The sequence below is a fragment of the Sphingobacterium sp. genome (genome assembly GCF_039596235.1).
Lineage (GTDB): Bacteria > Bacteroidota > Bacteroidia > Sphingobacteriales > Sphingobacteriaceae > Sphingobacterium.
The window spans coordinates 288,358-346,028 of the sequence record NZ_JBCNKE010000003.1 but is presented as its reverse complement, the minus strand read 5'-3'; the positions used below and the strand labels follow the sequence as shown (position 1 = coordinate 346,028).

The following is a 57,671-nucleotide window of genomic DNA, read 5'->3' as shown; positions in this document are numbered from 1 at the left end:
CAATTATATAACATACAATGAATCGAAGATCCTTTTTAAAAAGATCGGGTTTACTAAGCACAGCATTTCTACTTGCCCAGTTTCCAAGCTGGGCAAGCAGCATCTTTGCATGGGATCAGCCTTTACACAATATTCCTACAGATAAAAAAATAGATCCGAAGTGGATTGAACAACTGTATAAACGTGGTCAGAAAACACGTTATTACAAAAGCAAAAACGAATTGCAATATATCGGAATGCCTATCGGCGGACTCCATGCGGGGACCGTCTATGCCGGTGGTGACGGCCGCCTCTGGCTCTGGCAGATCTATAATGAAACCTACGAAGGGAAAGGAGAAGGTATAGAACCCAAAGTTGTACAATGGTATAATGGCCGAGAATACGTTAATATTAAACCCCGCGATGGAGCAGCCTATGTAGAACCCGCTATAGCTGATAATCTCCGACTATTGGAACAGGGGCTTTCAGTAACTGTCGTTGAAAATGGAACATCCCGGACCCGCGAATTACGAAAAGAACACTGGGATGAAGTCATTTTTGAAGTCGCTTACCCGAGTTGCAAGATCAGCTATTCGGCTAAGGATTTCCCTTTGGATATCGAACTACAGATTTATTCGCCATTTATTCCATTGGATGCTGAAAACTCATCGCTGCCGATGACAACACTACATCTGAAAGCGAAAAATAAAACCAAGCGCAGCGTTCAGGCAACATTCTGTGCCTGGCTGGAAAACGGGGTACACAAACCCCGCAAGGAATTTAAAGGGGTTATAAAACGCGCTGAGATCGTAGCGATCGAAAATGTACATGGTATACTTTACTCCTGCACCGCTGTGCCACAACCCGACAAGCTGGCCGGTGACCACGGTACAATGGCACTCTACTGTGACGCAGCGGATGCTACGGTAAATGCCATGTTCGACGACTGGCCCTTCGATCCAACAAAAAGCGCCCTCGGTAAAGAATCGGCATCTGTCCCATTTGACCAGCTTCAAGTCGGAAACATCGTCGTCCAACGCACCATCTCCCCCCAAGTTACCGATGCCGTTTCCTATGCCATTAGCTGGCATTTCAACAATGCCCATCCTCAGTTGCGTGATAAAATCAAAGATGCGCAACAAGGCTATTGGTATGGTACCAAGTTTTCAGATGCCAAAGATGTTTTAACCTATTATCATCAGCATAAAGACTATCTGAACCAATCTACATTAACCTGGATCGATACTTGGTACGATTCGACACTTCCCCACTGGTTTTTGGACCGTACATTGCTGAATATTGGTACTTTGGCTACGGCTAACACCTATCGTTTTGCCAGTGGTCGCTTTTGGGCCTGGGAAGGTGTGGGTGCCTGTGCAGGAACCTGTACACATGTCTGGCAGTATGGGCAGGCCATGGGACGTTTATTCCCTGAACTCGAACGGAATCTGCGTGAAACTACAGATCTAGGCATCGGATTCGTCCCAGAAACTGGCGCTATTATCTTTCGAGCGGAATACGAAACCCGCCCCGCTATCGATGGTCAGGCTGGTGTAATACTTCGTTTTTACAGAGAGCATCAGATGTCTAAAGATGCCCAGTTTCTATCGCGTAACTGGGATAAACTCAAAAAAGCGGTGAAATTTATCATCGACCAAGACAAAAATGGTGACGGCATGACGGACACCCCTATGGAAAACACGCTCGATGCGGTCTGGGAAGGCGATATCGCCTGGATTGTCGGCCTCTGTCTTGCGGCAGTCAAAGCCGCTGAACTCATGGCAATAGAAATGAGCGATCAGATATTCCAAAAAACATGTGCGCAATACGTGAGTAAGGGAATAGCAGCGATGGATACAACACTATTTAACGGAGAATATTATATCCACCGGCCGAACAAAGAATTTGGACGAAAAAAATTGGGGTCGTATAATACTTGTCATATCGATCAGGTATATGGTCAGGCATGGGCATTTCAGGTCAATCTTCCCCGGATAAATAATAAAGAAAAAACTCGTTCGGCCCTAAAAGCATTATGGAAATATAATTTTACCATGGATGTAGGTCCTTATATCAGAACTCACCTAAATGGTAGACCCTATGCCTTAGCTGGGGAGGGTGGCATGATTATGAATACGAATCCAAGCAATGAAACCTCAGCTTACGGCGAAGACATCACCTGGCAACTTGGTTATTTTCACGAATGCATGAGTGGCTTTGAACATCAGGTCGCAGCTCATATGATGGCCGAAGGAATGGTGGACGAAAGCCTGGTTTTGACCCGATGTATCCATGAACGATATGATGCAGCTAAACGTAATCCCTTCAATGAGATCGAGTGCAGTGATCATTATGCGCGGGCTATGGCAAGCTATGGTACTTTTATAAATGCATGCGGCTACGAATACCATGGGCCTAAAAAACATCTTGGTTTTGCGCCGCGAATGCAACAAACATGCTTTAAGGCTGCTTTTACCACAGCTACGGGCTGGGGCACTTATCAGCAAAAGCAGCAGTCTGCCTTTGAGGCTTCGATATGCCTAAGCTATGGATCATTGAATATACAGACCTTGAGCTTAGGTCATCTTTCTACACAACCAGGCCGAACCAAACGGCTCAAAGCAACATTGAACGGCAAAGTCGTACAACTATCGGAAACAGAACTCAGTCAGCAACAGCTAAAACTGATTTTTGCGAATGAATTGAGGCTTCAGACCGGAGATAAACTAAACATTACTTGGTCATGAAAAAGATAATCGTCTCTTTACTGGCATTTTTCTGTCTTTTCATACTTATCAGTGGCTGCCAACCCGCCCTATCCCAATCCACTGAAATAAAGTCCGTAAAGGATAGCAGCTGGCTAGATCAAATGCAAGCAACATTACCATTACTGGGGCACCGCAATTGGATCTTAATTGTTGATAAAGCCTATCCGGCACCAAGCAGTGCAAATATTACCGTCATCAACACCGGGCAGCCTCTACCCCAAGTGGCAAAACAGTTGGACAGCCTCTTAAAAACACAGGATCATATTCGACCGATCGTCTATCAGGATCAAGAGCTTGCCAATATAGACGAACAGCTTGTTCCCGGAGTGGAAGCCTTTAGCAAGGAAATCGGTAGCATCTTCCGTTCTAATATTCAGGTCATCCCCCACGCATCAGTTTTCAAAAAAATAGACGAGGCATCCAAACTGTTTCATATTGTCGTTCTCAAAACAGCGTCCGTATTACCCTATACATCACTGTTCATTGAGCTTGATTGCAAATATTGGAATGCAGACAAAGAGCAGGCATTACGTCACCGTATGCTAAAGAACAGAAACAAAAAATAAATATTAACTACGGAAAATAAAATGAACAAATTGAATTTCATGTTGGTACTGGTCATCACAATCTTATTCTGGCGACCAGCAGCTGCGCAGGAGATCAACGAAGAATCCCTTTACCAAATCGTCAACAGCAATGGACTGGCCTGGGATAACGATGAATTGTTTGATGACGGTGCAAAAATAGTACTGCGCAAAGCACAAAAGACAAAAAAAAGCCAACTATGGCGTTTCAAGAAAAATACCAATGGCTCTTATATTATAAACAATCCCCTTACTGGTACGAATATAGACAATGCCAACCAATATTCGGGTAACGGTAATCCCATTATGCAATGGGGTGCCAATCCATCCAATCCAAACCAACAATGGACACTGACATTTACAGGGACAGGTGCCATACAGATCCGACACAGCAGTAGCCGGATGAACATCGGAACACTGCAGGAAGATCGTGAAGGCAGCGTTCTCTATCAATTACCTGGAGCCGTTCAGGATTGGAAACTCGTGGAGATCGATTCAGAGCTAGCTAAAGGGTTTGTTTGGCGAGGAGAGGAGGAATGGCAGAATGAAACGATATTCGAAATAAACAAAATGCCGGGCCATGCCACCTTCATTCCATATCCCGACAGCAAAAGCTTAAAAGAGGATAGTTATTTTGAAAAGCCATGGTTACAGCCACGGTCCCCTTATTACCAATCCTTAAACGGAATCTGGAAATTTAAGTGGAGCAAACAACCGAGCGAACGGCCAATAAATTTCTACCAGCAGAAATTTAACGTATCAAACTGGGACAACTTAACCGTCCCCATAAGCTGGGAAGTCAGTGGCTATGGAACTCCTATCTATACCAATGTCACTTATCCTTTTGCCAACCGTCCACCTTTTATCCAGCCTGTCAAAGGCTATACAAGTGAAAAGGAACCTAATCCGGTCGGTTCGTATCGAAAAGACTTTGTGATTCCAAAAACATGGAAAGGAAATAAAATAGTATTGCATTTTGACGGTGTATACTCTGGCTTCTATGTCTGGGTAAATGGAAAAAAAATAGGCTACAGCGAAGGATCAAATAATGTGACAGAGTTCGATATCACCGATGCAACAAAAATAGGTAAAAATACAGTTGCCGTAGAAGTTTATAAATGGACCGATGGAAGCTATATTGAAGATCAGGATATGTTTAGGTTCGGTGGAATTCACCGCGATGTATTCCTGTATTGTCTCCCACAAGTACACCTTTTTGATTTTCATCATTCCACTATATTTCAGGGTAACGACTTTAGCAAAGGTACTTTCCAACTTTACACAAAACTAAACAATGAAAATAAAAATCCACAAAATGGAAAACTGAACGTGCAATTACTGGATCCTCATGGAAAGGTAATCAGCAGGGAAAGCAAGGATTACCACATTGCCTCTGGACAGGAGCTCGAGATGGGCTATCAGCTGGAGCTCTTAAATCCTAAATTGTGGTCAGCCGAATTACCTGCACTTCATACACTCCTGATGGCAGTTGTGGATGAATCCGGTAAAGAAATCCAAACGATAAGTACCAAAATTGGCTTCCGTAAGATTGAAGTCAAAAATAAAAGGGTATTTATCAATGGGAATCAGGTTTTCTTCAAGGGTGTAAACCGTCATGATACGCATCCGGAATTTGGAAAGGCAGTGCCCACAGAAACCATGATAAAAGATATTCTGCTTATGAAGCGACATAATATCAATACCGTACGTACCAGCCATTACCCCAACAGTCCAAAGTTCTATGCTTTGATGGATTATTATGGTCTATATTGCATGGATGAGGCGGATGTAGAAAACCACGGAAATATGGGATTGTCGGATAATGAAAACTGGCGTGAGGCATACGTCATACGTGCACAACGCATGGTTCTGCGTGACCGCAACCATCCATCGGTTATATTCTGGTCCCTTGGTAATGAAAGCGGTAACGGACGCAATTTTGATTTCATGTATCAGAAAGTGAAGGAGCTCGATCGGCAAAACAGGCCGGTGCATTATGAAGGAAAAAATGAACTTGCAGACATTGATTCACATATGTATCCAGCATTGGATGGTATGGCACGGTTTGATCAAAAAACAACGGACAAGCCCTACTTCCTCTGTGAGTATGCGCACGCTATGGGCAATGCCATGGGCAATTTGCAGGAGTATTGGGACTACATCGAAAATACATCCCAACGTATGATTGGTGGATGTATCTGGGATTGGGTAGACCAGGCCCACATTAAAAAAGGAGAACCTAAAAATCATTTCTATTATGGTGGTAGTTTCGGGGAGAAGCCGACAGATGGTGATTTTTCAAACAATGGACTGACCACTCCCGATCGCCGCGTAACAGCCAAGCTAATCGAAGTACGCAGAGTCTATCAGTACGTTAAATTCAACGGGGACGCACTGGCCGCCAATAAGATCAAAATCACCAATAAATATGATTTCCTCAATCTGGATCAATTTTATCTGACCTGGGAGATTCGGAAAGATGGCGTACCGGAACAATCCGGTCGGATAGACCAACTAACGCTTCCCCCAGATCAGGATACAATCGTCAGTCTTCCCTTCGAGCGGAACTTTATACCCAATAGTGAATATCATTTAAATGTGTACCTTCATTTGAAAGAATCAACTAGCTGGGCTGAAAAGGGGTACCTATTGGCGTCAGAACAGTTTGAACTTACTCCGAGGGCTGTCCTCAATGCCATCGACCTTCGGCGTGTTCCTGTGTTGCAACTTGCAGAAAACACCGATGAGATAAGCATTCAGGGACAGGATTTCCAGGCAATATTCGACAGAAAAAAGGGCGGAATGGCATCGTTGGTGTATCATGGCAGGGAGATGATTGACGGCCAATCGGGTTTACAGTTCAATTGGTACAGAAGTCTCAATAACGACAAATACACCGATCAAAACTATTATCCGACAACGTGCGATTCCCGTTTGGATACCGTCGGATTTGGCAAGGATAGAAAATCTGTTGTCATCGCTATAAAATCGGTCGCCACAATCCATAGCAAAGACAGCATCTTAATACCTTATATGACAAATTATACCATTTACGGTGATGGAAAGATCGATATAGAAAGCTATTTTACCTTACCAGAAAAGGCTGAAATCGTCCATCGCCTGGGCTTACAAATGCAGTTACCAGCCAATTATAAAAATATAACATATTTTGGTCGCGGCCCACATGAAAATTATTCCGACCGCCGCATGTCCAACTATTTGGGTTTTTACAAAACTACGCCAACCGATATGGAGGAAGAACATTATACGCGGGCACAGAGTATGGGGAACCGTAGCGAAATCCGTTGGGTTTCTCTCTCGGACGATTCCGGACAAGGTCTGAAAATAACGTCTAAAGATCGCTTGAGCTTTTCGGCACTGAATTTTTCGGATGAAGCAGTATGGAATGCCAAATATGATTTCAAAATTCCCGAAATCAGACAAAATAAAATTTACTTGAGTCTGGATTGTATCCAACAGGGACTGGGAAATGCCAGCTGTGGACCATTACCACTGCCTCACTATATGATTTCATTAAATACGCCTGTGTTTTATTCCTTCAGAATAGAACCATTTATTGTTAATCCATAATAAAAATCAAAAAAGAGGGATAATTTCATTTCGTCTTTTATTATGACAGTAGAAATATCCCTCTTTCTTCTTCCCATTACCGCATTACATAAAGCATAATAGGTTAGGGTCTATTTGCAAGCTATTCAAGCTATCTTATTTTGCCAGTATCAAGCGGCCATGCATCGGTGCGAAAAGGAGCCAATGGCAACCCTTCTTTGCTAAAAATATTACCTATCCCCGTATTACTAAATTGATATCGAACAGCTACGGGATTTTTCACCAGCTGATTTGAAACAATCATCTGATTACCTTTTAGCGCGACTGTGGCAGGGTAAAATACCTTGTCTGGCCCGGAAATAAAAATTTCCTTCCCTTCATTTCCTTTTATTATCAGGCTAGATTCAGCATAATCAAAATCAATCACAATTTGATTTTTCCGCACTGTAAAGGATTTGAACATTGGGCTTTTGTAATTTCCTCTACTTAGCCCATAAGTCTCGGACAAAGCATAGTTTGCAAGACGTAAACCGACGTCTTTTTTATTTGCAGGATGAATATTCAATGTATCGTTAACAAGATCTGAAATGACAACCATACCTGTATTTTCTGTTGCTAGAGCCTTAGACTGCGCTTCGCGAAGTAACGCTCCTACATGATGATTGGAATACCTATTTGGCGCAATCTGTACGTAATAAAACGGAAGACTTTTATGCCAGGCCCTACGCCAGGAAGCGATCATGGTATCCATTAATTGGGTATAACTTGAGGCTGTTTCAACGTTGCTTTCTCCTTGATACCAGATCACACCAGCGATATTAAAATTAGTAAATGGTGCGATCATTGCGTTATACGCATACCCTGGTGCAATAGGCCACCATGAAGCAGGCTTTTTTTGAACTGCTGCATCTTTTAAAATGCTATTATTTTCAACTAATTCTGCTGGGGTCCATACTTCAGCTGGGGTCCCGCCCCAGTTACTACTGATCAAACCAATTGGTACATTCAATTCCTTGTTCAGAATCTTCCCAAAATAATAAGCGACTGCGCTGAAATTTTTCAAGGTGTTGCTATCACAAACCATCCAATTCCCTTCATTGTTGTCCTGTGGGGTTTTAGAAGTTGCTTTAGTGACCTGAAACAACTTAATATTAAGCTTGTCGACAGCTGAAAACTCATCCTTAATACTGGGAACACCGTTGTAATAGTTCCATTCCATGTTAGACTGACCACTGCAAACCCAAACTTCCCCGATAAATACGTTCTCAAGAACAATTTTATTATCACCTTCAAATACGATAGTATATGGGCCACCTGCTTTTGGCGTCTGCACTGATATTTGCCATTTGGCATTTCCATCCGCTAGTAGCTCGACAGTCTTATCATCCCAGGAGGTGGTAATCCGGATTTTTTCACCTGCTTTGGACCAACCCCACAACTGGGTCGTCGACCGCTGCTGCAAAACCATATTATTTGCCAAAATACTCGGTAAACGAATAGCGGCCTGGGATGAGAATATCAGAAAACAGGACATCAGAAAGAGCAGAAATTTGTTCATAATGGTAAATTTATAATGTAAAAAATTAACGTGTTTTAGTACAGTTCTATTTACAAGACACACAAGATATAAAATAAGGTGACAGCAATATATTTTTTTATCTTTTTTGAGCTGTTAACGAAGGCATTATTTTCCACTTACCGATCCTGACGCAAACGATGCAGTAGGAAAGGGAATCAAATCAGCCTAATGATCGCAGCAAAACACCTATTAATCATTCGGTTTTGATGTTAAGATTAAAAATTCCTTGATGCCGATCTATGCATATTGGAGCTAGTTCATAGAGTCTAGTCCTCGACCCGAGATTGCTTTTCCAAGTACTTTTAAGAATGCAATTAGACCTCGAGATTCTGATTTCCAATATTGTATATCTCTCACAGCTAATTTTAATACCCTAATTTTTGGATCTCCTTCTCCTTTTTCAAACAGCTTGCTGTCAATATGATTTCGGTATTTCTTTATCCGAAGTTTGTTGTCGTCCAATTCACCAGTACCAACGATGCGTATAAATTGAAGGTCCCTCGGCCTTGTGTAGATAAGGGTTATGTTTTCATTTGACAGTAGATCATTAAAAGACTTACTCTCAGATGAAATTAGATGCCATAAATTGCCATCATCATCCAATTCCTGTCTTCTTACTGTAATAGAATGTGGAAATCGCTCGGATTCGGAAAAGGTACACAGTATACCTATATCTAGGTCTTCGATCATCATTCTAAGTTTGTTGACTTTAGACTTGTTCATGTATTTATTATCCATACCTCAATTATTTTAATATTATAAACAGGACAGATAGAAAACGAGCATTGTTTTAGTCTTTATACGCATTTCACTGCGCATCTTACGCAATTATTTCATTGATTAGGAACAGTTTACAGGAAATATCAAAGTAACTTTTGTTCCCGATCCTATTTTACTTTCAACAGATACACGACCGCCAATCCTTTCCAAAATACGTTTTACCAAACCTAAGCCAATACCTGATCGTAGTCCCTAGCTGAATTGTATTTAGGTATTGTATGGTTAGCAGGGCTTCATGTTCCTATTATTGCCCCTGTACAGTAACTACAAGCGACTAGTACGATAATGAAAAAACAAAAATTGCTGCTTTCATATTTAGTAATTTACTTCAAAGAATGGCATTGCGATGCAGTCTTTACGGAAACTTATGTGTGTCTACATACATAGGTCAACTATTAATATAGTCCCATTCCAGTCGATGTATATTTATGAGGAGACGCTTTATAGGTCACTTCCGCAAATTCTAACACATCAACAAACGAAGAAAAAGTATTTATAACGCCAAAAGCTTCACGAGCTCTTATGGCAGCAACAGCTGAAACATACACGAAAAATTGTATGATTTACATTCCCTTCTCATCTTGCTTCAACAGGATTTTTATTTCTGTTCCCTGACCGGGTTCACTAATTATATTAATCTTTCCACCTGCCTGTTTAACTACAGTATTCACCAAATAGAGACCTACTCCAGAACCATCGACCAATTTGGTAGCCCTTCGAAATTTCTCAAAAATTGTTGCCCGATCTTCGGCCTTCATACCGATCCCATTATCCTTCACGGAAATAGCAAGATAACCGTCTTCTTTGAACGAGCGGATCAAAATTTCTGGGGCTCGTGATTCGGGTGTATATTTGATCGCATTATTAATCAAATTATAGAGCACGCTACGCAACTTACGGCGTACAAAAGTAAATTCAGAAACCTTTAAATCTTGCTTAATAATTGCATCAGTTTCTATCAGCTGGGGAGCTAAACTCAAACTTACGTCCTCCAGAATATTTGGAAGATCTATCAGTTCAATGGATGCCTGATATTTTTGCTTTCCCCAACGGCTTTCTGTAAGATCATCTATTAACTTTTTTATTTCCACCAAACTTTTCTCATGATTCTGCATCAAGGGCAAGAATTTAGCTGAATTTTTATCCTTTAAACCTTTCATTAAATCAAATGTAAGATTAAGAGCCAATAAGGGATTTTTGATATCATGAGCTAATGTATCAAGCAGCAATTCATGTTCCAGCACAAGCTTCTCTTGCTCTTTGAGATCCTTCACCCTAGGCGTAATATCCACAAATGTAATGATGACACCATTCGTAAGGTATTCATTACGGACGTAATAAGGAAGTATATTCATCTGGTACCACCTTAAATCTGTTGTCTGAATCTCTTTTTCCAGAATTTTACCTGTTGCGATCACTGTATTTATATTACTGATAATCGTAGGAAATCTAAAATTTTCCTTGATCTCGTCTAGGGGCTTTCCTATGAACTCGTCCTTAAGATCAAACTGCTTCATCGCCGGTGGCGTAAACTTTCTCAATATTAAGTTGGCATCCACAAATAACTGCGGAATGATCGTATTGCTAAAGTAATTTTCCAGGTCTTCATTGAGTTGAGTTAAATCATTTATTTGCTCATTTTTGTTCATAGAGGGATACAAAATTTTATTATAAAAACAAGATAAAATAAACATTGTTTTTATAATGAAATGTTCAACAAAGCTCCCTTGGGTGGAGTATTAAACAGGAAATTAGCTTTATTTCCGTAGAGCTAAGTCTTCTTTTCATATTTCGCATGGTGTAAGCTATCAAGATTTTATACGTAATAGAGATGTGTATTTTAATTTCGTACTGTTGTTTTAGAGATAATCGACGCTTTTTCATCCACATTGTCGACGAGCAACATTCGACCACGAACGCGATACAATGCGTCATATGTGCAGGTCTATTTCTTATCCTATGCCAAGTCAATCGAAGAACAAATCGTTTAAATTTGAAAGACAGTAAATTACCAAAATTCAAATAGGGTGGCAATAACCAAAAAATATAAAGCTATGCAAAAGATAATTCCAAACCTTTGGTTTGACAGCAACGCACTGGAAGCCGCAAACTATTACCTATCGGTTTTCAAAGATGGCAAGATCATCAATATCACGTATTACCCAAATTCAGAAGCCGAAGGACTGGCTGATTTCCAAAAGGATTTTGCCGGAAAAGTGCTGACCGTAGAATTTGAGATTCTGGGAATGCGTTTCATCGGGATCAATGCCGGACCGGAATTCAAATTTAACGAGGCTATTTCACTGATGATCCCCTGTAAAGATCAGGCTGAAATTGACTACTACTGGGAAACACTTACATCGGATGGAGGACAGGAGAGCGTTTGTGGATGGCTGAAAGACAAATACGGATTAAGCTGGCAGGTTTGTCCTGAAAATTGGGCAGAACTCAACAAAAGACCCGGCGCATTCAAAAAAATGATGGGAATGAAAAAGATCATTATTGCTGATTTCTAAAACAAGGTAACGACAAAGTCATGCTCCAGCACTGGTGAATGCTGGAGAAAGTAAACGTCCCGTATCATTGAGCGCAACGCAGCAATGGTCGGGACATTTTACCATAGATTCAAGCCTCCTCACGAATTCTATAAATCCGCCTCTGATTATTTCGCCAGCCTTTAGCTCAAACATTTTGATATAGTCGCCCCCAACGGATAACCGCAGTATCAACGAGATCGTTAATCCCGGGTCAATATCTTCTTCATGCTTGGGGAGATCCAACGATTCATAAATTTTACCAAGCGAATTGTAAATCCATTCATAAAGAATTCCAAACCGCTATATATTTAAGATTAAATTAAAGACGACTATGTTGAGTAAATATCAATTCAGTAAAAACCCACTACATTATATTTATGCCCTGATCTGGTTGGCTGTATTCGCAACCTTTGCTTTTTATCTTTTCACAGGGGCGATGTTCAGACCGGAGAATGGCAAGATCCATATTGTTGCAATTCTGATCGCTTGGGTGGTGGAATATCTTGGCCTTACACTGACCTGCCTGATCATCTTATGTTTAGGGATATACAAAGCATTGCGAACAATTTTAGACAAGAAAGGAATTGAATCTTAATCGTGTTCCCGGACGATGGAAACCGACCAGGAACGCAGCTTGCCAGTAGGCGCCCCAATGATCATGATGGGCTTTACGAAAGATGGCCAGCTCCATCCGGATTTGATCCAAGATCGGGATAAGAGATTTGATATTTCTACTGCTGAGAAAAGAGAACAACGCAAATCAATACCTAATTATGCCATTGATCCCTTGGCAAATGAATGGGAACAAGGGCAAATTCGACAATTTGTCATTGGGTATAAGGCCGATAGTGTCCGTTATAAGCATTAGCTAAGCTATTATTAAGCCTCTCCGAAGTTATCGTTTCCCGGTCGCGAATAGGAAGGTGGATCACTGGCCGGAAATGACTGTTCGAGTTGTTCGTCTATATTACGTTCTCGCTCGTCTACCTTTTCTTCTTGTTCGTTATCAATTCTTTTATCTTCCTCTTTTTTAACTTCCTCTGGATCTTCCATAATTATTTCCTTTTTTGTTTACTTTTCTATTGGAACAAGAGTAAATTACATTTGGTTTCGACCGGCTTGCAACACTACAGATTGACTATGAATAGGTATAATGCAAAAGCTTGACAATTATATAGCGGATATATTAGCCGCTCTTAGGGTTTCGATCTTTGTGTCTTGAAGAAATCTCATTGGCTGTACTCCATAATACAATAATGAACTGTAAGAATGCGTCAAGTAAATAAATCCTAGAAATGGTATCGGTAATATTGTAATAAATATCAATCGACATAAATGCCAATGCAGCTGGAATACCAAGAAGAATTTTAGCAGGCTTATTTCCCCCAAATAACAGACCAATAGCTACCGAAATAGAAAGTAGACCGACCATTTTGACCAGCCATAGATCTATCTTTTCACCCGTCAGCATCATAAAGCTATCGATGTGAATTATAGGCCAAAGTCCAGTAATCAGATAATATAATCCTTGTATTTTAAAAACCATATTGAAGGGCTTTTGGAATAGAACCTCTAGGGCAAAGCAATGGTTCTACCGAATAGATTACTATTTTCCTATTCAAGGAACCATAAAGGTCACTCCTTATTATATCGAGCGAAAGATAGATAAGAACGTTGTTATCATCAGTATTATCATGGGACACTATGCGGAGAAATATTACAAGGACCCTGTTTCATATCAGGAGGGCATGCTCGATGAGATTTCTAAACTGGCGAAGCGGAACGTAAGACCTTTATTAAAGGGATTAAAATTTAAGGATTGGAAAAAAGAACGTTTTATCGAAGGTACTTACAGTTACCCTATGCCCGGAGAAGGAAATGCAAGAGCGGTGGCATCCTCGCCTTTATTGAACAAAATATTCTTCATTGGGGAAGCCATGAATACAAATCACGCCTACGGTTTTATACACGGTGCTCTGGAAACAGCAGAGCAGGTCAATAATTATTTTAATCCATTTTTACTTCAAGCCTGTTTTATTCCCGCAATTTCTGTCCTATTGTCTACTAAAAAGCAGGCCCGTTTGTAGCGATACAGCTACAGTAAAGTCGCTTTGATCGAAATACAATAATTTTCGATACAATTTCTTGTAAATTTGTTTTATCAAGCCATTAAAGATTAAAATTAAATTTCAATTAAAGAGAATTTAACACAAAATTAATAACTATAAAATGAATAAGAAAAAAAACAAGCTATCACCTTACTGTAATTCAACCACTTACGAACCGCCTCGAATCCAAGTGCAAAAACTCGCATTAGAGCACAGTATTTCTGCTGGCTCAGTACGGCCTACGGTTACCGAATCCTGGGAAACCGAAACGCAGATAAAGGAATTGGAATGGTAGCAGCTTATAGGGGATCCTGCCATTTAACGAAACAGCAGCTGCTTTGGAAACGGCTGCAATTCGTTTAAACTGGATATAAAGTAGTAGAATTTAAGATTGTTTTTTAAAAAAAGTAGAAATATGAAAAGTAACCTAAGGCATAGTTGTATCGGCCTTTTAATTATTTTGGTTCTCCTAATCAATGCCTGTAATAAAAAGAATTCAGAATTTAGCGGAACAAATGGCTCCACGGTACGATTAAATATAGGACAAACCTTTGCTTTGCAGAATGGCAATAGCAAGGCTACTGCAACAGGGCGACGCATCAGCGAGGCCTCGCAGTCTAGAGAAATTCGTTATAATGACCAATATACACTCGTCGCTACGCTAAGGGAGGTAGGAATTACCAGTTCTTCTTCCAAAGCTTCCAAAACCAAAGCAGAAGTACGCGCGACAAGTGAACAGAAAGCGCTAAAAAAAGGCACTTCTTACTATGTGGCAATTTTTGATGCTTCAGATGAATACCTAGAGACAAAATCATTTAAACAGGGTGAAGGTGCTAAAGATTTTACAATAGACAACGGTAAATATACCTTCATCATCTATGCTTCTGGTACAAACGCCTCCTTACCCTACTTAAATTCAGGAGCTAAATTGAATACCGCAAAGTTTGAACAATTGAGCGCCGATCATGATCTGATGATCGATCAGATTCCTTTTGAGGTAAAGGATGGCCAGAATGAGCTCAATGCAACATTAGCCCATCTTTTTACGCAAGTGACGTTGAAGTTGGACGCTTCGGCGGTGGGCGAAGTTAGTGTTAGCGGAGGAGCAATAAGCCCTTCACATACCAAAGGATCCATTGATGTCGCGCTTGCCGATAGAACCGTCTCTTATCATGGAGCAATAGCGTCTGTACCCTTGGTATTCCAAAACAAGAGCGGCAAAGTTATTTATTCAGATTCGACATTTATTGCAGCTGCTGCAACTGTAGATGGCACAATCAAACTAAGTAACGTATCTGTCAATGGCAGTATTCCTCAAGATGTGGTACAAGGTGGCTGGAATCTCCGTCCAGGGGTAAAGTACGAGTTAGCGATTAATCTGAAGGCACCCGTTGCTCCCACGATAACAGTAGCAGGCACCGATTGGAGCATAGGCGATCTAATCTACAGCGATGGGGTCTATCAATTCGCAGCACCCAGTGACGAAAGTATTTACTATACTTGGTCGCCATCACCGGCAGATCAGACTGAAGCTTTTTGGTATATGGATTTTGAAGATAACGTCAAAGGCATGCGGATGTATCGTGTAAACGGGTCCTATGCGCAAGAGCCCCTAGCGGTAGCAAATCAGGATCCCTGTACATCAGTAAAACCATTAAATTCTTGGCGACTGCCTACCAGCGACGAAATCGTTAGACTGATGTCTGGTAATACTAAAATATATCACGCACGATATGATACACAAAATAATAGCTATCTGAAGACAGGCCTGTTTTTTGGTATTGACTATCAGCCTGAAAAGCCCGAAATGGATAAGTATCTATATTTTCGTTCTTTCTATTTTATCTCCGCTGGGATGTATCGTTTTGCACCAACGCCACAAAGTGCCTACCTGCTGGCTGGAAAAAAATACCTCTCCTTTCAGCAGCCTTATAGCGACGACAAGCGGACGACTTTAGGTGATTATGAGATCAAGCCACTGACATTTAGGCCAAGCGTATCAGCTCCTAGCGAAGCTGTTAGAATACGTTGTGTTAAAAATAAATAATGCAAAAATGAGGCGCTTCTGTGAAGGAGCGCCTCAAACTAACAAAACCACCCAATTTATGTTTATTTCCAGGAAGGATAATGCGGGTCGCTGAAAACACTGCCAGGTGTTGAATTTTCGTTTTTTATTTTTGCGAACAATGTCCTAAATTAGCTTTACAAACTAATAACAAATCAACGCCGGGTGCAATACGATTACCACAATTTAAAAGAAGAAACCCTCTTCCAACTTGTAAAGACTAACGACACGTTAGCCTACAAGGAATTGTTTGATCGTTATAAAGAACTGCTGTTTCGCCATGCCTATCGCATGACACAGGACAGCGAGCTAAGCCAGGATATTGTTCAGGACGTTTTCCTTGTCCTCTGGAATAAAAGGGCAATTATAGAAATCAGCCAATCGCTCGAACCGTATTTGATCAAATCCATCCGCAATAAAATACTGGACCATTTTAGCCATCAGGATGTGGTAGAAAAATACCGGGAGGATGTTTTATCCTTTGTCGAGGAGGGTGTCCGTTATACGGACGACTTGCTGTTGGAAAAAGAACTTGCTGCTATGATCGAACACGAAAAGAGCAAACTGTCGCCCCGTACAAGGCAAGTCTTTGAACTCAATCGCGAGCAGGGACACAGTTATAAAGAGATCAGTGCGCTCTTATCCACTTCCGAAAAAACAATTAAAAAACAGGTCCATAACGCCTTACGCATATTGCGCACGAAATTTGGCTCCTTCTTTTTTTTCTAATCTTTTTTTATTTTTTTAATACTCCCTTTTCCCTGTTCGACCGTCATTACTATTAGATAGCCTTCTTATGGCTATCAGCCTAAAGATGGAGAAAGACACAATACAGGAACTATTCCAAAAATATAAAGCGGGGACAGCGTCTCCAGAAGAACTGCGGATCATTCATAGCTTCTATCTGCATAAAGCAAAGCGTGCATCCACGGAGCTGGACGATCAATTTATCCAGGAGCAGCTCAATGCCATGGATCGGAATTTATTTCCGCGAAAAGCCAACTATATTTCGATATGGAAATATGCTGCGGCAGCGATCGTCATTTTCAGCGTAGCATTTGGACTCTATCAGTATTCACAGCAGCAGCGTGCTGAAAAGGATGCTCAACATGCGACCGAACTGTTTGCTGCCATAAAACCAGGGCATGACCAGGCTACACTTCGTCTGCCCAATGGCGAGGTCATCGCATTGGGTCAACAGGACAAACTGATCAATAAGAATGGCTTCGTGCAGCTGAATACAGGCAATATCGATCTCAGCAAAGCTGGGGGTAATCAACTGATCACGCTGGAAACACCGCGTGGTGGACAATTTCAGGTACAGCTCGAAGATGGAACCAAAGTATGGCTGAACGCCGGTTCGACCATCAGCTATCCAGCCCAATTTGTCGGTAACGAACGGTCCGTCGTTTTAAAGGGTGAAGCTTATTTTGAAGTCGCACACAACGCGAAAAAACCATTTAAGGTTAATGTCGGGAACGATGAAATCCAAGTGCTGGGCACAGGATTTAACATTCAGAGCTACGCAGACAACGCCACACCAATCACCACGCTGGTCCATGGAAAGGTAAAAGTGACCCGCAAAAATAAGCTGCAGCAATCACTGATCCTACAGCCTGGACAGCAAACCTTAGCACAAGCAAATCTACAAAAGGCAAATACGGATATAAGCGGTATTACTGCCTGGAAAAATGGACTTTTCAGCTTCAGACGGAGTTCGGTAAAAAATATTGTCCGCGAATTGCAACGCTGGTATAATATTGATTTTGTCGTTGACCAAACCGCAGCCGAAAATCGCCTGATCACAGGAGAAATCCCTAGAAACGTCAATCTTGACGATGTCATGCAGATCCTTTCTTATTTTGACATCCAAGGCCACATGAAAAACAATAAAGTGTATTTAACCATCAAAAAACAATAGCATAAACAGATAACTTAACCCAATACCTATATGAAACAATCCTATCCGTCCAGGCTGAACAAAAAAGCCAGGGCCGTGCTACTCTATGGCTTTTCGGTACTGTGCAGCTCCTACAGTTTTGGCCAGATTAACATCCAGGCCAATAACGAATCAGCACTTGCAGTCATGAAACAGATCGAAAGACAGTCGACCTATCATTTTGTTTATGACGAGGCACAGCTGACGATTCCCAAAATTAAACTTCAGCTCAGCGATGTAACGCTTAAAGAAGCGCTGGATGCAACATTTACCGCCAATAACATCCAGTACAAGATTGTCAAAAACACCATTTTGCTGAAAAATGCAGCTACCGGAAGATCTACTTCCACAGCGCCCTCAGCGCCCAGCCAACAATACAAATTGCGTGGTAAGATTTCCGATGCCGAGGGAAAGTCGTTAAACGGTGCCACAGTCACGATTAAAAACAGCAGTATCTCCACAAAGTCTGATCAAAATGGACAGTTTGAATTGACTTCTCCCACGCCTAGCGCAGTGCTGACCGTTTCCTTCTTGGGTTACGAGCCCCTTGAATTTAATGCCAATGATGAACCGGCCCTGATCGTGCTCAAGCCAAGTATGACCAGTCTTGCGGCAGTTGATGTATCCATCAATACGGGTTATCAGACCATTGCCAAGGAACGCGCTACCGGCGCATTCGCTAGCCTGCCCAAAAACAGCCTGCAACAACAGCGGCTCAACAACCTAGGAAGCCTGCTGGAAGGCCGCATTGCGGGATATCACGATGGCTTGCTTCGCGGGACAACCTCCATGAAAGGAGTAACCTTACCCTTATACGTAATCGATGGTTTCCCCGTAGATAATGCATCCATGGATTTCAATGGTCGTGTTGTCGAGAATTTGCCGGACCTCAATCTCGAAGATATTGAATCTGTTACAGTACTAAAAGATGCGGCTGCAGCCTCCATTTACGGTGCCCGCGCGGCCAATGGGGTTGTCGTTATCGTCACCAAAAAAGGAAAAAATAAAGGCACTGAAATCAATGTATCAGCGACTTTGACGCATACACCTTATTATTTTAACACCGACCGCTTAGCATCGGCCGCGGACATGATCGCCATCGAACGCGAATGGGCAGCGAAAAACCCTAATTTGAAAACAATGACAGCCGAGCAGGCAAAAAGTACTTTAAACGATATGTCTTACCAAAGTCTTGGTATCCGCAGCATCCTTAAAAAATATGCCGGTCTGATCAATGAATCCGAAATGAATACCGAACTGGACCGCCTCTCCCAACAAGGCTATCGTTTTTATGAGGATATCGCCAAGTATGCCAAGCGCAATCCCTTTTCACAACAGTACAACCTGAACCTTTCCAACGGTACGGAAAAAAGTAAATTCTATTTTTCGACGACCTATAAAAAGGATCTACTGGAAGACCGTTTCAGTAAAAACCAGAATCTCGGCATCAACCTACGCAATATCACCCAGATCAACAAGTGGTTAACAGTCGAGATGAGCTCATTTCTCAATTATGTGGATGATGACAGGCAAACTTATGATGTGCTAAAACCCGGTTTTTCTTTTCTGCCGTACAATAGGTTAAAAAATGACGACGGCAGTAATTATACGGCGTATATGGCCGATTATATGAGCCTGGCAAATATCAACACGATTAAACAATATGGCCTGAATACACTGGACATCACGCCATTGGACGAGATAAAAAACAATATCGAACAGTCAAATGGTTTTTCGAACCGAAGTTTCCTAAAATTGAATGCGAAGATTGCAGACTGGCTCAGCTATTCGGCCTCTTTTCAGTATGAAATCAGCAATAAAAAGTTTGAGCTTCTCTATGGTAAAAATTCGTATTATACACGATCGAGAGTCAATCAGTTTGCATTAATTGCTGATGGAAAAGCCAAACTGATGATGCCCAATGGGAATATCAATAAAACAACAGATCTCAAGAATAATGCGTTCAATTTTAGGCAACAGGTCAATATCGACAAGGATTTTGGCGAAAAGCATAGCCTAAACGCCATATTGGGCAGCGAACTTAAAAACAACCGCATGCGTTCTCAACTTCAAAATCTCTATAATTTTGATCCCGACGCGCTTACCTATACCATGCTGGATCCAGCCATAGGAACTGTGGGTTCTTTCAACCAAAATTATGATAATGCCAGTCAGTACGAATCCATCAACCGTTTTGTTTCCTTTTATGGGAATGTCGGCTATGCCTATTCGAAGAAATACCTCCTTACCGGAAGCTTGCGCTGGGATAGGTCCAATTTATGGGGAACAAGTTCAAAATATCAGAACAAGCCAATCTGGTCTGTCGGTGCCGGATGGAATCTGCATGAGGAAAATTTCGTGCAGCTGGACTGGCTAGATCAGCTTAAGTTACGCACTTCCTACGGTATCGGTGGTAATATATTGCAGAATGTAGCCCCCTTTATGACAGCTTATTATAATACAAATTCTCATGTAGGGGGAACCCAAGGCACGGTCTCGGACCGCCCCAACCCATCACTTTCCTGGGAAAAAACAACGACCACGAATATCGGATTGGATTTTGGTTTGTTCAGAAACCGTATTTCTGGAAGTTTGGATTACTATAGAAAACAAGGAAAAGATCTCTTTGCCTCCACTATGGGCGTACCTACCGAAGGCTTCGGCTATTCCACCTACGCCATCAACAACGGAGAGATGACCAACCATGGACTGGAACTGACACTGAACGCCAATATCCTCCAGAAAAATGATTTTAGCTGGAACAGCAGTGTCCTATATGCCTATAATAAAAACAAAGTGACGTATGTCAATGTCAAAGCGCCATTTTATATCCTACAATTGGATTATCCTGACGCGTACCCCCGCATAGGAAATCCATACCAGGCGATTTATGCCTACAAATGGGCTGGACTCGATCAGCAGGGCATACCACAGGTATATGATGAAAATGGGAACAAAAGCACACAAACGCCAACAACATTGGAGTCCATTGTCTATGCAGGAACAAAAGTGCCTACACATACCCTTTCGTGGACAAATAGCCTTTCCTACAAAAACTTCGATTTTTCGATGATGCTCACGTACGAAAGCGGACATAAAATCAGAAATAAGGATCTACCTTATATGGGGATCGGCAACTATCTGACATTCACGACCCTTGCTCCGATGAACAAAGACATCCGTAACCGTTGGCAACAGGAAGGCGATGAATCGAGAACCGATATCCCCCGTCTGGTGTTTCCCGAAGAGACAAATCTTTACAACTCGGCAAGTGGCACCGTCTACCAATACGCCGATATCAATGTGCTCGATGCGCGCAATGTACGCATCCGTAATATCAGCCTTGCCTATCGGCTACCGGCCGACTGGATAAAAAAGATGCGACTGGCCCAAGCACGGTTGCAGTTCAATGCTGAAAATGTGGCCATGTTTACCAAATCCAGCAATGCAAAATTTATGCTGGAAGGCTATCGTGCACCGAATTATGTTTTTGGCGCTTACCTCACTTTCTAATTTAAAATTCTTATGAAAAAAATAATTTACCTCCTTGCGATCACTCCCCTGCTGTTCTTCGCATCCTGCAATAAATATTTGGACATATTGCCAAAAGGAAAGAAAATCCCACAGACCTATGCGGATTTCGAAGCGCTTTTGCGCGATGAAGCAACTGTTCATCAGGTCCCTATTCCCCAGGCTATTATTTTGCCCAACGATCGTTTTGTCTCCCCGGCCAATCTGAATTATTATAAATTATGGGATATTAACTATAACTGGAAGGAACAAGAAGACCGCAAGATCTACAATAACGCCGATGAAAGCACCTATTACAATGCTTATTCGAGCATATCTGTCTGCAATCTGATCCTGGAGCATGGACCGGCAATGACCGAGGCCACGCCCCAACAGCGGGATCAATTGATGGCTACTGCCAAGGTACTCCGGGCCATCAGTTATTTTACCTTAGCAAATTATTATGCGGCGGATTATGACCCTAAAACGGCAGGCCAATTGCTATCGGTTCCATGGATTGAAAGTGCTGATATCGGCGCCCCTTCTAAGCAAGTTACGATTGCCGAAATATATGATTATATGATCAAGGATATCAAAGACGCACTCCCGAACCTGCCTACGACAGGACTAACTATCCTGCATCCGGGCAAAGGAGCAGCTCATGCGCTATTGGCACGTATCTACCTCCAAATGGATAACTATCCGGATGCATTGGAAAATAGTGAAAAAGCACTGGGATACAACGATAAACTATACGACTGGACAGCCTACTATACGGCCAATAAATCACAGATCGAAGATCCGAATAATTATACCTTGAAGAAGACGCCCATGGATTTTACCTATGTCGAGAACTACTACTTCAGACATGGTCAGTCGCCAAACTACACCGCTGCGGAATTATCCCTGCCGGTAGAACGGGCAGCTCGATTTGAAAAAGGAGACAGTAAATTCGCCTCACGCTGGAAGTTGCGTACCATCGTACCCAACACCTATTTTGCGAGCACAATGACCGGATTCTATAATACCCAGGGCTTGACGACTGTTGAAGTCTATCTAATTGCTGCAGAATGCCAGGCAAGACAGGGAAATATCCAAAAGGCAATGGATCTCGTCAACAAGGTCCGTAAAACAAGGATCCTGGCTGCAGACTATGCCGACCTGACCGCACAAAATGCCACGGACGCCATCAAAAAAATACAACAGCTCAAACAGAATGAACTGATTCATTCCATTATTCCCTTTACAGATTACAAACGCCTCAATCAAGAAAGTGCTTTTGCGAAAACACTGACAAAGACGATCGAGGACAAGACGATCCAGCTGAGCCCAACATCACATCTCTGGATTATGCCTTTTCCATTAGGAGCAACCGAGAATCCTGGCAACGGAACCATCAAACAGAATGTCGAAAAATAAAAACAAAATAATGAAAGTAAAAGCTTTAACACTAGCACTGCTGCTGGCAAGTACGGTCGGTTATGCGCAACAGCAAACCGCGAATAGATACCAACAATACCTCCCAATTATTGAGAAAGGCACATTGGCACAAAAAGATTCTTTGGCTAAAGCATTAGTCACCGAAGTAAAAACCTACAAAACGGAAGCAGACTATCGTACGACAATCAATATCCTCCGTTCGCTGGGCAAAGAAGAGGAAATGACAAGTCTTGAAAATAGCGCCAAGAAAAAATACCCAAAGGGCACAATAACGCGGGATGCCTTTATAACGAATGTCTTCTACAATGCAGAAACGTCAACGGCGAAAGAAAAAGCTTATACGGAGCTGATCAAAAAATGGCCTGTCAAAAATTTCAGCGAAGAACCACTGACTTATGATTACGTTTTAGGGAGTTTAGCGGTGAGTTTTGCCAATGAAGGAAATGCCCAAAAGGCTGTTCATTACCTGAGTGAAATGAAAGAGCGTTTCTGGCGTGGCAATGGTTATATTCCAGTCGGTCAAGCCCTTTTGCAAGCAGGTGACACGACGACTGCTGCACCACTTCTGAAGACTGCCATGGATGATAGTTATTATTACCTCACGCTGCCTGAAGAACAGAAGGACAATAAGGCCCGCTTTGCAGCCATGGGCTATGCCAGTTCGATGTCAGCCTATGTGAATATCCTTGTTGCGCAGAAAAAATATGCTGAAGCACTTGGTTATATCGAGAATGCCCTGAAAGCAGCACCGGAACAAGCGGATGGACTTGCAATGGTTTATTATAAATCGCTGCTCGGAACAGGCAGAAAGCTTGAAGCGTACAATATATTGACAAGATTATATGCTAAAGGGCAGTTTGCGATCGAAAAAGATCTGAAAAAATTATACACAGAATTGAACGGTTCAGCTCAGGGCTATGAGAACTTCAATGCTTCCCTAAAAACGGAGTTAACCCAAAACATCCGCAATCACATCAAGGATATGGCAACCTTCAAACCAGCGCCCAACTTTGAATTGTTCAACCTAAAGGGTGAAAAAATATCCTTGGCGAGTTTAAAGGGAAAAGTTGTTGTCCTGGATTTCTGGGCGACCTGGTGCCAGCCTTGCGTACGCTCATTCCCGGGAATGAAAGCTGCACAGGAATCGTATGCAAATGATAAAGACGTCCAATTCCTGTTTATGAATACCTGGGAGCGCGACAAGAACTACAAAGAGAATGTCGTTTCTTTCCTAGCAAAAAACAACTATCCATTTGAGGTGCTTTACGACGATCAAAAAGATCCGCAAACCGGGGAAGTCATGGCAGCCAAATATGGTGTAAAAGGTATCCCGGCTAAATTCGTCATCGACAAGGAAGGAAATATCCGCTATTTCCTGACCGGATCCTCGCCAAATGTGGACTATATCAAATTAGAAATGAAAGAGCTCATAGAAGCCGCTAAAAAACCTTATAAAGGTTAATGGTACTTATCAATGCTTGAAAGTCTGCCTCGACCCAGAGGCAGACTTTATCCCCTATCTTTCGTTATACCTATTTACAGTCCTGTTGCTGGTGGTCCGGATGAGTTTATTGCAGCCACATTTGTCAGCTTTACTTCGACCTCAAATGTCCCCTCCATCAGTACCCGAAAGCCAAAAACAGGGTTGATATTGTGATTGGGGTGGCCATCCATTGCTGCAAAACGCATCGGTATACGATAGTAAATATTGTAATCCCAATTTGTCTTCCCGTCATTAAATTTTGTTAGCGGAAAGGGGGCCACTTCATAATCGCAAACCAATGCTGTGTTTGTGGCGACGACCGGATTAAAACGTACATGTGATTCAAAGGTCGGACGATCACCACGTTTAATTACCTCCCCCGCTTTGGGATCCCATGGCCGGCCATTTTTGTCGACAATTTTCAGGATCACACGCGCGCCCTCATCAGAAACTTTGGTGCAGGTCAGTTTAATATTACTATTGTACGCTGGCGTAAAAGTCTCGGCAGCATTAGACCCAGTCAATGAAGCATAGGTCAACTCGAAGACATCCTCCAAAAAAGGTTCGATGACATGAATCTCCGCAAATGAGGGATAGATTTTCGTTCCCTTGCGGTTCGTTGCCTGCAAATCAAAGGTATAGATCCCCAGTGGCAAATTTGCAGATGCCCGATTAAAACTAATCTGGCCACTGACAGCGTTAAATTCCATGGGCATGACCTTCTTGGTTTCGCGCTTTGCTTTCAGCAACGCAACCGTGGTATCTGTTGCCGCATTGAACGTCATGCCTTCCTTAAAAACTTCAATTTCATACATTTTTGTGAATTCCTCAGGCGCAGGCTCCCCCGTCAGCTTGTTCCGCAGGTTTAACATCTTAAATTCGAATGGCGGAGTCGATCCATCTGCATTTATCCGATCCGAAAGGGTGAGTGTCATCCCTCGTTTACAATAGATTACACTGTCACGATAGCGAATGGTATCACTTAAAAAACCTTCCTCAATTTTTTCACAGGCGGATAGGATTACACCGATCACTATTCCTAATAGGACCGTGTAATTGGTTATAGTATTTATTTTCATTAGCGTATATTTTCTTGACTCCCTGTCAATTAGAAGCCATTTTCTCCTTATTAAAAAATAAACGATGATCACCGTGCAGCACATGTATGACGCCCGTAGTCGTGATAATTCCTGAGGTCTGTACGTCTACCCGCACATCCCGCTCCGCTTCCGGGATCGCATTTTGGTTTGGTTCTTCCGAATCCAGCGTTCCATTGACTTTCGTGTAATACAAATAATCAACATAATCGACGTAGGAACTATAATCTCTCGTTCGTCTCAACCCCAATTGAAATCGAACCCCAGGGATAGAACCAAACAAACTGCTAAAGTATGCCCCATTCAGATCCAGCTTATCCCGTTCTACTTTTCCTTTGAACATATATATCTTTAAAGAATCCAGTCTTTTCGGATCAATATCGTCAATGTCAAAGGAAATATTTTCGTCACCGACCTCCGCAATACGCTGTTGTTTTTTGGCACTCACATAATCTGCAACACCCCAATTTGTTGTCGCATAAAAAGTGATATCACTGTTCACCAGCTCTTTTAAATTGGCACGATCAATGATCCGCACCAAAGAATCAAACTTTGGATGCGAAGCCAGATAATCATAGGTTGTCATATTTACTTTTGCTTGATGGACACCGCCATCGTTGATATAATCGTTTTTCGAGCATGAGGTCAGTAGCTGAAAAAACAGCAGGGCAAATAAGGGATATGCACCGGCTTTTTTTATGATTGTAGTCATTTTTTCTAAGAATTTAAGTTACTAACGATGTCATTAAATCTTTCCACGCCAGTATTCGGTTTGAACTAAAAGTCTATTCTCACTAAATAAACGCGGGTCCACGGGCCAGAAAAAGCCACCTTGCTTAAACCGGGCCTCGCTTAGCCAAGCGATATGGTCCGAATATGTGCGTGTGCGTATCATGTCAAAAAACAGATGACCTTCCAGATAGAGTTCTTTTCCACGTTCGATCATATATTCTTTCATCACTTCTGTTTTGGTCAAGCCCGGTTGTAAAAGGCTTGAAGGATCAGCACCGTAGCGCGTCCTTGAGGCATTGATGATACTGATTGCACGACTGGGATTATTTTGGTAGAGGGCTATTTCGGCCTGTAATAATTTGATATCGCTCAACCGAAACAAAATCAAATTATTGCTATTATAGGGTTCAAGCTGCTGGCCTGGATTCCGAAAGACGACGTTGCTATATTTAATACATACGGGTTTATCCGACGTATAATTAACAAAGTTATTTTTGAAACGGATGTCCAACGTATCAAGTCCCCGGGATTGTACTGTTTCCCAGACCCATTGCCTGATATCTTCATGCCAGACCCAATCTTCTTTCTCTTCGATCTTGTAAAAGTGACTACTTAGGTAAGCCGGTTTGGTAAAAAAGTCAGCTGTTGCGGCATAGGTTGGAATATAGCTACTATTCAAAAATTTCATTCCAATATGAGCACTTGATCCTTCTAAAGTGTTTTCACTGACATTTAATTCAAAAATCCCCTCGCTCGATCTTCCTTTAAAAACATCCGCATATTTGGCGGTATCTGCCAGTGTATATCCCCCTTGCGCGAGCAAGGTATTGATGGTCGTGTCAGCACGCGTGATATCATCCATGATCGGTGTATTTGTGGTTAGGTCCGTAGTCGTTCCCCGCCATAGGTACAGGTGTGCCAAGAGCGCATACGCCGATCCCCTGTTGGCTGTGACAGCGCGTTCTGCAACTGTTTTATACCCCCAACTCAATAAGTTTATCGCATGTTGGCAATCCTCCTCGATCTGTTTCATGACCGCAATGCGGGAGGTGCGTCCCAGATGAGGCGCATTAATCGGATCATCATAGGCCTCGGTAACGAGAGGCACATCACCCCAGATTTTGGTCAGCATGAAATAAGAGAAAGCCCGAATAAAATAGGCTTGTCCCATAATTTTTTTGCGAAAAGCCTCGGGATCCGTCTGTTCTAAAACCAAGATATCATCCGAAACCAAAGGCATTTCTTTGAGAATGATATTGGACATCGCTATGGTTTTATAAAATACGGTCCAATTGCCATAAGACTGTGCAAAATAATTGCTGGTCCAATTGCCTTTACCTATTTCTGGATGACTGTAGCTATCCCGGTTGATCCCGATATAAATATCCGGTGTCATGTCCCCGTAAATGTAGTAGCGGTTTCCAACGCCATAAAAACCGTCCATCAGGGCATTCCTCAACAGCGCATAATTACCTGCGATAGCACTTTCTCCGGCTTTGGGATCTTTCCAATAGACCTCCTTATAGGTGGAATTTCGAGGCTCCTCTTCCAAAAATTTGTTGCACGACGCGGTACTCAAGCCAATAGCCACGAGAAGTACCCACTTGCAATAATTGATTATAAATAATGTTTTCATGATGCACTAATTAAAATTGTAATTCAACACCAAAGGTGAACTTTCTGGGGATCGGATAACCATTCCCTTCATATTCACCATAATAATTTACAGCCTCGGCATCTGGCAATCTTTTCGAACGCTGGAACATCAGTAGATTATCCAGGATACCGTACATGCGGATGCTTCTCATCCCCCAACCTGTTACCAGGCGGTTGGGCAGACTATAAGAAAGGCTCACACTTTTCACCCGGAAATAATCTCCCTGATCTAAGAAAAAGGTCTGGCCAGCAACGGTATAGTAGCGCCAAGACCCCAAAGGATAGGCTGGATAATCGGCTCGGTCACCCGATTGGCGCCAGATATTGATCTTACTAAAATCGGGTGTCGCATACTGCGCAAAATCATAGGTTGAATTGGTCGCAGCACCATTCTCAAAGAGATCGGATTGATAGAGGTTGAGCACATCCCTATCGAACAAAAAGGTGAAGAGTACGCCCAGATTGAAATTCTTCCAGGTCACATTATTTGTCCAGCCACCCGTAAATTTGGGATTTGGATCGCCGATCGGCAGTTTGTCCGGATTGATACCATCATTGAACGGATCGATCATGTAATCTCCATCTACATCCCTAATCCACATATCTCCAGGTGCATAAGGGCTTCCACCAGCATTGTAGCGGTCACCTGTCAGGGGATTGATCGGAATATCGTTCAGTGTTGAATAAATGCCTAGGGTTTGGTATAAATAGAAGGTATTGATCGGGCTTCCTACCGATAGGATATGGGCTTTATCAAAACGGGAACCGGCAACCACCAGATCGCGCCCCGAATTGGGAAGATTCATTATTTTATTTCGCACATAGGAGACATTCAGGCGGCTAAACCACTGCACTGGACTTGTCTTTGGAAGCGGATTGGCCATTAACACGACCTCAGCACCATAATTACGGACACCCACCGAATTGGTCAAAGCGCGGTCATATCCGGTTGTCACAGGCAGCGCCACATCAAATAAAGATTGTTTATTTTCCTTGTTAAAAACGTCAAAGGCAAAAGAAAAGCGACCGTTGGCAATCTCGCCATCCAGACCAATATTCCATTGCATCGAACGCTCCCAGCTGATATTCGGTTGCGCCACCCCATCCACGAGATTCGGAGTTATGGCGGTGACACCGTTGTACGAAGTGGCGTTGTCATTTCCCCAAAAATTTCCGGCATTGACCCGGTAGAGATTGTACTGTAGATAATTATTGCCCGGCAATCCACCGGTTGTGCCTAGACTGGCCCGAAGTTTTAACATAGAAAATGGGGACTGGCTCTCTTTCATAAATGATTCTTCGGAAACCAGCCATGCCACTGAGGCAGCAGGAAAATAGCCCCATTTATTGCCCACCCCAAAACGAGATGAACCATCTCCACGTATGCTGGCTGATATCAGGTACCTGGAATCATAATCATAGGCTAGCCGCGAATAAAAAGAAGCCATACTATAAGCCTGATAATCGGAAAAGGCAGTAAGATAACGTTGCTGAAATCCCTGTATGACCCTGATCTGGTCCGAAGCACCATTCGAAGCCCCCGCCCCTACGGAACGGTATTGATTATATTCCAGGTCACTCCCCAAGATCATGCTCAGATTATGTTTATTAAATTCTTTATTATAACTGAAATAATTAGAAGACAATACATTAACCTGGTTGTCTGAAAAGACGTCTTGTCTGTTACCGGTAAAATTAGCCACTGAAGAAGGTGTACTTACATCCCGCCTGCTGTTGGAATAGATATAAGAAGTCTGGGACGTAAATTTTAACGCTTTTGAAAAGTCATACCCTAAATTCAGGTTGAACGTAAATTGATTTCCCGTATTTACATCGGAATCATCGTTATACATCCCAAGAAGGTAATTTTTTCGGGTCTCGCTCAGGTTGAAATAAGATGCGGGCGTATATCTTGCCGTGACCCCGACTCCTCCACCGCCAGCCCGGGTACGTTCCGTGCGCGAATAGGCTACTATCGGATTGATCATCAAACGTTCTTTCAGCGCTTTGGACATGAGGTTCAACCGTGTTGAATAGCGCTTGAAACCCGTCGCTTTGACAATTCCCTGCTCATCGTATAATCCCGCACTGAAACGATAATTGGATCCCCCTGGGCCGCCCCCACTCAGGCTCAGATCCGCATTGTTCACCATACCTTTGCGGTAGTACATGTCCTGCCAATCGGTTGATCCGTTAAAAGCCGGATTTAAACTGTCGGTCAGTAAAAAAGATATATTCCTATTTTCAATATCAGGACGATATTGCTGTAACTCTTCCAAGAGGCGCATCTTTTGCCTACGCTCTTCAGCCCCCAAGGCCACATCGCGCAACTCTGGCCGTTGTGTCAACCCGGTATAGGCCGAAACCATCACCTGTGGCTCCCGGCTGATGCCTTTTTTGGTCGTAATCAGGATTACACCACTCGAAGCTCTTGATCCATAGATGGCAGCAGCAGAGGCATCTTTCAGCACATCAATGCTTTCGATGTCCTGCGGATTTATTCCAGCAATAAAATTTGTACCTGTTCCGGTTACTGGGGAAGTGTACTGTTGTGGTGGCTGCGGAACGCCATCAACGACATATAATGGGGCATTTCCTACACTAAATTCATCGTACTCTCGGTTTAAGCTAGTGTTTCCGCGCACTTGAACAGTAGGTGTTGCTCCAGGCTCGCCGGTAAAGTTCTGTACATTAACCCCCGATAAACGTCCTTGCAAGAGCTGGTCAAAACTTGCCGCTGGCAGATTCGCCAGTTCTTTTCCGGAAATACTGGAAATCGCTGCGGTGGCTTTCTTTCGGGAGATTTTTTGATAACCGATGACAACGGTTTCGTCCAACGTGGAAAATGTGGCGTTCAATTGAAAATTAAGCCGCGATTCCGAACCCACCGTTAGCCGCTTTGATTCATAGCCAAGCAAGCTTGCTTCGATAACGTCGCCTGATTTTGCTACCATCGTAAACTCACCTTTGCCATTCGTTTGCGCACTTATCTTCGTAGACAAATTTCGTAGCGTAGCTCCTACCATTACACTCCCCGAACCATCCTGCACTACGCCTGTTACCTGTTGCGCAAATAAATCGAATGAAAGGAGAACCACTAGGACTATTAAAAGACCTGCGTTTTTCATAACTGATTAATTTGGTTAATTGATATTAGTTGTTAATAGATAACCGAAGTTAGCTTAGAATCAGGTCTGATTTCAATCCGAATTTAACCAATCGCGCTTCGATTGTGACCAAAACCCAGCATTGGAAGAAAATAATAAAGGGGTACTTTGCTTGACAAAGTACCCCTTTATTGTTGGCCTATCGTACCATTATTTTAAAGTAACATCCAGGTAAACGGAGTGTCGTCCGTAGGTATCATAGAATGGCTTAAAATCAACTCCATCAATCTTGAAAGCCAAGCGTTGCGGATCACCTGTGATAGATTTGCTGATATCTTGCGCGTCAAGCGTTACTTTACGCCAGTCTTTTCTGGCCTCAGGTTCTTGAGCAGCCAATAAGATCGGTCCATAAAATAAACTGGCAATATTTTGTTGATCCATGACCGGATCCAGGTGAAACTGAAATGGCATTTTGAGCCTAATGCGATCGCCATTCTTCCAATTGCGGCTCAGTTTCAAATACGTACCGGGCTGCGCCTGTACCTGCTGGTCTTTCCCGTTAATAGTCACATAAAATCCTTTGGTTGCCCAGCTGGGCACGCGAACATGCAGATCAAATTTGCCATTCCCCTTTATGGTCAGCTCCGTCTCGTCCTGCTTTGGAAAGCTGGTGGTCTGCTGCACAGTCAGCTTACGTTCTGTCCATTCCAAGGTTGAGGGAATAAATAGATTGACGTATAAAGCCTGATCATCCCGGCTTTTAAAATAAATACTATGCTGCAATTTGGTGCTACTCTCAATTGCGGTACCGTTACAACAGGTAAAGCCAGTCATATTGGGATTTCCAAATTGCTTTATTGCTCCCGGCCGCAGTGGCACGTGGTAGGTATTAGCCGGCGTATTTTCAGCTACCGAAGCTAAAATATGATTATACAAACCGCGTTCGTAGTAATCCATATATTCGGCGCGTTGATCAAAAAGAAACAGGTTGCTTGTTAATTTCAGCATATTGTAAGTTGCACAAGTTTCATTCTGTCCACCTTCAGAAAAACCATTTTCATATAGGGTCGCTGGTTCCGCCGTAAAAACCTCTGCATTGGCAGGATTGCGTGCCCCCGCGACACCGCCAATGCTATACATGTAATCATTGACTGCTTTATACCAGAAATTGTCTGCCACCCGGTAGTATTCCGGCAGATTGGAAACCTGGTAGAGCTCGATGCTGCCCACAACCTGTGGAATATGCTGATTGGCATGCAATCCACGAAATGTATCGACATTCTTAGCCAATCCATGTTCATGATTCGCATTACCAAAGAACATATCGACGTTATCAAACAACTGTGCGGTTTTCAAATAATGTTCCTTACGGGTGATGCGGTAGAGATGTGCCATCGCCTCATTCATTCCGCCAAATTCACCAGCAATATATGTGTTCCACATTTGTATCAGCGTTTCCTTGGGCAGCCGGCTAAGGCGGGCATGCACCCAGTCTGCCATCCCTGTGGCTACCTGTAACGCCTTTTGATTACTGCTCACTTCGTAAATATCAATTAATCCGGCCAAAATTTTATGCAAGGTATAATAAGGTGCCCAAACCTGGGTTTTCTGTCCACCATACTTCGCTCCTTTTTCCAGCATAATAAATTGATCTGGCGGATAAGCGCTGATATAGCCGGCACCCCAATTCCAATAATCCGTCCGGATCCCTTCGCGGCTCAGATCCGAGTCATAAGCTGATTTGCCGGGCCCATAAGGTACGGCAGTTGGATCAACTGTAGCCACAGCACTTGCTTGCTGCGGTTTACCCGACAATTGAGCCAGTTCGTACAAGGTATTGACCATGTAGGTCATTTTCTCGGCAAAATTAGCCTGCAACGTTTTATCATAGCTTGTACTCGCATAAGCCTGCGCGATCGCAGTCAGATAATGCCCCGTTGCATGGCCCCGGAGCTTGGTGTCCTGACTATCCCATACCCCCAAAGGCTGAGCCCCTTCGGGCTGGGGTTTCCCAAATGCATCGCGAAACATATATAGAAACGAGTTGGGGTCAGTCTTTGCTAAGGTGTTGATAAACTTATCGCGATTTTCAATAAATTTTGTTTGGCGGTTCTCTGCGTCTGCTTGTAAGGAGACCTGATTCAGTGCAAAAGCCGCCAATTTCAGCGCCGGTGCCGAGGGGGCCTTGCTGGCCTTTACAGTCACGATTGCTTTAGGCTGTATAGCTGTTCCCGGAACCCGGCCTGTAATGGTATACCGTCCAGCTTCCAGGACGGTACTGTTATCGTGGGGCGAAGGCCACAATACCCGCACTTTGGGACCAATGATACCTTCTTGATATACTCCTGGCACATAACTTGGTAAGCGCGGTAAATCACCTAGCGCCGTTTCCACCTGCACATCTGGCACCGCAACCAGATAGGCATTATAAAGTTGCGCCCGGGTAATTGGAAACTCCGGCAAATTGTCCTCCATCTTGCTTACATTTACAGCCCGATTACTAACGCCGCGCTGTGAATTGCTGTAAATTCCGGTAAGCTGATTTTTAGTCAAAGGAACACGGTAGATCCGAAAATCATGCAACATGCCATCCAAGGTCGGCGATCCCGTCAGCAGTGATTTTCCGATATATAATTTGTTCTTTTCACCAGCAGTTCCAAAAACCTCAGTCAACTCGCGCGGGATCTGCTGCGACTCCGCGACAGGTATAGCATCTACATAAGTCCGCATCGTTTTAGCCGGCATATCCACCACAATGGTCAGATAAACCCACTTATTCAATTGCAATGATGGAGCAACAGCTCCTTTTTGATTATTTTCCCCTGTGGTCATTAAACTTTGGAAACCGGCCTGCGTGCTCGTCCCGAAAGGAGCAGCAAAGAAATGTTTATATCCATCCTTTCCAAAATCAAAAAAAACCTGATCTTTTTTTTCCGAACGCAGGTAAATCCAGCCCGATATGCTCAAGGATTCCATATCGGTCAATGCATCAGCAGGGATCTGAACAAAATCATTTTTTTCACCCGATAATGACAATACTTTGCCAAAGCGCTTATCGTTGATAAATGTCGCATTTTGGCCAGCTGTAGCGTGCAGGTTGTTGCGCGACCAATCTCTCAGATCGCCATTAAAGATATATCGCGCGATCATGCCCGTTTCGCCGATTCCATCCAATATTTGATCCCCGCTTTGTGCCTGTACCAGGCGTCCACCTTTCATTAAGATCGTGGCAACGAGAATAATACGTAAAAGAATTCTGTAACTTTTCATCTCTATCAGTTTATGAGCTCGAAAGCTCGATTTTTGTTCGTTAATAAGCATTCCATGCTGGTGGTTCGACACCAAGTAAGTGTTTGACAAAATAATCGCGACGTTTCTTTTCTCCGAAATCACCACCGGAAGCATGCCCCATCCCCGGAACCATAATAAAGTCGTGATCTTTACCATGCTTGATCAGCTGATTGACAAATTGATAGGTCGAAGCAGGATCCACATTATCATCCAGCTCCCCCACGATCAACAGCAACTTGCCTTCTAGTCGATACGCGTTTTCGATGTTAGAACAGGCAGCATATTCAGGCCCGATCGGCCAGCCCATCCATTGTTCATTCCACCATATTTTGTCCATCCGGTTATCATGACAGCCACAGGAGGAAACTCCGACCTTATAAAATTCGGGATGGAACAACAGGGCTCCGGCAGCGGACTGTCCACCCGCAGAAGTGCCGAATATGCCAACTTTTTTAATGTCCATATAGGGATATTGAAGTGCTGCAGCCTTCATCCAGGCAATACGGTCTGGAAAACCAGCATCTTTTAGGTTTTTCCAGGCGACATCCTGAAATGCCTTCGAGCGGTTGGACGTGCCCATTCCGTCAATCTGAACAACGATAAAACCCAGTTCAGCCAGCTCGGCAAGCCCGGCCGGATTAGCAGAAAATGATTTCGGGACAAAGGCGCTATGCGGACCGGCATAGATATACTCAATTACCGGATATTTTTTGTTCGGGTCAAAATTTCTCGGCCGCACAATAATGCCCCAAATATCGGTTTTACCATCTCTGCCCAGCGACTTAAACACCTCAGGCTTGCGCCATCCGCTAGCTTCCAGATCCGAGATATCCGCCTGTTCCAGTTTCATGATGATCTGTCCATCTGTCACCCGACGTAATACCGCCTGCGGAGCTTGGTCCACACGAGAGTAGAGATCGACAAATAAAGAATGATCCGAATTGAATGTTGCCTGGTGATTGGCTGCTTCCGGAGTAAGTTCTTTCAAGCCCTTTCCATCAAAACCAATCGTATAATAATGGACGAGATACGGGTCCTCGTCCTTGTGCATGCCACTGGCTTCAAAAATAATATTTTTATTATCCTCATCCACATGGACGACCTTACGCACCACCCAATTCCCCTTTGTAATCTGACGCTTCAAAGCACCAGTTTTGGCATCGAACAGATACAGGTGGTTCCATCCATCGCGTTCCGAAGCCCAAATGATATCCGCTGATTTTTCAAGATCATAGCGATATTTTTTTCCGCTATAATCAATAAATGTGGCGCTTCGCTCGGAGATAATCGCTTTTGTTTTGCCGTCTATGGCACTGAGTTCCATAACATCGTAGCGTTGGTGACCGCGTTGATTATATTCAAAGGTGATTCCGCTATTGTCCGATTTCCATACGGGGCCAGACAGTGAAAACTGATTGGCGACCCGGGCAGGATCTACCGACATCAGCCGGCCATCTTCCACATCAATAATTGTTGGATAATATTGAGACAATGCATCGCCCGGTTTATTATAATCCCGAGTTTGTAACTTAGGCTGTAATTGATCGGTTGGCGAAGATTCCAATAAGGTCAACTGTCTGATTTCAGCCTTTCTCACTTTTGACACCGCCAATTTCTTTGAATCATTGGACCATAAGATACGAGCACTATAATACTCACCGGGACTTCCATCAAAGGTCAACTGCCGCACAGTTTTTGCATCCGATTTTTTACTGCTGTATACATTATTATTTTTGATATAGGCTATATAGACTTTATCGGGCGACTCTACAGGTTCGCCTTTACTATCATCCCAGCGCGCTCCCCAATAGCTCCCCGGTCTACGGTCTGTGCCCGTGGAAGGAATATCCCGCAATTTGCTCAACTTATTTTCCACCGCATTCCACTTCCAGACCGCTTTCTCTTCCGTGAATTCCACTTCGTTAGCGGCCAGGACTTTCAAATCCCTTCCCCACAAAAGGCCCAATTCTACCACTTTGCCTGACAGATCTGACAGCTGTTTTTCAATGGCAGCAACATCAGTTTCTATTTTTTTCTTCGTCGCTACATCCACCAGATATAAGCTTCGTTTCCCATCTTTGCGATTCATGCGATACGAAAAGCGATCTCCTTTTTCAGACCAGATCACCTGTTGTGGTACCTGATATACCTTGGCAAACGAACTTCTGATCTCTTTGGCACGTTTATAATCCTCCACTGTTCCCTGCGCCATTCCCGTAAGCTGCAATAGCAGTAATAAAACAGCCGTAAATGTTGACTTCATATGTATTGTTTTTTATATCGTATGTGTTAATCTTCCGCTCCTCGCACCCATGCAGCATTGAATCAACCAGGTTATGTCTTGAGGTCTTTCTGTTTCACAACATAATAGAGTGGTATCCCCAATAGCGTGATTATAATACCGGGCCAGGTAAATTGTGGTTTATAGATCACCAACAAAATAATAAAGGAGATGCCCATCACAATATAGATAGCCGGAATAAAGGGATAGCCAAAAGCCCGATAAGGCCGCGGTACATCCGGCCGTTTATATCTTAACCAAAAGATGCCGATGATACACAGCACATAAAACATCACCACTACACAGGTAATCATATCCAGCAGATCACCGTATTTACCGGTCAGGCACCATATTGATGCGACGACTGCCTGCAACCACAGGGCGTAAGCTGGTACCGCATGCTTATTTAACCTTGCTGTTTTCTTAAAAAACAAGCCGTCCTTAGCCATGGAATAATAGATCCTTGCACCAGCGAGGATCAGTCCGTTATTGCAGCCAAAAGTGCTGACCATAATCATAATCGCCAGGACGGCTATGCCCAGGGTACCAAAAATTTCCTGTGCTACCAGCATGGCCACGCGATCTTTTGGTGCGCTGGCCATCTGCTCGATTGTCAATACTCCCGTATACATCAGATTGGTCAAAATATAGATCACTGTTACAAGCAGTGTACCCAGCGCCAGGCTCAAGCCAATGTTGCGTTGCGGATTCTTGATCTCGGCGGCCACCGCAGCAGACGAATGCCAGGAGTCACTGCTAAACAATGCCCCGACCAATGCAGCAGATAGAGCGCCAAATGCACCAAAAGTGGCATAAGCGGCAGTCGATCCGTCTACATTTAAATGCTGTAGATTCCATCTGTCCGAAGAGGACCAATTTTGATTCCAAACCTCCAGGTCGAAAGCCGCAAAACCAAATATGACCAATAAAACTAAACTTAATATTTTGATCAATGTCAGCACTGTCTGAATTGTTTTACCATGCTTTACACCGCCGGTGTTAATACGGGTGAGCAATAAAATAACAGCGATAGCCAACAGCTGCGCCGATGAAATAGGATAGTCACCGATGAGCAACAGGTAAACATCCTCATCCAGTACAGGAAACAAATAAGCTGTAAACTTGGCAAAAGCTACGCCCACAGCTGCAATCGTCGCCGTCTGGATGACCGCAAAAAATGTCCATCCAAACGTAAAACTGACCACTGGACCGTAGGCTTCTTTGAGATAAATATACTGCCCACCCGCTTTCGGAAACATGGCACTGAGTTCGCCATAACTCAAGGCTGCTGCTAGGGTCATAAATCCGCAGATCACCCATACCAACATCAGCCAGCCGGCAGAGCCCGTATTTCTGGCGATATCCGACGATACAATAAAGATCCCCGAGCCGATCATACTGCCGGCAACGAGCATTGTGGCATCCAACAGTCCCAATGACTTTTTGAATTCCTGCCTATTTTGTTGACTACGCATAATTTAGGATTAGGTTGCGCTTACTTAAAATTGTAGAATTTCCATGTTGCCTGATGGTTAGGTTCGAGCTTTTGGTCTGTTAAGATGGCCCTGAGCATCTCCATGGGCAAGTAGTTTTCCTTGATGACCCGGTCATGAAATTCGCTGTAGGACATTTTACCCGATCCCACCAATTCATCACTGATACTCAGTAACTGCAAACCGCCGATCAAATAAGCCAATTGATATAAGGGGTCGTAAGCACCTTCGAAAGACCGCTTCACCTCACCATGTGCATTTGCAGGTTCATGGCCGACCTGATCAACCAGATAATCAATACATTGCTGGGGTGTCCATTCACCCAAATGGAATTTGATACTGAAGGTGATCCGAGCGCAGCGGTGCATTCTCCAAAATAACATCCCGATACGTTCTTCGGCTGTCTTTGCAAACCCCATCCGATAGAGAAGCAATTCCCAATATAAGGTCCAGCCTTCGGTCCAGAAAGGCGTATTGAAATTTTGCTCACGATAAGGTTTGTAGCGTTTGTTCATAAAATACTGCAGATGATGCCCCGGATTGAGTTCGTGCTGCACTGTACCTAACGAAAAATGCGGATTATTACCACGCATACTCATCATCTTCTGCTCATAGGTCATCGTGTTGGTCGGATAGGAAATACTGATCTCACGTCCGCCCGTAAAAAAAGGATTGACCAATTGCCGTTCAGGCGTCATCATGATCATTCCCCAGGTTTCATCCGCCAGTTCCGGAATATCGATCAGATCATGCTGTTTGATGAATGCCTGAGCCCGGTCATATAGTGCATTGATCAAAGCGGGCTGATGGCCTTCGGGCACATAGGTATTTTTGACCTTTTCCTGCGCTGCTTTCCAATCGTTGCCAAACCCCATCTCATGGGAAGCTTTTAACAGCTCTGACAGGCACCATGCCCATTCCTTGTCAGCGATGCGCAATAACTCATCCGCATCATAAGCGATCATTTCCTCGCGCAATTTTTTATTGAGCGCGGCTTTTCCGATCGGCTGTCCACCAATATTGCTACCATCATTAAACACTTTCCAGTTACTCTTTGTCTGCAATACGTCTTTGTATTGGATCAACTTTTCGTTTAAATGTTCATAAGATTTGGGTACCCACCAGGTAAACAAGGGGTCATAGCCATTATAAAAATCGTACGCACTCTCCAGACGTAGCCGCAATGACTCCACCATGTTGACCAGGAAATTGACATCCGTTGATTCGATCGCAGCCACATTGGCTAACTTTTGGATTGCCGCATCCACCTGCTCTGCTGTCTTCTCGAGTATGATAGCAACATCCTTTCCCACAACAGTGGCACCTCTACGACGTTGCTGTTCGAATTGATAGATATTGTCGGCAAAGGGTAAATAGAATATTAGCCGATTGTAAGAAGCTAATGTTTCTTTGAGTTCATCCTGATGTCGCCGCACTTTTTGGTTGAGCAGAATATAATCGACCTGGCCATTGGTATTTAAACCTGTATAGTCAAATTTTTTAAGTTTGGCCAGGTAGCCATCGTCTATCTTAATTAGCCTATTGATCTGCTCGGGCGAGGCAGCCGACTGCTGAAATCCCCAGTTTTTAGGCATCGGGCCATAAAAATAATTGACCGCTTCCAGGTCTTGGCGATACTGGATGATATAAGGTTCAATAGGTGTTGTGTGTTGATACAAATCCATATTTTGGGCATCTGTTAGCGAAGAAGCCGTACAAAGCACGCCAATGACTATAAATTTCTTTACGTTAGGGTCAGTGTTGTTTCTCTTCATCTTTTCGATTTATTGTTGACTATTGAAACCAATCGGGACTAAATGCCGAGATATTTGCTGCTCAACATCCATTTCACTCCTTGCATTACGATACCGGATGCTGCCAATCGGGTAAAATGACTCGGCACGATCATTCCTACATTGTCATAGGAACAATTGTTCTGTCCGTCAGCCTGCTCGAAAATCTGAACTTCCCTGCCATCTAGTAAGAAGTAATACGCCCTGGACAATCCTGCGATATCAGCTCCTATGATCACAACTTTTCCGTTATTATGTGTTGACACGTTATTGGGTTTTAATGGTAATTACATGTCCTGAAGCCGTCTTTATAGGACATCCATCGTCAATACTGCGGGTATACATCCCGCCATGTTAATTCAGCCAAAGTCGGTCTTCAATTTAGTATTTGATAATTTCCTTATTCAAAGAAAGCAACTCTACAAACAGCAAACTAACCAGCTTTTAATCATTACTTACTGGATATTGACATTTACAATTATTCGTAAAGCAAATGCCTGTAATTAGCGATATACATCTTGGGCGAGATGCCGAGAATGCTTCTGAAAACCCGGTTAAAATTAGTGACACTATTAAATCCGGAACTATAAGCAACTCTTGAAATACAATCATAATCTTCCCTGCCCAATAATCGACAGGCTTCTCTTACCCGCAATTCGTTTACATACGAGACGAAAGTCTTCCCGGTACTTTTCTTGAAATATCGGCAGAATGCCTGGGGGGTTAGGTTAGCCTTTTCGGCGATTTCATTTAAACTAATATGCTCCTTATAGTTGTTATCCAGAAAATCACATAACGATGTTATCCTAAAGGAGCTTCCAGTTCCGAAATCAGCGGTTGCCACTCCTGTAAGAGGTTTAAGTTTGAACGTAAGCCGGTTTAACGATTTCAACAGGTAAAAAAAACTTACGAGCTGACCTAAACTATCCGCATTCTTCAACGACTCTATCCTCCGGCTTACCTGGGCCAGGTATATTTTAGGAACCTGAAAACCACGACCATTTTTATCGATAAAATCCAGTAGCATACTTAATTCAGGTAAATTTAGAATCCCCGATAAAGTGCCTTTTAAATTGAAGAAGACAGAAACAGATTGTACAAACCCATCCATAGCATCATTTTTAAAGACGTGCGCCTGATTCGAACCCAATAAAAAAATATCGCCACGTTCAAAACAATGCACATTATCATCGACCAATAGCTGTCCTGATCCCTCCTTAATCCAAATCAACTGATACTCCTCGTGACGATGCATATAGGGATAAAATTTATCCAACAAATCCTCCTGAATAAAAACAGTCCTATCTTTGGGAATAGGAACTTGGTATTGAATTGGCTTCATAAATTAGAATCGTTAAGTTGAAATGATTTACAATAAAGTGTCATTTATACATTAAATTTACTGTTTAGCTATTTACAAAACAACCGGTTCATGTAAAATATCAAAAATGGATCAGCTTAGGTTAAAATCTGGCAATTAAAAGAGTTCCTAATCAATCAAATTTGTAGCAATTCACTTTATAGTCCTATTATAGAATTATAAATTGCTAAACCTGACAATATGAATTTAAAGAATAGTTACTATATCCTCATTATCTTACTTTATATCCTGCTGACAAATGCTGCATTTAGCCAACAGGAGGAGCACTCCGTTTGGAAAGCTACTAAAAACCAGCCGGCGACTTTGGGTATTGACCAAGGAACTAAAAGCTTCGCTTTAGCGCAGCTTAAAATAAAGATCCTCAATCACTCACAGACGCTATCAGCCTTTCAACAGGTCGATGGTGATGTTGCTTTCGACTATACGCCGGTGGAAATGTTAGCCAAACGCGACCGTAACGGCTTCTTTCATATTGGTGACATCAACATCAGCTTGAGGCATCGCGGAGAAACGCATTGGTCGAGTTATTCTTCGGCCAAAGACCGCAAAAAGGTCATCGCGTTGCCTCCGTCCAAAACGATCTTGGCTGCTGCTGACATCAGTCCAACATTAGGGGACATTCCCTTACAGGTCAAGCGCAGTTGGGAGAATATAGGGGGTGACCTTATCCTGAAATTTCAACTCAGCAATCCGACCGATCAAGCGATTGAAATCGGGGCTTTGGGGATTCCACTTCCATTCAATAATAATATGGACGGAAAAAATCTGAACCAGGCACATGCACAAAATGTCTTTTTCGATCCCTATATCGGAAAAGATGCGGGCTATCTCCAAGTAAATCATCTGCATGGAAATGGGCCAAGCTTATTGGTAATCCCTTACAGCAATGCCGGATTTGAAGCCTACAATCCTTTACTTGATGACCCTACGCCCAGAAGTATTACCTTTGAAGGTTTCCATGAGTGGATGATCCATAGCAAGGCACTTGCCGAAACGTCCTGGAAAGGCATAGAACAGTGGAATATCCCGACCTCGACGCTCTTACAACCAAAAGAATCCAAAACTTTTGCCCTCAAGTTTGTCTTGGCTCCGGGTATCAAAGAAATTGAGCGTACCCTGTTAAAAAATCATAGACCTGTGGCCATTGGTGCTCCGGGTTATATCGTTCCCTTAGATAATCCGGTTAAATTGTTTATAAAACATAACAAGGCCATTAAAAACATTGCTGTCTATCCGGAGAACGCTCTAAGTGTCAGCAAGCTAAAAGACACCCCACAGCAATGGCATCAGTTTGAGATCAAAGGTCAGCGATGGGGGCGTGCACGTCTGACTATTACCTATCAGGATGGCATCGAACAAAGCATTCATTACAAAGTTATTAAGTCCGAAAAAGATGTGGTCAATGATCTTGGCAATTTCTTGACGACGACCCAATGGTTCGAAAATGACAAGGACCTATTTGGCAGGTCACCCGCTGTGATTAGCTACGATTATGAAGAAAAGAAATTAGTCACCCAAGAACAACGCGCTTGGTATGCCGGTTTGAGCGATGAAGCCGGGGCTGCCAGCTGGCTGGCGGCCATCATGAAGCAGATCTTGCAGCCCAATCGCACCGAGATCGCAAAATTGAAACGCTTTGTCCATGAAACGATGTATGGCCGAATCCAGCACAAGGAAGGTGATCAAAAATACGGCGTTGTCAAAAGCTTATTTTATTACGAGCCTGATTCCATGCCGGCAGGCACCTACCAAACAGACATCAACTGGAAGACCTGGTCGGCATGGCCTAAAAAAGAGGCGGATAACATCGGTCGTTCGTATAACTATCCACATGTCGCTGCTGCCCATTGGGTCATGTACCGACTCGCCCGCGATTATCAGGATCTTGTTCGGGAAGAGCGATGGAATGTTTATCTAGACCGTGCTTTTCATACCAGTATGGCGATGGTCGAGAAAGCACCTTATTATGCACAATTTGGTCAAATGGAAGGCAGCATCTTTCTGCTTATCCTCCATGATTTGCGCCGTGAGGGGCTGACAGCTGAAGCGAATCAATTGGAAGCAGTGATGCGCAAACGGGCCGAACATTGGAAAAGTCTCGCTTACCCCTTTGGAAGTGAAATGCCTTGGGACTCTACCGGACAAGAAGAAGTCTATTTATGGTCCCGGTATTTTGGTTTTGACGACAAAACGCGGGTTACCTTAAATGCCATCCTCGCCTATATGCCTACCGTCCCCCATTGGGGGTACAATGGCAGTGCCCGCCGCTACTGGGATTTTGTCTATGGCGGAAAATTATCCCGGATCGAGCGTCAGCTGCATCATTATGGTTCAGCTTTAAACGCGATCCCGGTATTGACCGAGTACCGTGACCATCCGGATGATTTCTATCTGCTTCGTGTAGGCCATGCCGGCATGATGGGCGCATTAGCCAATGTAACTGCAGATGGCTTTGGTCCGGCAGCCTTCCATTCTTACCCATCGACTCTAGCCAACGATGGTATCTCGGGCGATTACGGAACTGGATTTTATGGATATGCTGTCAATTCAGGTACCTATATCGTCGACCATCCAGAATTTGGCTGGCTGGCATTTAGTGGAAATCTTAAAGAAAATCAGGATAACATCGAAGTGGATATAAAAACAGCTTCTAAAGGCCGTATTTTCTTAGCAAAAGAAAATTTGTGGCTAACCACGGATGCCGGAGAAATCGAAACCCTGACTTACAATCAAAAGGATAAAAGCGTAGTCTTACAATTTAATCAATCCGCTCTTGTACCCCATATATTGCTCAATATCAATCCAGAGAGCGGGTATATCGTTGAAGGCCTCGAAAACAAAGACCGATTTAACCGATATGAAGTTCCATCTTCCACAAGCAGGCTGATCCTTAGAAAAACAAAATAACGTATGCTTCCTTCCTACTCTCCTTATCTTTTAAAATGCCTCTCTGGTCGAACAAAACCCATATCGCGGAGCATATCAGCTACCGTAGGATCCAAAGGGCATTACCATTGTCTCCATGTTAAAGACATTGGCATTCAACGTATACTCTAATTGAGTCGGATAGGCTAAGCCCAAACACCTGCAGTTCAGAACTAAACTGCTCCAGCTCGGATAATTAAGATTACAGCGAACGTTAACGTGCTAGATCGTAAGGCATCAAAGGAGAAATTACTTATTCGAATTGGCACTTAAACTATTTTTACTTGGCTACTTTGGTAGTTGCTCCCTGTGGATATCGGCCAGCACCTGATAAAGATCCTCAGGTTTAACAGGTTTGAATAACCATAGCTTAATTTCCAGCGAGTCGCAAACAGCGACAATATTGCTCTCCTGTGGATCAAATATGGGAACTATGGGCTGTATATATTTTTCGTTAAAAATCTTTTCCCGAATCTTCTTTATCGTGTCTATGCCACTTATAATAGGCAGGTCGTTCATTATGAGGATTGCTCCGTAGCGGCTACCGCGCATCAAAAGCTGCAGGACTTCGAATCCATTCTTTGCCTGTAGCACAGCGATATTTTTTTTTGTCAATAGCTGGACCAAGCTTTCCCGTTCCCATTCATCATCGGCAACGACAAGGACAGTGCCAATAGATGCCAGCTCCTTCCAATCTTTTGTTTCCCAAATAGAACGTAAGTCAAGGTCGAAAAAGAAATGGCTTCCGACAGCAACCGTACTTTCCAACTGCAGTTCACTGCCCATCATTTTTAGCAGGCGATTGGAAATCGTGAGTCCCAGACCTGTACCGCCATAGCGTTTGGTCATTGAAGTATCCTCCTGCGAAAAGGCTTCAAAGATTTTTGCCTGTTTATCATCGGGTATACCTATGCCGGTGTCCCGAACGCTGAAACGCAGAACAGCAGTTTCGGCCTCACGGGACAGAACGGAGATTTTAAATGTAATGTTTCCTTTCGCGGTAAATTTGATGGCATTGCTCATTAGGTTCATCAGCACTTGTTTGATACGAAGCGCGTCTGTCCAAATATAACTTGGCACCTCGGGTGCGATATCTAAATAGAATTCCAGGCCTTTGCCTGCAATCTGAACATTAAAAAGTTTATTCAGCTGATTGATAAGTTCGTTGAGGTCCGTTTGCTCAATTTCCAACTCCATTTTACCGGCTTCAATTTTGGAGAAATCCAGTATATCATTGATAATGCCCAACAATAATCCGATTGACTGTTCGACCATCCCCAAATACTCGCGCTGGGTCGTATCCAGATTGGTTCTGGTCAATAAATCGGTAAAGCCTACTATTCCATTCAGGGGAGTGCGTATTTCGTGGCTCATATTGGCCAAAAACTCGGACTTTGCCTGACTTGCCTGCTCAGCAAGTCCTTTTGCCCTCTCAAGCTCTTTATGCTGTTGAATAATTTTGCTGATGTCTGTCGCTACACCAAGATAGCCAATGACTTTGTCCTCGATGTTTTTGATAATGGTTACCGCTAGAGATACGAACAATTGAGAGCCGTCTTTGCGGATGTAAGTCCATTCGCGTTGCTCCGAACCATACCGTTCAGCTTTTTCCACAAGAACCCTGAATCCTTTAACAGGATAGCCCAGTTCCCTGGATAGCTCTCCTTCCCTCGAATTTAACTCGCTCGGCAAATGGAAATGCACTGGGCTTAATTTACCGATCATTTCTTCACTAGTATAGCCCAAAAGATTTTCGGCGCCTTTATTAAACAAGGTTATTGTACCGTCGATAGCTGTAGCGATAATGGCAACTGCAGAAGTGGCCTCGAGGATATCCTCAAATAGTTTTTTCGAATTTGACGACTCCGCTTCCATTCTTTTACGTCTGTCAATATCCTGGAAGGTACCATAAAGCCGTACACAGACACCGTTTTCAAAATCAGCATTGCCCAATGCGCGGATCCAAAGTGCATGCCCTTTAAAAGTGATAATTTCCAATTCAAGATCCCATGGCTCTCCAGTGGAAATAGCCTGCTCAATGGCCTGCCTGATTTTATTCCGGTGCAGTCCTTCCTTGTAAAAATTCAGCGAGCTTGCAAGGTCAGGCTCATAATCCTTTTCGACTTCATGAATTTCTTTGGTGATCTCGGACCAGATAATTTTTCCATTCTTCAGATTGTACTCCCAGCCACCGACCCGCGCAACCCGACCAGTCCTTGTCAACATTGCTTGGGTATGTTTTAGATCCTTCTCCAAATAATGCTGCTCAGTGATATCAACCGCATTACCAATTACATATGCCTTCTTATTTCCATTAGCCTGAAGAATATTATTAAACATCCAAATACGCATGCCCCCAGCACGTGTGACCGTACGCATTTCGCCTTTGACAACGTCTTTTTTGACAATTTCAGCCAGGTATCCCTTAAGATTTGAGTGGCCTTCTGCTGGCACGATATCAAAAAGAGAAAGTTTTTCTATTTCCTCTTTGCCATAACCTAATAGTCTGGCTCCAGCCTCATTCACGGTAATAAAATTGCCCTCGAGGTCATGGGTACACATGAGACCCTGCGAGTGATCAAAAAAAGCTTTCAGCTTTTGCTCATTTTCTTTATATTTCTCCTTTTCTTGTCGATTGACAATAAGTGCAACCACCTCATCCCGTAGCAGGGAAAGTATGTGTTTCTGGTTTTCGTCGAGTTGCCTGGGCACCCTGTCAATAACGCATAACGCACCCAAAGCAAATCCATTGGCATCAACCAAGGGTAATCCAGCGTAGTACCGGATATGAGGATCAGCCGTTACGAGCGCATTAGATTTAAACCGCTCATCTTCAGTAGCATCGCGAACCTCCAATAGCTGGTCTTCTGTAAATGTATATTGGCAAAAAGATAAATCGCGTGGCGTCTCTTCCACCTCGAGTCCAACATGTGATTTAAACCATTGCCTTTCTTTATCTACCAATGAAATTAGGGAGATAGGCATATCACAAACGCGTGAGGCGATCTCCGTGATACGATCGAATTCTGCTTCCGCAGTAGTGTCCAGAATTTCATATTCGTGCAGTGCCTGAATCCGTTGCGATTCATTCTTTGTCGGTGATTTTCCATCCATAAAATCACAAATAAAATTTATAAAAACAAGTTAAATTTCTACACCTTCATAACAATAAACCAGCAATCACCATCTTTCATGGGTAACTTACAATTACAGAAAATACAGACTAAACTCCTGAACTAACAGTGATTAATATATATAATATAGGGACTAACAAATGACAAATAAAAATAGTTTAATAAAAAAAATAATGTTTCTTGAAACAAAGAAACTCAATAAAATGCAAAATGAACAATTACTAAAACAAAAAAGTTTTAATTAAAAAATATTTTTAACTATTCAACAAACACAGAGCAAACTCGATTGATTATATAAAAATTATTTATTATTTTCATAACGCTTTATCATTATTAGGATCTATTTTTTGAAATAATTATAACTTATATTATGCTTTGCCATGAAGAATTATGGAATTATCGTCCCATGTTACAACGAAGAAAACAGACTACCCTATGAGGCCTTTGTAGAGTTCGCTGGAAAACATCAAGAGGTATTAATATGTTTTGTAAACGATGGTAGTAAAGACAATACGCTTGCACTTTTAAAAGCACTACAAGCTACTCAGCCTGAAAGTATCGAAGTACTTAATTTAGAACAGAATGGCGGAAAAGCTGAAGCTGTAAGACAGGGAATGCTCCATGTCTTTAGAAACTCAAGTGCCCAATTAATTGGATTCTTGGACGCAGATCTTGCAACATCTGCTGAAGAGTGGCTAGAGATGGCCAAATATAAAGAAAAACTGCCACAATATGGAGCCATCGTGGGCAGCAGGATTCAGCGATTGGGGGCAAGCATATTGCGGGATGATAATCGTTCTATGTTTAGCAAAATGGTCAAAACTTTTATCCGCGTTATTTTAAAGACGCCTTTTCAGGACACACAATGTGGCGCAAAGATCTTTTCCCGGGACCTCATCCCCTTCTTATTTAAAACACCATTTATGACACCCTGGCTTTTTGACATTGAGATCTTTCTAAGGCTCCAAAAAAAATTTGGTAAAACAACCCTGCAAAAAGGCGTACTTGAATATCCGCTGATGAACTGGAAAGAAGTCGGTGATTCAAAATTGAAAATGAAACATGCTGTAAAAATCCCTATGCAGCTAGCCAAACTATATTACCAATACCATTTAAACGGAGAGAAAAAAATATAAAATATTATTACTAAAATCAGAATAATGACGTTGGAGAAAACTATTTGGGATGACTATAAGGGAAAAAAACTCCTGCTCACCGCAATGTCACTTGCACTGATTACACATGGCGTCATCATCTACTATACTTTGCCCCAGACTTATGATGCATTCGTACACATATTCTTTGCAGATCATTATAGCAGATTTTGGTTTGAACCTTGGGACTACCGTTGGTACACTGGTTTTCCAACAATCAGTTATCCGCCGCTCGTCCACCAACTGATTGCCTTAATTAGCAAAATTTTCCCATTGAAAGTTGCGTTTTGCATATACGCCATTGCAATATTGGAAATATTACTGGTGGGTGTATATCGTTTTAGTAAGCTCTTCTTTGACAAGACTACAGCAGGTATCGCTGCTCTCCTCACCGTCGTACTCAGCTCCATCGCAGAGACACTTCATGTTTTTGGTCAAATGCCTACGCTGACGGGTCTCGCATTCCTGCTGAATGCCCTCCCATTTTTATACATGTATCTAGTAAAAGGCCGGCCTATCTTTTTAATTATGTCGCTATGCTTCTTTGCTGTTGTTATTAGTTCCCATCACGTGACAGCAATATTTGGAATGGTCTTTTTCGTTGCTCCAACAGTGTTCATGGCTCTTACAGATATACTCCCCAAGAAAAAATCCAATAATAATTTCTTCTATTTCATCCTTAGTATCGCTCGCTCTGCCCTAAAAAAATACAAAGGTCTTATTTTTTTCGGAATTTGTATGCTTATATTGGCAGTAGGATTGATCTTCCCTTATTGGTATTGGAGTAAAACCGATCCCATAACGCAGGTATCCATACCTCATGGCTCAAGGGACAATTTCCTAAAAAAAACATCTTCAGGACTCGTTTTTTATATCATCCCTTTAACACTGATTTTCGCCTTTCTTCCTGCTATAACCTATTCGCTATTAAAACGTAAAAGATTTTTGGGATGGATTGTATCCTTTTTTCTCTGTTTATTATTGGGAAGCGGTGGAACCACTCCGCTGCCGAAAATGATACTAGGTAAAAATGCTTTTGAAATACTCACCTTAGATCGCTTCGGCTTTTGGGCATCAATTATTGCCATACCCTTTATAGCACACTATATCTACTCTTTTTTGGTAGGAAATTCAAGGATATGGTGGGTCAGCAGGTTTGGGGCAAGTACTCATTTTGTACTAGCAGCAATCACGGGATTTACTTACTTTTTGTTTTTGATATTTATTTTTCATCTGGCCAGCTTTAGGCCCCTACAACCACAACCAATAGCCATTGATCCGATCAAAAACTTTTTAAATAGGGACGAGCATATGCGATGGCGCTATTTGACATTGGGATTCGGCGATCAAATGGCATGGCTAAGCGCCAATTCTTTGGCTGCAACGGTCGACGGAAACTACCACTCGGCAAGAAGATTACCCGAATTGACAAGCCGGCCTGTAGAACGACTGGAGAACGCAAAGTTTTCTGGCGGATTTGGAATTGCCTCCCTCGAAGACTTCCTAACGGAAGCACCAAAATACAGTTTAAAATATATCTTCTGTAACGATAGGTATTACGATCCGCTCCTGTATTATACAGGCTGGAATAGAACCATCAGACTAGAAAATGGAATTATGGTATGGGAAAAAGGCAATATCCCAACCATTAGAATATTTCCGCATAAAGAGCTCTCGCAAAAGCTAAAATACATGTGGGGTATTGTACCCATATGTAGCCTGATAATTACCTTTATCCTCACCATTTGGTATCTCCGAAAATATAAAGAAGCGGATTATGCTGTCTTTCAAACTGAGCCAGTTGATAATTATCCAAAATCAATTATTTTAATAACCGCATTGCTTCCCTTCTCATTTTTCTCACTGTATATGATCAGACAGGTATCAGAACTCCTGTTTGTCAACGAACAGAGCAGTCCGGAAGGAACAATATCCAATTATTACAATCATCTGGATTTTCAGCAGTTTGAAGCAGCGCATCGTCTTTTTTTACCGACTCCCACATACTCTTTGGACCAATATTTACTCGAAAAATCTGTCAATGATGGAGGACTTTTACCTTCTTACGCAAAATTGGATAGTATTTCGATACAAAAGGAACTTGTCTCATCTGATCGCGGAAAATATAGTGTCTATACAAGATGGATGACTTCACTAGGTTATCAGGTCAAATCGGAAATAATTAGGGTAGTGAAAAAAGATCGGAACTGGTATATTGAGCCTAATCCGCCAAAACAGGCAATTCCCTCAACTCAACTCTATGAGCATAACTACCTACTCTTTAAAAAAGTAGGCAAGAGATTAATCACTAGTTTCCCTTCCATACGAGAGGATCGCATGAACAAACCGCGCATCAAAGTCAATCAAGCCAATGTGATCAGATCATTACAAACAACCTTTTTGACCGGTGAACTGATAAATATAGATGATGTACCTGCCAATGTTTCTTTAAAGCTAACTGTAAAATATAGAAGCGGAATTGAAAAAACATATTTTCCGAAGGAGCTTTTCCAATACAATTTGGCTCCAAAAGCATGGACATCATTTCAGATTGATCTTGAAAATAACAAAAGCATCGATTCTTTAGACCTGCAATCTTTAATGCTGCATGTGGAAACGGACGTAAGTGAAAAGGGCTATGTCCATGGAGGCGAACTTTCCTACGCGATTAAAGAACTTGATTCGAATAACATTACGCTACAAACACGCTATAGAAATAATCTAACGACTCCACTTACTATCCCGGGCTTTTTAATAATAGAGAAAGATAAAAAGGGCTTTATATGGCAAACCCAGTTATTCACACATCCTACAGCCTTGCGCAGTGGAAGTGAAATCACTATCAGCACTAACGTCAAGAAACTGCAACATATCGCAAAAAAAATTGAGGGTAAGGACATTAAAGTCTATATAAACGGTAGACAGCAGGTTAAAATGAGTCCTCATATTGAGGCAAATTATGACATCAATAAAGGAATACAAGTGATGCCGCACAGCTTTATTGCTGAAGAATTCTATCTGCAATGAAAAAGATCAATTATTATAAGCTCCTAATCTTGCTTTTTCTTTCCTGTAAAGAAGAAGAAAAAATGCCTCATTGGCCTTTAAATACCAATGAACTAGTACTGCCTGCTAAAGGTATAACTTTCGACTGGAATCCAAAAGAGCAATGCCGCGCGATATTGTACTCTTTTTCACAACCGATGGAGCTACCTACTTCCATGATCAATGGCCAATTGCTAATTGATTTGAAGAATATCATTGGTGTTACGGAAGGTCCCGCAGAGCTAGTACTGCTGGGACAGGATGCGTATCACTTTCCTCTAAGATTAAAGAACAAGGGGCCCGAACAGCTTTTAACAAAAACATTCTATTCCCCCCGGACATTTGATCCAGATTCCAGCCTGATACAACAACGTCTATATGTAAAGGTAGATCAACATCGAAACTTGCATCCATTCAGCAGCACTGAATATTTTAAAGAAATGAACTATTTGCTACCGACCCAAGCAGGCACCTACTGTCCCGAACAAAATAACCCGATGTCCTGCTATTACATTAATCCGGGGGCATGTGCAGCTATACCATTCCGTATCAGGAGAGAATCAGATAGCTTAATTCAGGTTGAAGCCGGTCCACTGGTAGACCGTTACAATAATGTTATTGCGAATGGGACCTTAGCTCAATTTATATTAAATGAGGGCAAAAATATATCAATTGGTGAAGTTTTGGTACAAAAAGGCTATGCCAAGATCAAATACCCAAATGGGCATCATAGCAGCAAAAAGGTGGTTATAAAAATTGGTGATCGTAGCTCAAAAATAACAGAATTAAGTCCAACATTATGAAACTGGCTTTTTATCTTATCCTAATGGTATTATTGTTATTAGCATACTTGCAAATTAGACTGAGTCCAAAGGCTGAAAGCTTACCCAATTTTATGACCAAAGACGTTATTGCGGATGCTGTAACGAAATCGAAGATCAATATTGTTACTCGGTCTCCGATCATACCACCACAAGCTTCCCTAAATCAGTTAGCATCCGATTACAGCAAAATCTGGGCTCATCTAAATCATCTTTATGAAACGAACGACATAACAATAGGAAAAGAATTCTATACCGAGGAATGGTTTAAGTTTCTTTCAAAAAACCATACCACGTTGACGCAAAGCCTGCTATCCAGACAGGACCTTCAGCACAACCTTATTATACACAACTGGTCGAATGACAATCTTATCTGTATGGCAACAGATAGCGCAGTGCTATTAAACTACCATATGCAAGGGCGACGGATAAAATCAGAACTCATCAACGTATCCGTGGTTCTTCTATTTCAGGGTGACAACTGGCGCCTTGATGCGATAAAAGTAAATGATAATAAAATAGTCAATCCCTAAAATAATCTTTTATGAATATAGCCTTTATCTCACCTTACCCTCCGAGTCAAGTTACACTTAACGAATATGGTTATCACTTGATTAGAAGTTTTATTGGAAAGTTCCCCGTGGAGAAAATTTACGTATTGTCGGATCATCTGGAAAATGATCGCGATTATCAACGCTATAAAACTGAAGGAATAGACATTGTACCTTGTTGGAAATTTAACAGCTTGTTATCCTCCTGGAATATCTATAAAACACTGAAATCATTAAAAGTCGACGCGATCATTTTCAACATGCAATTTATGACTTTCGGTGACCGTAAGGTTCCAGCAGCACTTGGACTTCTGACGCCCTGGCTATGTAGGAGACTTCAAATTCCTTCCATCGTATTGCTTCATAATATTACAGAGACCGTAAAGCTTGATACGATCGGTATGGCCAAGGCCAAGTGGAAAGAAAACATCTTACTGGAGATTGGTGCGGCACTTACTAAAATTATTCTAAAGGCTGACCTTGTTGGTGTAACTATATCACAGTACGTTGATATTTTAAGAAAAAAATATGGTGCCGATCACGTCGTACTTCTTCCACACGGTAACTTTGAACTTCCAGAAAGAACCTTTATAAACGAACCTCCAACGGTCATAAACTTGATGGCTTTTGGTAAATTCGGTACTTATAAGAAAGTTGAAGTACTAATTGAAGCTACGCTATTACTTCGAGCGAAATACCCTGAATACAAGTTTGTGGCAACTATAGCAGGAACCGATAACCCCAATGTGAAGGGTTATTTAAAATCTGTACAGCAACAATATAGAGAGGTAGAGGATCTTGTTTTCACTGGATACATTGCAGAAGAAGATGTCGCCAAAATTTTCCAGGATAGTACTTTTATTATTTTCCCCTACACAACGACCACAGGCAGTTCAGGAATACTTCATCAGGCAGGCAGCTATGCGCGTGCTTGCATATTGCCCAAAATTGATGATCTTGAACGGGTAGTAGAAGAAGAAGGTTACAGCGGAGCCTTTTTTGAAACCAACAATGCTGCAAGCATGGCTGAGGCAGTTGAATATCTGCTACAGCATCCGGAAGAACGGCGTAAAATTGAAGACCAAAACTATGCAGCGGCCAAAGGTTTACCGATGAATGAACTTGCTGAATGGTATATTTCACATTTACAAGCATTGATAACGACAAAAAGAAATTGATCATGGCTAGGATTATCACGTTTTTTTTAAATTTCTTTTATGGACTATTTAAAAAGTTTATTCCCTATCAGTTATACGCTTATTTGGCAGTAGGTGCTTTGAATACAGCTTTGAATATCCTGATTTTCGCACTAAGTTATCATTTTTTGTTGCCAAAAGGTGGAATCTCAATTGCTGGTATCCACTTTGAATCCTATACAATCAGCTTAGTTATCGCGTTTTTAATAACGGTTCCAACGGGATTCTGGCTTGCACGGACATTTGCGTTTGAGGTGGGAGTTACAGAAAAAACCGATGGATCAAAAAAACTTATTAAATATTTTCTCGTTGTATTACAAGGTCTCGGAACGGATTACCTCATCATGAAAACACTCATCGTCATATTTCAGGTCGAACCGACCATAGCAAAGATTATATCAACAGTCATTACACTATCCCTCAATTATTTATTGCAAAAGTATTTCACGTTTGTGAAAAAAAAATAAGCTACCAACGCCATGCTAATCGTAAAGTAAACCAGTTAAAACGGTAACCCGTTCCGGTACTGGATGCGACGTTGCTCGTCTGATATCTGATGGAAGATTCGAAATGACGTAAACGGAACCCGATCTCCGGCTGTATACGGAAAGCACTTTCCCAAGACTGCTTTTCTATTTGCTGCAGGCCAGCCGCTCCCTGAACCTGAAAGTAGAAGCTGGATATAAGCGGCAAAGGGGTCGTATAGTCCAAAAATATTTCCGTGCTTAAATACCTATTGGGCGAAAAATAGTACTGAATACTGTTGTCTTTATAGTGTAATGCTGAAAAATTAATCCCTGCTTTAAAAGTAGGTTCAGTTCTGAAAAGATGGTAAAATGATCCAAAGAATTGTTGGTTCATATTATCATCGGTTAGAAATCCGATGTTGCCCTGGGAATAAAAGCCATATTTACCGCCTAACATGATATGAGTGATATAGCCTAGATTTGTACTTCTGATTTTTTGTCCAAGCAAAGAAGCGGTATAATTCAAAATATCTGATCCAATAAATAAGCCGATCATCCTGCGGTCATGAGGCTGATATTGTATGGTTTGTTTTCCTGTAATACCAAAGTACCTTTCGCGGCCAGCGGGGTCGATCCATTGGAAGTGTAGATCGGTAGTCCCAGACCAGGCTTTACTCCATCTTTCAACAATATTCAGGTGTGCAAATTGCAACTTGGTCTTCGCTACATTTGGCGACTCGACGGACCCCAAACCTGCTCGCAGGCTTAACCTATAAGTGCGTCCTTCACCCTGCTGCCACCACACTGAGTTTTCAATCCTAATATTATCCCCCACATCTTTAAAATAACTAAACTCGCTTCCCGCATTTTGCCTCCGCCAGGCATAGTATTTATCCATAAATTCCTGAAGCTCCCTAGATGAAAAAAGAGCAGTGTCGCGCCTCATATAATGGAGTGCTTCCTTAAATTCTTTTTTTCCTAAAAGTACCTCAGCATATTCTTTGGTATAATGTTTATTTCTAAATTTCACGGACAATGAGTCGTAATGTGCTAAGCCATTTTTGTAATCACCAGATGTTGTCAGCAAACGCGCTTTAAGGAGTAGTCTTTGTTCCGGACTTAGCTTTGATTGCTGTTCTGTAAGGAAAGTTGCCGCTTTTTTCGTCTGAATATTCCACAGCATGGCATTGAAGTAATTGACGATCGCATTTTGGTTGTTTTTATCCAAGTCCCAGGCCATTTTTGCATACCTGATCGCTTTAGCTGGATGATGCTGCATAAATAGCGCATAGGAGAGATTTATTCGAATGGTGATGGGCTCATAATTTAAATCCAGTAATGATTCAAATGTTTTCACAGCATCTCCAAAAGCTCTCTGTTGTAACTGCATATCACCTTTAAGAAGAATCGCGCCCGCATCTTTGGGCTGCATCGCGAGTATACTATCAACCACACGGATGGCCATTCCAAAATCCTCTCCTTTTCTAAATATTAAAGCACGTTGTATGTAGGCTTCCCGCTGTTCATTGGACAACCCTGTTGTTGACACAACATTTTGACCAATACAAAATATTGTTGAGTTAAGCAAAAATAGCACAAAGAGTAGCAGATTTTTCATAATTGTTTATTAACTTAATAAAAAAAAGGCGATGAACAATAACACCATACCCACAACCGATCCAAATAGGGAATCCTGCTTCATTGTGCTGGATCATAGATTTACATCGTTAGAAACCTCAATATTGCGGTCTAAAATTTTAGAAATATTAAATTCGTCTATATCATTCGTTAATATTGACGCTTCCAAAGTGACCGAAATAGACCTATCCGGTGTCAACGAAATTATTCATTCAAATTATGCGCTTTCAATTGCCTCTAAGAGGATGAATCTGATTTATCAAAAGAATTCACCTTTAGAAAATTGGGCCAGCATAACAGGCTTCTCACGATTTATCAGCAGTACAATATCGGCCTGATTTCCTGTACCCCCAGTATATAGAGACTAATATCGATGCATAAATCAGACTGCCCATAAGCCCCATAAAGCGATCCCAAAAGGTATTATAATTTGATAAAAAGAAGGAGCGCATCACAAAAAATAATACGGTAAACACCCCTATTAAAGACCAATATTTAAAATAAACTGCGGTCAACTGATTTTTGTATTTTGGCATTTTCCAAATACTTTTACATACAGCAATTAATCCCGCAAGACTGAAAATAACCTGTAAAACTGCGTAGATGGGAATCTTGACATTAAAAAAAGACAGCTCCACCTTTAGGAGGCTGAAATGTTCAACAAAAAAACCATCGTCGTGTGTAAACGCATCCCAAAATAAATGGGTGGCTATCCCCAGAGTAATAGAGCTTATTACCACAAATGTATTTTCTACAGCATATCGACTCCAATTAAATGCTGCATATTTTCTCAATCGTTGTTGTAAAAAGAAGGGTACATTTGAAAAAAGAGGTTGCTTGACAAATTCATGAAAAATAAGACATAAGACAAAAGCCAAGGGAATATTAAGCAAAAAAACTCCAGGGAAATGATGTCCTAAATTAGGACCAGTCCTCATCTTAAGAAAAAATTCAAAATCTGGAATCATGCTTCCCATAACTAATCCAGTAAAGGAAATATATTTACGGTCAATTTTTCGGAACGGTAAAATCAGGGCTGGATGAGAGAAAGTGAATGGCATACGTTAGTGCTTTACATTTCATGAATCAATTTCCGATAAAATCTTTTGAACTTCCTTCTTGCTAATATTTTTTTTCAATAAAAATTCAATTGATCCCTGTGCAATTGATTGCATCGCAACGCTTAGGTCTTCTAAGGCTGTAGTAAACACGACAGCACTTTCTGAAGTGATTTTTCTAAGCTCCTGCAATACCTCCAAACCATTCATTTTCTCCATTTGATAATCCAAGAAAATAATATCCGGTTTTTCTTCGAGTTGATCTAAACAAGATTCACCGTCTGAAAAAATGGAAATATCAATAACTCCAAGATCCTTCAAAATTTTGGATAACATCGCTGTCACTACAGGATCATCATCTACAATAAATATTTTTTTCATAATAGGCATTTAGGTTAAGAAACCTTATTGATAGCTTTTTGTTTTAATAAATTTAATGATTTTAACATAAAAAAAATCATTAAATTATATCTGAAATTAAAAAAGCTAGATTCAATTAACTTTAATGA

At 42.2% G+C, this 57,671-nt stretch carries 40 protein-coding genes; 20 read left to right on the top strand and 20 right to left on the bottom strand.

The window, feature by feature from the left end:
* Window positions 1-17 precede the first annotated feature (17 nt).
* The 3 genes from ABDW32_RS08860 to ABDW32_RS08850 are packed head-to-tail and all read left to right on the top strand — an operon-like array spanning window position 18 to window position 6,922.
* Window positions 18-2,726 (top strand): GH116 family glycosyl hydrolase, encoded by a 2,709-nt coding sequence (locus ABDW32_RS08860; RefSeq protein ID WP_343561496.1) that lies wholly within the window; start codon window positions 18-20, stop codon window positions 2,724-2,726.
* Complete coding sequence (locus ABDW32_RS08855) at window positions 2,723-3,313, top strand: hypothetical protein (RefSeq protein ID WP_343561494.1); 591 nt, start codon at window positions 2,723-2,725, stop codon at window positions 3,311-3,313. Before ABDW32_RS08860 ends, ABDW32_RS08855 begins: the two co-directional genes overlap by 4 nt.
* Window positions 3,314-3,334: 21 nt before the next feature.
* Window positions 3,335-6,922 carry a glycoside hydrolase family 2 TIM barrel-domain containing protein gene (locus ABDW32_RS08850; protein WP_343561492.1) on the top strand — a complete coding sequence of 1,196 codons (3,588 nt, stop codon included), beginning with the start codon at window positions 3,335-3,337 and terminating at the stop codon, window positions 6,920-6,922.
* Window positions 6,923-7,052: 130 nt separating this feature from the next.
* Here ABDW32_RS08850 and ABDW32_RS08845 read toward each other — a convergent pair whose 3' ends face one another.
* The 3 genes from ABDW32_RS08845 to ABDW32_RS08835 form a co-directional block, all read right to left on the bottom strand.
* A complete protein-coding gene (locus ABDW32_RS08845; protein WP_343561491.1) occupies window positions 7,053-8,459 on the bottom strand; it encodes a sialate O-acetylesterase in 1,407 nt (468 codons plus the stop codon).
* Between the two features lie 273 nt (window positions 8,460-8,732).
* A complete protein-coding gene (locus tag ABDW32_RS08840; protein ID WP_343561489.1) occupies window positions 8,733-9,218 on the bottom strand; it encodes a pyridoxamine 5'-phosphate oxidase family protein in 486 nt (161 codons plus the stop codon).
* A gap of 605 nt (window positions 9,219-9,823) precedes the next feature.
* Entirely contained in the window at window positions 9,824-10,909 is a 1,086-nt protein-coding gene (locus tag ABDW32_RS08835) for an ATP-binding protein (protein ID WP_343561487.1), read from the bottom strand.
* Between the two features lie 405 nt (window positions 10,910-11,314).
* On the opposite strand from ABDW32_RS08835, the gene ABDW32_RS08830 reads away from it, so the two are divergent.
* A complete protein-coding gene (locus tag ABDW32_RS08830) occupies window positions 11,315-11,776 on the top strand; it encodes a VOC family protein (RefSeq protein WP_343561486.1) in 462 nt (153 codons plus the stop codon).
* An 18-nt stretch (window positions 11,777-11,794) separates the two neighbouring features.
* On the opposite strand, the gene ABDW32_RS08825 is transcribed toward ABDW32_RS08830, so the two are convergent.
* Window positions 11,795-12,040 (bottom strand): hypothetical protein, encoded by a 246-nt coding sequence (locus tag ABDW32_RS08825; protein WP_343561484.1) that lies wholly within the window; start codon window positions 12,038-12,040, stop codon window positions 11,795-11,797.
* An 88-nt stretch (window positions 12,041-12,128) separates the two neighbouring features.
* On the opposite strand from ABDW32_RS08825, the gene ABDW32_RS08820 reads away from it, so the two are divergent.
* Both ABDW32_RS08820 and ABDW32_RS08815 read left to right on the top strand, forming a co-directional pair.
* Window positions 12,129-12,392 (top strand): hypothetical protein, encoded by a 264-nt coding sequence (locus ABDW32_RS08820; RefSeq protein ID WP_343561482.1) that lies wholly within the window; start codon window positions 12,129-12,131, stop codon window positions 12,390-12,392.
* A 15-nt stretch (window positions 12,393-12,407) separates the two neighbouring features.
* Window positions 12,408-12,665, top strand: a complete 258-nt coding sequence (locus tag ABDW32_RS08815; protein WP_343561480.1) for a DUF1264 domain-containing protein — start codon at window positions 12,408-12,410, stop codon at window positions 12,663-12,665.
* Window positions 12,666-12,676: 11 nt separating this feature from the next.
* Here the strand turns inward: ABDW32_RS08815 and ABDW32_RS08810 are convergent, their stop codons facing one another.
* A complete protein-coding gene (locus ABDW32_RS08810; RefSeq protein WP_343561478.1) occupies window positions 12,677-12,850 on the bottom strand; it encodes a hypothetical protein in 174 nt (57 codons plus the stop codon).
* A gap of 133 nt (window positions 12,851-12,983) precedes the next feature.
* On the bottom strand, window positions 12,984-13,343 hold the full coding sequence (locus tag ABDW32_RS08805; protein WP_343561476.1) for a hypothetical protein: 360 nt from the start codon (window positions 13,341-13,343) through the stop codon (window positions 12,984-12,986).
* Between the two features lies 1 nt (window position 13,344).
* Here ABDW32_RS08805 and ABDW32_RS08800 point away from each other — a divergent pair, with 1 nt between their 5' ends.
* The 7 genes from ABDW32_RS08800 to ABDW32_RS08770 all read left to right on the top strand — a co-directional run bounded on the left by ABDW32_RS08800 (window position 13,345) and on the right by ABDW32_RS08770 (window position 24,321).
* Window positions 13,345-13,884: an FAD-dependent oxidoreductase gene (locus tag ABDW32_RS08800; RefSeq protein WP_343561474.1), complete on the top strand. Its 540-nt coding sequence runs from the start codon at window positions 13,345-13,347 to the stop codon at window positions 13,882-13,884.
* A gap of 436 nt (window positions 13,885-14,320) precedes the next feature.
* A complete protein-coding gene (locus tag ABDW32_RS08795; RefSeq protein ID WP_343561472.1) occupies window positions 14,321-15,952 on the top strand; it encodes a hypothetical protein in 1,632 nt (543 codons plus the stop codon).
* A gap of 183 nt (window positions 15,953-16,135) precedes the next feature.
* Window positions 16,136-16,699 (top strand): RNA polymerase sigma-70 factor, encoded by a 564-nt coding sequence (locus ABDW32_RS08790; protein WP_343561470.1) that lies wholly within the window; start codon window positions 16,136-16,138, stop codon window positions 16,697-16,699.
* A 67-nt stretch (window positions 16,700-16,766) separates the two neighbouring features.
* Window positions 16,767-17,891 (top strand): FecR domain-containing protein, encoded by a 1,125-nt coding sequence (locus tag ABDW32_RS08785; protein WP_343561468.1) that lies wholly within the window; start codon window positions 16,767-16,769, stop codon window positions 17,889-17,891.
* A 30-nt stretch (window positions 17,892-17,921) separates the two neighbouring features.
* Window positions 17,922-21,422 carry a SusC/RagA family TonB-linked outer membrane protein gene (locus ABDW32_RS08780; RefSeq protein ID WP_343561466.1) on the top strand — a complete coding sequence of 1,167 codons (3,501 nt, stop codon included), beginning with the start codon at window positions 17,922-17,924 and terminating at the stop codon, window positions 21,420-21,422.
* A 12-nt stretch (window positions 21,423-21,434) separates the two neighbouring features.
* Window positions 21,435-22,838, top strand: coding sequence for a RagB/SusD family nutrient uptake outer membrane protein (locus tag ABDW32_RS08775; protein ID WP_343561464.1), 1,404 nt, complete (start codon window positions 21,435-21,437; stop codon window positions 22,836-22,838).
* Window positions 22,839-22,848: 10 nt separating this feature from the next.
* Window positions 22,849-24,321 carry a TlpA disulfide reductase family protein gene (locus tag ABDW32_RS08770; protein ID WP_343561462.1) on the top strand — a complete coding sequence of 491 codons (1,473 nt, stop codon included), beginning with the start codon at window positions 22,849-22,851 and terminating at the stop codon, window positions 24,319-24,321.
* Between the two features lie 74 nt (window positions 24,322-24,395).
* Here ABDW32_RS08770 and ABDW32_RS08765 read toward each other — a convergent pair whose 3' ends face one another.
* The 10 genes from ABDW32_RS08765 to ABDW32_RS08720 all read right to left on the bottom strand — a co-directional run bounded on the left by ABDW32_RS08765 (window position 24,396) and on the right by ABDW32_RS08720 (window position 41,134).
* Window positions 24,396-25,421: a hypothetical protein gene (locus tag ABDW32_RS08765; RefSeq protein WP_343561460.1), complete on the bottom strand. Its 1,026-nt coding sequence runs from the start codon at window positions 25,419-25,421 to the stop codon at window positions 24,396-24,398.
* Window positions 25,422-25,446: 25 nt separating this feature from the next.
* Window positions 25,447-26,151, bottom strand: coding sequence for a hypothetical protein (locus ABDW32_RS08760; protein ID WP_343561458.1), 705 nt, complete (start codon window positions 26,149-26,151; stop codon window positions 25,447-25,449).
* A 33-nt stretch (window positions 26,152-26,184) separates the two neighbouring features.
* Complete coding sequence (locus ABDW32_RS08755; protein WP_343561456.1) at window positions 26,185-27,807, bottom strand: RagB/SusD family nutrient uptake outer membrane protein; 1,623 nt, start codon at window positions 27,805-27,807, stop codon at window positions 26,185-26,187.
* 10 nt (window positions 27,808-27,817) lie between these two features.
* Window positions 27,818-30,955 carry a SusC/RagA family TonB-linked outer membrane protein gene (locus ABDW32_RS08750; protein ID WP_343561454.1) on the bottom strand — a complete coding sequence of 1,046 codons (3,138 nt, stop codon included), beginning with the start codon at window positions 30,953-30,955 and terminating at the stop codon, window positions 27,818-27,820.
* A 189-nt stretch (window positions 30,956-31,144) separates the two neighbouring features.
* The gene (locus ABDW32_RS08745) at window positions 31,145-34,204 is read right to left on the bottom strand and encodes a beta-L-arabinofuranosidase domain-containing protein (protein ID WP_343561452.1); all 3,060 of its coding nucleotides are present in this window, start codon (window positions 34,202-34,204) and stop codon (window positions 31,145-31,147) included.
* A gap of 40 nt (window positions 34,205-34,244) precedes the next feature.
* Window positions 34,245-36,488: a DPP IV N-terminal domain-containing protein gene (locus ABDW32_RS08740; RefSeq protein WP_343561450.1), complete on the bottom strand. Its 2,244-nt coding sequence runs from the start codon at window positions 36,486-36,488 to the stop codon at window positions 34,245-34,247.
* A gap of 71 nt (window positions 36,489-36,559) precedes the next feature.
* Complete coding sequence (locus tag ABDW32_RS08735; protein WP_343561448.1) at window positions 36,560-37,981, bottom strand: amino acid permease; 1,422 nt, start codon at window positions 37,979-37,981, stop codon at window positions 36,560-36,562.
* A 20-nt stretch (window positions 37,982-38,001) separates the two neighbouring features.
* Entirely contained in the window at window positions 38,002-39,774 is a 1,773-nt protein-coding gene (locus ABDW32_RS08730; protein ID WP_343561446.1) for a DUF885 family protein, read from the bottom strand.
* 38 nt (window positions 39,775-39,812) lie between these two features.
* Window positions 39,813-40,058, bottom strand: a complete 246-nt coding sequence (locus ABDW32_RS08725) for an FAD-dependent oxidoreductase (protein ID WP_343561444.1) — start codon at window positions 40,056-40,058, stop codon at window positions 39,813-39,815.
* A 212-nt stretch (window positions 40,059-40,270) separates the two neighbouring features.
* Complete coding sequence (locus ABDW32_RS08720; RefSeq protein WP_343561442.1) at window positions 40,271-41,134, bottom strand: AraC family transcriptional regulator; 864 nt, start codon at window positions 41,132-41,134, stop codon at window positions 40,271-40,273.
* A gap of 219 nt (window positions 41,135-41,353) precedes the next feature.
* On the opposite strand from ABDW32_RS08720, the gene ABDW32_RS08715 reads away from it, so the two are divergent.
* A complete protein-coding gene (locus ABDW32_RS08715; RefSeq protein ID WP_343561441.1) occupies window positions 41,354-44,080 on the top strand; it encodes a DUF5695 domain-containing protein in 2,727 nt (908 codons plus the stop codon).
* A 306-nt stretch (window positions 44,081-44,386) separates the two neighbouring features.
* On the opposite strand, the gene ABDW32_RS08710 is transcribed toward ABDW32_RS08715, so the two are convergent.
* On the bottom strand, window positions 44,387-47,212 hold the full coding sequence (locus tag ABDW32_RS08710) for a PAS domain S-box protein (protein ID WP_343561439.1): 2,826 nt from the start codon (window positions 47,210-47,212) through the stop codon (window positions 44,387-44,389).
* A gap of 400 nt (window positions 47,213-47,612) precedes the next feature.
* Between ABDW32_RS08710 and ABDW32_RS08705 the strand changes: the two genes are divergently transcribed.
* Genes ABDW32_RS08705 through ABDW32_RS08680 form a run of 6 tightly spaced genes read left to right on the top strand, consistent with a single transcriptional unit; the run spans window position 47,613 to window position 54,466 of the window.
* Window positions 47,613-48,368: a glycosyltransferase gene (locus ABDW32_RS08705; RefSeq protein ID WP_343561437.1), complete on the top strand. Its 756-nt coding sequence runs from the start codon at window positions 47,613-47,615 to the stop codon at window positions 48,366-48,368.
* Window positions 48,369-48,392: 24 nt separating this feature from the next.
* Window positions 48,393-51,413, top strand: a complete 3,021-nt coding sequence (locus ABDW32_RS08700) for a hypothetical protein (protein ID WP_343561435.1) — start codon at window positions 48,393-48,395, stop codon at window positions 51,411-51,413.
* Window positions 51,410-52,234, top strand: a complete 825-nt coding sequence (locus ABDW32_RS08695) for a hypothetical protein (protein ID WP_343561433.1) — start codon at window positions 51,410-51,412, stop codon at window positions 52,232-52,234. Before ABDW32_RS08700 ends, ABDW32_RS08695 begins: the two co-directional genes overlap by 4 nt.
* Entirely contained in the window at window positions 52,231-52,785 is a 555-nt protein-coding gene (locus ABDW32_RS08690; RefSeq protein WP_343561430.1) for a hypothetical protein, read from the top strand. Before ABDW32_RS08695 ends, ABDW32_RS08690 begins: the two co-directional genes overlap by 4 nt.
* An 11-nt stretch (window positions 52,786-52,796) precedes the next feature.
* Entirely contained in the window at window positions 52,797-53,981 is a 1,185-nt protein-coding gene (locus ABDW32_RS08685) for a glycosyltransferase (RefSeq protein WP_343561428.1), read from the top strand.
* A gap of 2 nt (window positions 53,982-53,983) precedes the next feature.
* Window positions 53,984-54,466: a GtrA family protein gene (locus ABDW32_RS08680; RefSeq protein WP_343561426.1), complete on the top strand. Its 483-nt coding sequence runs from the start codon at window positions 53,984-53,986 to the stop codon at window positions 54,464-54,466.
* A 1-nt stretch (window position 54,467) separates the two neighbouring features.
* Here ABDW32_RS08680 and ABDW32_RS08675 read toward each other — a convergent pair whose 3' ends face one another.
* From ABDW32_RS08675 to ABDW32_RS08665, 3 genes are all read right to left on the bottom strand, one after another.
* Window positions 54,468-56,084, bottom strand: a complete 1,617-nt coding sequence (locus ABDW32_RS08675) for a cellulose synthase subunit BcsC-related outer membrane protein (RefSeq protein WP_343561424.1) — start codon at window positions 56,082-56,084, stop codon at window positions 54,468-54,470.
* A gap of 325 nt (window positions 56,085-56,409) precedes the next feature.
* Window positions 56,410-57,165, bottom strand: a complete 756-nt coding sequence (locus ABDW32_RS08670) for a DUF4184 family protein (protein ID WP_343561422.1) — start codon at window positions 57,163-57,165, stop codon at window positions 56,410-56,412.
* Between the two features lie 18 nt (window positions 57,166-57,183).
* The gene (locus ABDW32_RS08665; RefSeq protein WP_343561420.1) at window positions 57,184-57,543 is read right to left on the bottom strand and encodes a response regulator; all 360 of its coding nucleotides are present in this window, start codon (window positions 57,541-57,543) and stop codon (window positions 57,184-57,186) included.
* Between the last annotated feature and the right edge of the window lie 128 nt (window positions 57,544-57,671).

Bases quoted from the DNA above. Each gene is read 5' to 3' on its own strand.
- ABDW32_RS08705 (WP_343561437.1), top strand. From the start codon at position 47,613: ATGAAGAATTATGGAATTATCGTCCCATGTTACAACGAAGAAAACAGA.
- ABDW32_RS08840 (WP_343561489.1), bottom strand. From the start codon at position 9,218: ATGGATAATAAATACATGAACAAGTCTAAAGTCAACAAACTTAGAATG.
- ABDW32_RS08695 (WP_343561433.1), top strand. From the start codon at position 51,410: ATGAAAAAGATCAATTATTATAAGCTCCTAATCTTGCTTTTTCTTTCC.
- ABDW32_RS08715 (WP_343561441.1), top strand. From the start codon at position 41,354: ATGAATTTAAAGAATAGTTACTATATCCTCATTATCTTACTTTATATC.
- ABDW32_RS08815 (WP_343561480.1), top strand. From the start codon at position 12,408: ATGGAAACCGACCAGGAACGCAGCTTGCCAGTAGGCGCCCCAATGATC.
- ABDW32_RS08710 (WP_343561439.1), bottom strand. From the start codon at position 47,212: ATGGATGGAAAATCACCGACAAAGAATGAATCGCAACGGATTCAGGCA.
- ABDW32_RS08735 (WP_343561448.1), bottom strand. From the start codon at position 37,981: ATGCGTAGTCAACAAAATAGGCAGGAATTCAAAAAGTCATTGGGACTG.
- ABDW32_RS08845 (WP_343561491.1), bottom strand. From the start codon at position 8,459: ATGAACAAATTTCTGCTCTTTCTGATGTCCTGTTTTCTGATATTCTCA.
- ABDW32_RS08805 (WP_343561476.1), bottom strand. From the start codon at position 13,343: ATGGTTTTTAAAATACAAGGATTATATTATCTGATTACTGGACTTTGG.
- ABDW32_RS08670 (WP_343561422.1), bottom strand. From the start codon at position 57,165: ATGCCATTCACTTTCTCTCATCCAGCCCTGATTTTACCGTTCCGAAAA.
- ABDW32_RS08745 (WP_343561452.1), bottom strand. From the start codon at position 34,204: ATGAAAAGTTACAGAATTCTTTTACGTATTATTCTCGTTGCCACGATC.
- ABDW32_RS08810 (WP_343561478.1), bottom strand. From the start codon at position 12,850: ATGGAAGATCCAGAGGAAGTTAAAAAAGAGGAAGATAAAAGAATTGAT.
- ABDW32_RS08720 (WP_343561442.1), bottom strand. From the start codon at position 41,134: ATGAAGCCAATTCAATACCAAGTTCCTATTCCCAAAGATAGGACTGTT.
- ABDW32_RS08690 (WP_343561430.1), top strand. From the start codon at position 52,231: ATGAAACTGGCTTTTTATCTTATCCTAATGGTATTATTGTTATTAGCA.
- ABDW32_RS08665 (WP_343561420.1), bottom strand. From the start codon at position 57,543: ATGAAAAAAATATTTATTGTAGATGATGATCCTGTAGTGACAGCGATG.
- ABDW32_RS08770 (WP_343561462.1), top strand. From the start codon at position 22,849: ATGAAAGTAAAAGCTTTAACACTAGCACTGCTGCTGGCAAGTACGGTC.
- ABDW32_RS08730 (WP_343561446.1), bottom strand. From the start codon at position 39,774: ATGAAGAGAAACAACACTGACCCTAACGTAAAGAAATTTATAGTCATT.
- ABDW32_RS08700 (WP_343561435.1), top strand. From the start codon at position 48,393: ATGACGTTGGAGAAAACTATTTGGGATGACTATAAGGGAAAAAAACTC.
- ABDW32_RS08855 (WP_343561494.1), top strand. From the start codon at position 2,723: ATGAAAAAGATAATCGTCTCTTTACTGGCATTTTTCTGTCTTTTCATA.
- ABDW32_RS08835 (WP_343561487.1), bottom strand. From the start codon at position 10,909: ATGAACAAAAATGAGCAAATAAATGATTTAACTCAACTCAATGAAGAC.
- ABDW32_RS08775 (WP_343561464.1), top strand. From the start codon at position 21,435: ATGAAAAAAATAATTTACCTCCTTGCGATCACTCCCCTGCTGTTCTTC.
- ABDW32_RS08740 (WP_343561450.1), bottom strand. From the start codon at position 36,488: ATGAAGTCAACATTTACGGCTGTTTTATTACTGCTATTGCAGCTTACG.
- ABDW32_RS08795 (WP_343561472.1), top strand. From the start codon at position 14,321: ATGAAAAGTAACCTAAGGCATAGTTGTATCGGCCTTTTAATTATTTTG.
- ABDW32_RS08680 (WP_343561426.1), top strand. From the start codon at position 53,984: ATGGCTAGGATTATCACGTTTTTTTTAAATTTCTTTTATGGACTATTT.
- ABDW32_RS08785 (WP_343561468.1), top strand. From the start codon at position 16,767: ATGGCTATCAGCCTAAAGATGGAGAAAGACACAATACAGGAACTATTC.
- ABDW32_RS08760 (WP_343561458.1), bottom strand. From the start codon at position 26,151: ATGACTACAATCATAAAAAAAGCCGGTGCATATCCCTTATTTGCCCTG.
- ABDW32_RS08685 (WP_343561428.1), top strand. From the start codon at position 52,797: ATGAATATAGCCTTTATCTCACCTTACCCTCCGAGTCAAGTTACACTT.
- ABDW32_RS08755 (WP_343561456.1), bottom strand. From the start codon at position 27,807: ATGAAAACATTATTTATAATCAATTATTGCAAGTGGGTACTTCTCGTG.
- ABDW32_RS08765 (WP_343561460.1), bottom strand. From the start codon at position 25,421: ATGAAAATAAATACTATAACCAATTACACGGTCCTATTAGGAATAGTG.
- ABDW32_RS08750 (WP_343561454.1), bottom strand. From the start codon at position 30,955: ATGAAAAACGCAGGTCTTTTAATAGTCCTAGTGGTTCTCCTTTCATTC.
- ABDW32_RS08780 (WP_343561466.1), top strand. From the start codon at position 17,922: ATGAAACAATCCTATCCGTCCAGGCTGAACAAAAAAGCCAGGGCCGTG.
- ABDW32_RS08820 (WP_343561482.1), top strand. From the start codon at position 12,129: ATGTTGAGTAAATATCAATTCAGTAAAAACCCACTACATTATATTTAT.
- ABDW32_RS08675 (WP_343561424.1), bottom strand. From the start codon at position 56,084: ATGAAAAATCTGCTACTCTTTGTGCTATTTTTGCTTAACTCAACAATA.
- ABDW32_RS08860 (WP_343561496.1), top strand. From the start codon at position 18: ATGAATCGAAGATCCTTTTTAAAAAGATCGGGTTTACTAAGCACAGCA.
- ABDW32_RS08850 (WP_343561492.1), top strand. From the start codon at position 3,335: ATGAACAAATTGAATTTCATGTTGGTACTGGTCATCACAATCTTATTC.
- ABDW32_RS08830 (WP_343561486.1), top strand. From the start codon at position 11,315: ATGCAAAAGATAATTCCAAACCTTTGGTTTGACAGCAACGCACTGGAA.